This window comes from Corynebacterium sp. c8Ua_99 (assembly GCF_039907185.1).
In the GTDB taxonomy this organism is placed as follows: domain Bacteria; phylum Actinomycetota; class Actinomycetes; order Mycobacteriales; family Mycobacteriaceae; genus Corynebacterium; species Corynebacterium jeikeium_D.
The window spans coordinates 57,672-109,553 of sequence record NZ_JASBOG010000009.1 but is presented as its reverse complement, the minus strand read 5'-3'; the positions used below and the strand labels follow the sequence as shown (position 1 = coordinate 109,553).

The window sequence follows — 51,882 nt, the reverse complement described above, 5'->3', positions numbered from 1 at the left end:
GGGCCAATTTTGACATAAACGCAGTCAGTAACTTCCATCGCCCCACCGCCCCCAGCCATAAACGCTGTCACCGCCTGAACCTACCTCCTCCAAAAACCAAAAACCGCAACCTTTGGCCACAGTAAAACTGCGACTTCAGATTGCGGTTTTGGCAATAAATGAGGAAGCTATTTGCTTCGCGCTAGCCTAAATAAGGCTTAGCCCTGACGGGCCTTGAAGCGCGGCTCCTTCTTGTTGATCACGTAGACCTTGCCACGACGGCGCACGACCTGAGCGCCCGGCTTGTTCTTCAGCGACCGAAGGGACTTGCGGACCTTCATTCGGGCGCTCCTTTCTACTCGGCTCCGAAACGGGAATGTGCACACTGCACTCTCCCCGGACAATCACCCCAGTGACTGCCTGGCAACGCACCCTTCCTGATAATCCGAAGAAATATCAAAGAGGATGCGTTACGACACGAGTTGCCATACTACCTAATAAGCGGAATAACTCCAAAAATCCGGGGGAAACATGTTCTTTGACGGGCAACCCCAAGATCGCGACTCCCCACGTTGCAACTGCTTCCACTTCTCTACTTGGCAGCGGCAATCATGTACTCGCGGACCTCGGCAAGCGTCTTACCTGAGGTCTCCGGCACCGCCTTGATGGTGAATACCAGCGCAATTGCGCCCGTAATGGCAAAGAAGAAGAACGACCACGCACCACCGACAGCATCCACCATCGGAAGAAAAGCCTGCGCCACAAACCAATTCGCAACCCATAGCGCGAGCCCTGCCAGCCCCATACCCAGGCCACGAGCCTCTGTCGGGATGATCTCGGAAATCAGGAGCCAGGTCGCCACCGACACAGCCGCCTGCTGAAACACGATAAATACGGTCATCAGCAGAAGCGACATCATGGCACCCGTCGAAGAGTTACTCGACAAACCATAGACGGGCGCCAGCACGAGCAGCGAGCTTGCACAGCCCACCAAACCGATAATCAGCATTCGCCGACGACCAACGCGGTCAATGATGCTCATACCAATTGCACACGAAATCACCGAGGCGATACCGATGATGATGGAGGTATAGACAGAGCTTTCCGTCGACAAGCCAACCTTGTTCATCATCGTCGGCGCGAAATACATAATCGCGTTCGCGCCCGTGACCTGTTGCGTCACACCAATGAGCATCGCAATAATGACGGTGCGTCGCACCCACGGGGTTTTCACGGCAAGGCGCTCGGCTGCACGCTGATCGGCGCTTGACGACGCCTCATCAACGGCAACCTCAGCCAGGGTCGCCTCATCTCCCTGCATCTGACGCAGCACGGCCAGCGCCTTGCCCTCCTGTCCTCGACGGACGAGGTAGGCCGGAGTGTCCGGCAGAACCAGCATGCCGATGAGCAGCACGATGCCGGGGACAGCGCCGAGTCCAAGCATGAGTCGCCAGTTACCGGAGGAGGCTAGGGCGGAGTTGGTGAGGAACGCCACCAGCTGACCAATCACGATCATCAGCGAGTTCAGGCTGACCAGGCGTCCACGCACATGCGGTGGTGCCATTTCGGAGATGTACATCGGTACGACGATGGAAACACCACCGATACAGACGCCGAGCAAAGTACGCGCAGCACCCAGCGAAAACGCACTAGTAGCGAAAGCACACCAGATACTGCCGATGATGAAGCCGACCGCTCCGAGCAGGATGGTGCCACGGCGCCCCAGGGAGTCCGCTACGCGACCGCCCAGGAACGCACCGATAGCCGCACCGACCAAGAGCATGGCGGTGACAGTGGACTCCTGTCCTGGAGTCAGCTCAAAAGAGCGCTGGATATACAGCAGCGCGCCCGAGATGACACCGGTGTCGTAACCAAAGAGGAGGCCGCCCAGAGCGGCGATGATAGCCACGGCTATCGACCGAGTTGTGGTGGTTTCCCGGTTCGGTCCAGTCTTATTCTGTTCGGTTGTACTCACGCTGGAAATCTTGCCACCGTCCGGCCAAAGACCCCCTATCCGAACAGCACTTACTCGATAAAGATGAGAGTTTTGGCACTCTTCTGGCAGGAAAATCATCCCTTTTCCCGTCCTGAACTAGCGGTAGAGTGAGGCTCATGACACCAGTAGGCACACAGGATTTCCCACACCCCCTCCAGTCGGAGATTATTAACGACCTCCACGTCCAGCCCACCATCAATGCCGCCGAGGAAATCAGCCGCCGAGTCGATTTTCTCTGCGATTATTTCCGCGCCGCGCACGCCAAGGGATTCGTGCTCGGAATTTCCGGCGGTCAAGATTCCACGCTAGCCGGACGTCTAGCGCAGTTGGCCGTCGAAAAGCTTCGCGACGGCGGCGAGGACGCCACCTTCATTGCCATTCGCCTCCCCCACGGCGTGCAGGCCGATGAGGACGACGCACAGGTGGCACTGCAATTCATTCAACCTGACCAAAGGCTAACTATCGATATCGAACCGGCCACCGCCGCGATGACCGCCCAGGTCACCGATGCCCTGGCCGGCAGCGCTATCAGCGACTTCAACAAGGGAAATATTAAGGCCCGCATGCGCATGATTGCCCAGTACGCAGTGGCGGGTGTTGACGGCGCTTTGGTCATCGGCACAGATCACGCCGCGGAGGCTGTCACCGGCTTCTACACCAAGCACGGCGACGGCGCCTGCGACCTCGTTCCGCTGCAGGGGCTGAGCAAGCGCCAGGGCGCGGCCTTACTCCGTCACCTCGGCGCACCAGCCAGTACGTGGGAGAAGGTGCCGACGGCCGACCTGGAAGAAGATCGCCCTGCGCTTCCCGACGAAGTTGCACTCGGGGTGACCTATACCGCCATCGACGACTACCTCGAAGGCAAGGCCGTCTCAGATGAGGATGCCGCGCGAATCGAGTATCTCTACTCCATTTCCCGGCACAAGCGAGCCGTCCCTCCCGGACCGGCCGATTCCTGGTGGCGCTAGGCTACTGCCCCGGGCCACCGATCCAGCGTCCCGGACAGAGCAGCAAACCCCTTAAGAGAAGGCCTCCGCGCCAGCGTCCCAAATAGCCCCAACTGCGGCCAAGCTGTCTGCCGCACCGGCTTCAGCGCTGGGTTCCAGCGCAGGTGAACCATCCTGGACGAGCTCGGCGGTCACCAAACCGTGGGCGAACGCCCACATGGCCAATCCCTTAGGCTCATCGCCGGCAACCTTAATGAATGCATCACGAATCCAGGCATCCAACGACGAAGGCGAGACGACATTCACGAAATTAGTGCGACTCATCAGCCGGTAACCATGCGGATCGTCGAGAACTGCCTGGCGGTACGCCTGCAGCAGAGACGCCGAAGTGCATTCCTCATCAATGGCAGCATGAATACGCTTGCCCAGATTCTCGAGGCTCTCGGTCAGCAGCAGCTGAAGGAGCTCTTCTTTGCCGCTGATGTGCTTGTACAGCGATGGCGCCTTCACATCGAGCCGCGCCGCTAGGCGGCGCATGCTGATAGCACTCCAGCCCGATTCGCGCAGCATCGCGCGCGCTTCATCTACGATCTTCTGCATACGTGGGGACTGCCTGCGCACATCGGGCTGCGCTGGCACCCCATCGGTCGATTCTATGGTGCACGTCACATTTGCGACTGTAACGGGTTGAATCTCACTTAGGGCGATTTTGGGTAATTTAACCCAACAATTTTTAAAAAAACAGCTAACGGCGGTGCTCAGTCACTAAAAGCTGCCTTTGCACGCTACAAGCTTTGCTTCACGACGGATCCCCCACCGTCGTAAAGCAAAAGTGCCATATGCCACCGCTACACTTCGTAGCGATTCGGCTCCTCACCGAGGTGGAAATGGCGACCCGAAACATCGTTCGGGGTAATGCGCACGTAGTTGTACTTCAACGTCGGCAGCCAGGGCTTCAGCGGCAGCTCATCTGCAGCGTTAATATCAGCGCGGGAGGTGAGAACCTCTGCGTCCCCCTTAACGATGACCGACCAGGCCTTCTGAGCATCCTTGTCAACAAAGTCGGCCTCAAAAAGAACATCGTGGTTCAGAGAAACAGTAAAGAGCTTCGACCCCTCGGCAGTGCGGAAGTAAATGTTCCCCTCATGAACGACGTAGTTCAGTGGGAAAAGATCCATATCGTCTTTACGACGAACAACCAGTCGCCCAAAAGTCTGCGTAGCCAGCAGCTCAAGGGATTCTTCGGTGGACAGTTTCTGAATAACGGAGTCGTTGTGTGCCATACCCCCAGTATTCCACCGTTCAGACAAAGTTGCTACAGCCATACGGATTACCAATCATTGAGGTAAACGGCGAGCACACTACCCAGGGGCAGATACAAGAAAACCCCCGGTCATAACGACCGAGGGTTTTTCTACTGGTGGAGCTAACGGGACTCGAACCCGTGACCCCCACACTGCCAGTGTGGTGCGCTACCAGCTGCGCCATAGCCCCAGAATCAACATCGAAGTGGCTTTCACCCTCCGCTGTGGACTCCTCAAAGGCTACATGGCACTGTCATGTATCACCAAATCCGCATGTAGAACACTCTTTTACGTATTCGCCGAGTGCCCCAGAGTGGATCTGCCGAACATGAACTGAAGATGAATCGTGTGAGCGTGCACGGAACCTAGCGCAGGGCCACCTTGACCCACTGCCCCAGTCCGCCATCACCGGAAATGTTCTCCAGAATATCCTTGCCATCGACAAAGACGTGCGGTGAGGAAACCTTGCCCAAGCGCTTCTCAAGGTCATCGAAGTTGGCATTTGCGCTTGCCTTAGCCTCGGTGGTGTCGATGCCGGAACGGACTTCGCTGACAATTTCGTCAGCAACACCGAGCTGCTCCAGACGGTCAGCCAACTCATCATCGCTCCACGTGACAGAGTTCTGCTGGTCAGCCATCATCATCGTGCGGAAGTTCCAATATGCGCGAGCATCACCGGTCTCAGCAATCTTGCGGGCAACCGCGAAGACGCGAGTGGAGTGACCGTCACGCTGCTCCTTCTCCTGACCATCCAGGAAGTTCAGCGTGCGGTATTCAGCGACAAGCTTGCCGTCGTTTAGCGCCTTGAGCTCATCATCGTGGCCCTCTTCGCTCATCTGAGCACAGTAGTGGCACGAGTAGTCCTCAAAAATCGTGGCTGTTTTAGCCCCTTCGGCGCCGTCCTTGCTCAGTCGGATGACATCGCCGTCGAGTGCGACGGAGAAGTCGACGTCCTCATCTGGCAGTCCCTCAATCGGCTGCGACCGGCCGATGTAGATAACGCCACCAATAACAACTGCAACGACAGCAAGAAGAGCAATCAGGCCGACGACGAAGCCACTGCCCTTTTCATTTGGATTCTTAATCTTCTGACTCACACCGCTTACGATAGCGGTGTTTTCTTGCCAATGACACAATTGCGCCTGAGAAAACGGAAATGGTTGTTAGGCCGCATCGCTAGGCCCCATCACCTTGCCCCATTCCCCTGGCCTATCCCCTAGGCTTCCCCTCTAGCCAGCGGACTAGGCGTAAATGGCAAACTTCTTCCACGGCCACACGTACACAAATACAGCCAAGGCCAGAAAACCGATGTCTCGGGCGATTGACTTTAGATATGAAACCGCGTCAGCGTTCTCGTCGTAGCCACCGCCACCAAAGCAACCGCAGTCAATCTGCAGGCCGCGCGCCCACGCCGAGATAATGCCGCCGATAAACACCAGCAAGAGCGCGCCAGACAACACCGCTACCGGGCGCAGGAAAAGCCCCAATACCAGCAGGAGTCCAAGGATGACTTCGAAAGCGGGCAGCGCAACCGCTACCATCGGCACCAAATCGCTCGGCAGCAGCTCATAAGCTTGAACTGCCTGACGCGATTCCAGCGGGTTCAGCAGTTTGATAAGACCCGAGTACAACCAAACTGCAGCCAGGCCGAATCGTGCCACCACGCCTACGAAATTCTTCATACACAGAAATGTTAGTACAGGCTAACTGTTTACAGCTAGCCCAATGGTTACCGATTACCCGTTCAGGACTGCCGAGACCACGTCCTGCGCCTCAGCCTGAACCTGTGCCAGGTGATCCGCGCCTTTGAAGGACTCCGCGTAGATCTTGTACTTATCTTCAGTGCCCGACGGACGCGCCGCGAACCAAGCGTTCTCCGTAACCACCTTGAGGCCACCAATCGCAGCGCCGTTGCCCGGTGCTTCAGTCAGTTTGGCTGTAATGGTCTCCCCTGCCAGGGTGTCGGCCTTGACCTGCTCCGGCGAGAGCTTCTTCAGGATTGCCTTCTGCTCACGGGTTGCGTCCGCATCGGTGCGGGCGTAAGCCGGGGCACCGTACTTATCGGCGAGTTCTGCGTAGAGCTGCGATGGAGTCTTCTCGGTCACAGCCTTGATCTCGCTGGCCAGGAGGTCCAGGATGATGCCGTCCTTATCGGTAGACCACACAGTGCCGTCGTGACGCAGGAACGATGCACCAGCGGATTCTTCACCGCCGAAGCCGATGGTGCCGCCGAGCAGACCCGGGACGAACCACTTGAAGCCGACTGGAACTTCCACGAGCTTGCGGCCCAAATTGGCAACGACGCGGTCAATCATCGACGAAGACACCAGCGTCTTACCGACCGCGGTCTCCTGCGACCAGCCCGGACGGTGCGCGAAGAGGTAGTCAATGGCAACGGCCAGGTAGTGGTTCGGGTTCATCAGACCCGCGTCCGGTGTCACAATTCCGTGGCGATCGGAGTCCGCGTCATTGCCGGTGGAGATGTCGAACTTATCGCGGTTACCAATCAGGGACGCCATCGCATTCGGCGAGGAGCAGTCCATACGAATCTTGCCGTCTGTATCCAGCGTCATAAAACGCCAGGTCGCATCAACCAGCGGATTGACCACGGTCAGGTTTAGGTTATGCGCATCGCCAATTGCGCCCCAGTAATCCACCGACGCACCACCCATTGGGTCGGCGCCGATACGCACGCCGGCATCACGGATGGCGTCGAGGTTGACAACATTCGGCAGGTCCGACACGTATGCGTTGAGGTAGTCGTGCTTTACGACGAGGTCTCCGGCCTTATCCACCAGCTGGCGCTTAACCCCATCCAGGCCCTTAGCCAAGTATTCATTAGCACGAGCTGCAATCCAGTCCGTCGCATCCGCGTCCGCCGGACCACCGGTCGGCGGGTTGTACTTAAAACCACCATCCCGTGGCGGATTGTGGGAAGGGGTAATCACGATGCCGTCGGCACGCGCGGCGCTACTCCCCGTCGGACCTCCCTCCACGTCGCGGTTGTACGTCAGAATCGCGTGGCTGACTGCCGGAGTCGGCGTGTAGCGATCCTGAGCGTCAACCATCACGGTGATGCCGTTGGCCGTGAGCACCTCGAGGGCGGAAATCATTGCCGGCTCGGACAGGCCGTGGGTATCGCGACCGACGTAGAGCGGACCTTCAATGCCCTGGCCCTTGCGGTAATCCACGATTGCCTGAGTAGTGGCGTGAATGTGGTCTTCGTTGAAAGCGCCGTCGAGGGAGGAACCGCGGTGACCGGAAGTACCGAAGACGACCTTCTGGTCGGGGTTATTCGGGTCCGGGTGCTTTGTGTAGTAAGCAGTGACCAGTTCCGCGACATCGATAAGGTCGGATGGCTGGGCCAATTGCCCGGCGCGCTCATGAGCCATTGTGGGTATCCTCCTGCTGAATCGGCGAACTGCGCAACCACCGATTTCACCGCCGACGAGCCGGCCGGAATGGGGAAACCGGACTTAAATGCGCTTCCTCTTCCCCAGTGTCCCCGTTTTAGGGTCAGCGCGCATGGCAAGAACCACTCGGTAAGGCAAACTCGCCCCTGCAATAGGGTGCAGTAGGTAGATTGTCGCGTGCCGACGGGAACACCTCCTGGTGAAAGATTCCGAATTGTCGGCGCCTACCTCCCCTTTCGCCACTGTGCTAGCGTTTTCACCGTGAATGAGGAATCTGTCGTTGCGAAACTGCCATCAGCAGGACGGGCGCAGGTTCTCATGGCCCTGGTTGTCGCCGGCGGTGCCGCTATTGGCGCGGTAAGTCGCTTTCTGCTCGGCGCGGCAATCGATGCGATTGTGAGCTCGGGAACTAGCGCAGTTTCGACCACTGCCATCAACTTGTTGGGCTGCTTTCTCTTCGGCCTGGTCAGCAGTATCGCGTTTGCTAATCCTCGGCTTTCCGCTTTCTGCGGTACTGGCTTTTGTGGCGGTTTCACCACTTTCTCCGCATTTGTCATTCTCTTGTTGGTGCAAGCGGACACGTCAGTCGTACTGATTGTGAGCGTCGGACTTATTCATCTGCTGTGCTGCCCTCTCGCCTACTGGTTGGGCACCAAGTGCGCACGGGAGGTCGCGGAATGACCGGCGATCTCCTCGGCTCTTTTTCCTCGGCACTCTCTGCCATCCTCGCTATCGCAGTTGGCGCGGCAGTAGGTGGAGCGCTGCGCTATGCGCTGGCCGAACTTGCGGTGAAGTGGGCTGATTCCAAACTACCCGGAACGTGGACCGCGAATATGATTGCCTGCTTCGTCGCCGGTGTCGCTGCTGTGGTGTGGTCGCGGGGAACGTCGATAAGCAATGGCATGACGCCTGCTCTGGCCTATGCGACGGTAATGATTGGCTTCGCCGGCGGCCTGTCGACGTGGTCCACACTCGCCGGAGAGATCGTACGCCTTAAGAACCAACACTTTTGGAGGGCATGTGGGTACCTTGCTCTCACACTGATTGGCGGAATAGTTTTTGCTTTCGTCGGAATGTGTTTACCCCCACTTGTGGCGAATTAGTAGCACAATAATCATTTTCTGAGAAATTAATGATCGAATTTAGGCTTTCTACCAGTAAAGTTCCACAGCATGGAAAGCTTCAGCGATTTTGCCTCAGCGGCGGATAGTTTTATTTGGAGTCCGTATCTCCTGATCCCCGCGCTGATCGGCACCGGAATCATTTTGACCATTCGCCTGGGTGCAATTCACCTGGTCAAACTCGGCCCGGCACTGCGCCTCGGACTCATCGACCGTAACGACGAAGACGCCGAGGGAGATATCACCAACTACCAGGCGCTTGCGACGGCTCTCGCGGCAACAGTCGGTGTCGGCAACATTGTCGGTGTCGCTACCGCGATCGGCCTGGGTGGACCCGGTGCGCTGTTCTGGATGTGGGTGACCGGCCTGCTTGGTATGGCATCGAAGTACTCCGAGGCATTCCTGGGTGTGAAGTACCGTCAGGTCGATGCAGCTGGCGAACAGTCCGGTGGCCCGCAGTACTACCTGCGCAAGGCCATCCCGAATGGTTTTGGTAAGACGCTCGGTATTCTCTTCGCCGTCTTTGCTGCGCTGGCAGCGTTTGGTATCGGCAACCTGACCCAGGGCAATGCCGTGGCCTCGAACCTGGAAAACAGCTTCGACATCGATCCGACGCTCTCCGGCATGATCATGTTCATCCTGGTAGGTGCGGCGCTGATGGGTGGCATTAAGTCGATTGGCCGCATCACCGCCGGCTTTGTGCCGATGATGATTGTGCTCTACATCGGTGCGGCCGTGTGGGTGCTCGTCGCCAATGTCTCGGCGCTGCCCGAGACCTTCAAGCTCATCTTCACCGATGCTTTCACCGGCACCGCGGCCGTTGGTGGGTTCGCAGGCTCCACGCTCATTCTCGCCCTGCAGATGGGTGTTGCCCGCGGCCTGTTCTCCAACGAGTCGGGCCTGGGTTCCGGTGCTATCGCCGCTGCCGCCGCATCGACCACTCACCCGGTTCGTCAGGGTCTGGTCTCCATGACTCAGACCTTCATTGACACCATCATCGTCGTGTCCTTCACCGGCCTGGTTATCATCAGCACCGGTGTTTGGCAGGATGGCAACGTCGACACTGGCGCTCTGACTGCTGAGGCATTCTCCCGCGGTCTACCTGGCCACTGGGGTGGCACAATCGTCACGCTGTCGGTTGTCTTCTTCGCATTCTCCACCATGCTGGGCTGGTCCTACTACGGTGAGCGCGCATTCGAGTCCCTGGTCGGTCGCCGCGGCACCGGTCTCTACCGTGCGGTCTTCACCTGCGTAGTCTTCGTCGGCGCTGTTACTCATCTGGAAACCGTCTGGTCCGTCGCCTCGGCTCTCAACGGCCTGATGGCGCTACCGAACCTCATCGGTCTGATTGTCCTGTCCGGGCTCATTGCGCGCGAGACAAAGGCCTACCTCAAATTTGACCCGCAGTTGCGCGCAACGGCGGCAGAGATTGATAAATGGCAGTCTCAGCAAAACTTCGAGGCCTTCAGCAAGAACTAGCTGAAACTAGCAGCTGCTCGTAGGGACTACGACAAAAACTACGAGCAGGTCTGCGCGGTCTCCGGCTTTTCGATTGCCGCAAGCGCGTCGTCAAGCACAGAGACCTTTACCAACTTCATATCGCCTCGGTCGGCAGTCACAGCCTCTGCGCAATTGCCTTCCGGCACGAAGAACATCTCGGCGCCCTCATCTCGGGCGGCCGAGATTTTGTGTGTAATGCCACCGATTTCGCCCACGTTGCCGGCAGCGTCAATAGTGCCGGTGCCAGCGAGGTGCTGCCCCTCGGTCAAATCGCCTGGACTCAGCTTGTCAATCACTCCGAGCGTCATCATGAGACCCGCAGACGGACCTCCAATGCCGCTGAGCTGGTACTCAACCTTGGTGTCGTCCGCGGATTGCGCCCCCATCCCAACGCCGAGCAGCGCGGCATTCTTCTGATGCGGATTTTCCGCCAGTGTCACAGAAATATCGACGGCTTTCTCGGGGTCAGAGTCCTCGCCCTTAGCAGTCTTCTGCTTGTCGACGGTCGCAGACTTGACCCTCAACGTGACAGTATCGCCCGGGTTGCGTCCGGCAATAATCGCCTTGACTTGCTCAGGCTTGCTTACGGCCACCCCATCCACGGCGAGAATCACATCGTCTTCATGCAGTCGCCCATCGACGGGACTATCCGGCACTGTGTAGGCGACGGTGACTTCCATCGGCAACCCGAGATGTGCCAGCGCAGCGGAGGTGGCGTTGGCCTCTGACTCGGTGAATGCAGCCTTGTTCTCCTCTTCCACCTCGTCCTGACTCTGGCCCGGAGGGAAGACCGCCTCAATGGGGACGATATCGTTGTCACGATCGAACCACAGGCCAATGACCTGCGGCAATGTCAGGTTATGTCTGACTGCGACGGTTGTCATATCCAGCGTGCCCTTAGAGAGTTCGGAGTCCGCAGCACTGCCACTGACCGAGATAATGCTCTTGCCCTCGACATCGCTGAGAACATCGAAGACCGGGCCAGGCCCCTGCGCGGCATAGGGCACTGTCAGCGTTGGCAGCGAGAGCACAGTTGCCAACGCGGCGATGGGCACAGCGCCCGCAACAAGAGTTTGGGTACGACGATTCACAAATAACACCCTACATTCTCGCTATCTGCCTACTGGACACCTGATGAATCTTGTCCGTGTCTGTTCGCTGGGCGCGAAGTTGCCAATAAAGTGGTGCTTTTAAGTACTCACGCGGGTCATTGCCCGGTACGGTGGGAGCATGAGTTCTAACGGATTTGGCTTTGGTCCGAACGACAATGATGACGATCGCGACGACGCTGGCAACAATGACTCCGGTCAGGGCGGTCAGGGCGGCCAGGGCGGTCCTTTCGGTTTCTTCGGGTTTCCCTTCGGTGGCATGGGCGGCGCCGGTGGCTTCGGTTTCGGCGGCCCCGGGCAGCCCGGCAGCGGCGCCTCCGGCAAGGGGGACCAGCCGAACTTGGGCGATATTCTCAACCAGTTCGGCGAGATGTTCTCCGGCATGGGGCAGCGATTCCAGGAGTCTAACTCTGGCCCTGTCAACTACGACGCGGCCGAGCGCGTTGCGCGGACCCGTCTTGGTAACCCGGCTCCGGTGAAGGACTCGGCCCGCGAGGCGCTGACTGATTCCCTGCGCCTGGCCGAACTGTGGCTAGATGACGTCACCTCCCTGCCGGCTGGTGTCAACCGCGTAGAAGCGTGGAATAGCCTGCAGTGGTTGGAGAACACCAAGTCGACATGGACTCGCCTTGTCGATCCCGTCGCCAGCCGCATGAGTGATGCCTCCCTCGAGGGTGTTCCAGAGGAAGCTCGCGAGATGATGGGGCCGATGCTGGGCATCATGCGCCAGATGAACTCGATGAGTTTCGGTACTCAGCTAGGAAATGCGCTGGCGGAGTTGGCACAGACGAGCCTGACTGGTTCTGACCTCGGGCTGCCGCTACACACCACTGGTGCGGCGGTACTGCTGCCAACGCATCTCGTCGCTCTCGCGGAGGAACTCGAGGTTCCAGCGCGCGATCTGTTTATCTACGCCACTGCCCGCGAAGCTGCCCACCAACGTCTCTTCGACCGCGTGCCATGGCTGGCTGAACGCATGATTTCCTCTGTCGAGGAATACGCTGCCGGCATCGTCATCGATTACTCGGCGATTGAAGAGGCCGCCCGCGGTCTGGATATTGAGAACATGCAGGATCCGCAGCGTATGCAGGAGGCTATGAGCGAGCTGCAGAATATGGATCTGAGCCCGAAGATTCGTTCTCGTAACGAGAATGCTCGTACTCGTTTCCAGACGCTGCTAGCACTGGTCGAGGGATGGGTGGACATGGTTGTCACCGATGCCCTCGGTGAGCGTCTATCGGGTGCCGCACAGCTGGATGAAGCCTGGCGTCGTCGCCGCGCCACCGAAGGTGCTGAACAGGCGCTGGAGAAAGCCACCGGCATTGACCTCGGATCCCCCAAGGTGCGTGAGGCAACCAACTTGTGGCACCGTCTGACCACCGCTGTGGGCATCGAGCGACGCGACAAGGTCTGGGATCACCCGGACTTCCTGCCCGTGGCAGAGGATTTGGATGAACCCGCGGCCTTTATTGATTCGGTCCTTGGCGGCTCGGAAAACGATGACTTCGACCCGATCGCAGAGCTTGAAGAGCAGCTGCGCAAAGAGGCCGAAAAGCGCGCGGCTGAGGGCAACGACAGTGACGCCGACGACGATAAGTAGCGAGTTAGCTCTGGGTTCCCCAGCGTTGATACGCCTCTAAATAGCCCCGTGCCCGTTCGTGGTACGGGGCTTTTGCCGCCCAATACCAGAACTCTTCGGTATGACCACCGTCGACGAAAGTGTGCACCAGTTCGTGCACAATGACATCGTCGAGGACGTACCCCGGGACGTCGGCAAGCCTGTGCGAAATGCGAATGCGCCCAGGACTATCGACACCGCCGGTGACGGATGCCCACCTGCGCGACATGTTCTTGACCCATTTGATTGACTCGAACCGCGGGCGATCTTCCAGCACCGTACGAGAGAGCAGCCGTGCGCGGCGCTCCAGCTCGGAATTATCCAGGTTGCTGCCAACTTTCTTCCGCACTCGCGCAACAATTTCATTGACCTGCTGTTTTTCCGCAGCGGCGCTGAGATCGTCCGGAACCATGACAATGATCCGGTTTCCCTCCGCGCGGGCGGACACAGTACGGCGGCGGCGCTTCGAGCGCCGAACCTCAACATCCGGGCCGTACTCAGGTCGCTTGGTGCTCATGCTTTTTAAGCGTATATGCTCTGCGCTGCGATTGCGTAAAAGCTGGCCCCGGGGTAAAAGATATTTTTATGGGGGAATACAGGGATACGTCTCGGGGGCGGGATGGTACGGCTGGCGTAATAGGTTCGCACGCACCCGCTGCACAAACACTTGCCGCGCCTGCCACGGACTACGCGCTGCGGCCGGAGGTACCGATTGTCATGCGCCCAGGCGCGCGGATTCAGTTCGGCGTGGAACCGGAGCGCAGCATGATTCTGCCGCTTTCCGACGGCACCCCGCCGGGGCCTGTCTTCTCGGCGCTTCTTGCAGCTCATAGAGGTAGCACCTTAAGCGAGGCCTTTACTGACAGTCACGACAAACTGTCACCGCAGTTCATTACCGCACTTATCTCCGACCTTCACCGAGCCGCGCTGGTCCAAAAACCACCGACACGGCGGAGGATTACGCTGATCGGTCGGGACAGCTTGCGCACCGGACTTTTAAAGGAGCTTCGTCGCACGGGTTGTGGTAGTTGGACGACGGCAATGTCGCCCACTCGCAATGCGACGCTAAAAATATCTCAATCCACACCGGAAGAGATCGGGCTCGCGGTGGTCACGGGCATGGAAGTACCGAGCATGCCCTTGGTTCGCGCTCTGTTTCATCGTGGAATTGAGCATCTGCACACGCATTTCCGCGATGGGGCACTGATTCTTGGGCCGCTTGTTCAACCAGGTCAAGGGCCCTGCTCGATGTGTTTCGAAGCTTATCGACGAGACCACGACCCCGTCCGGGCACTGATTGCGCTACAGCTTCGCACTTTTACGCCCGTGGCCGCACCGGAATGGCTGAACACAGCGGTGCCACTGTTGGTTGGGCAGCTGCGGCGGCCGGATCTCTCAGATCTATGTGCAACGGAGGTGCGCATAGATCTGGAAAGCCTCGATATCACCCGCACTACTGTTGCTCCCCACCCGCAGTGCCCAGTGTGTGGTCATGGCAACTCGCATATGCAGTTCATGTAATTCGAAGTGCCTTGAGCAGAATCTGACTAGGAATTCACGAAAGAATTGACGATTCCCAAGATGCCTTCGCCGAAATGATTGAGCTTCGCTTCTCCAATTCCGGGAATCTGCAGAAGTTCCTCCGGCGTAGTCGGCTGCTGCTCACCGATGGCCAGAAGGGTCGCATCGGAGAAGATCACGAATGCGGGGACCGTCATTTCCCTCGACATTTCCAAGCGCCATGCACGCAATGCTTCCAGTAGTGCAGGATCCGCACTGACTGGGCACTCTTCACAACGCCCTGAGATCCGCTCGGCATCGGTGTGCAATGGCTTAGTACAGCCCTTGCACTGTTTGGACTGCTGACGCTTACTGCGGGAACTAGAGCTCCTTGAGCTTCGCTGTGCCTCAGCCGAGTAGTCAGAGACATCAATGTCGAGTTCATCGAGGAATCGTGTGCGGCGACGTGACCTGCGGCCGCCTTCTGTCCGCGACAATGACCAAGATAGCTCCAGATGTTCGCGGGCTCGAGTAATGCCGACATAGAACAGACGGCGCTCTTCTTCGATGGCTTCCGCCCCCTGCGCAGGAGAACGGTCGAATTTATTCAGCGCATGTTGGATAGGCAGCGAACCGTCGGTAAGCCCAACGAGGAACACCGCATCCCACTCCAGCCCCTTGGCTGCATGCAGGCTAGCCAGCGTCACGCCATCCAGCGTCGGTGGATGTTTGGCCTGCTGCCGGGTGTGCAATTGGCCGAGGAGCGCCTGGATATTGACCTCGGTGTTGGCATGAACGATGTCTTTACACAGGTCAAATAGGGCGCGTAGTGACTGCCAACGTTCCCTGGCACCAGCGCCTTCCGGCTCTTGGTCAGTCATGCCAAGACCCGCGAAAACCTGCTTGACCAAATCCAACAGATTCGTGCCCTGCAATGTCGGAACAGTCCGTGAGGAACGGGAAACTCGCACAAGTGCAGCGATGGCATCGCGGATCTCGGGACGCTGGTAGAAACCGTCCCCGCCACGAACCTGGTAGGCGACTCCTACCTCGGACAAAGCCTGCTCAAAAACTGCGGACTGTGCGTTGATGCGGTACAAAACGGCAATCTCCGATGCCGGCGTTCCTGCGTCGATAAGCCGCTTGATGCTGCGCGCGGTCGCGCGAGCTTCCATCGGCTCATCGTCGTACTGGTTAAAAGTCGGCTCCGGGCCGTCTTCACGCTGCCCAATCAGCTTCAGCCGCGAGCCGGCGATACGCCCCTGCGCACGGCCGATGACATTGTTGGCCAGCTCGACGACCTGTGGGGTCGATCGGTAGTCCCGCTGCAGGCGGACAACTGTGGCTTCCGGGTAGTCCCGAGAGAAGTTCATTAGGTACTGCGGAGTCGCCCCTGTGAAGGAGTAGATCGTCTGGTTGGCGTCCCCGACAACTGTGAGGTTGTCACGGTCTCCCAGCCAGGCGTTGAGAACTCGCTGCTGTAACGGGGTGACATCCTGGTACTCATCGACGACGAAGCACCGATACTGGTTGCGGAATTCCTCCGCCACTGCACGGGAATTCTCCATCGCACCGGCGGTGTGGATGAGCAGGTCGTCGAAGTCAAGCAATAGCCCGTCAGGAGTGGTTTTTATGTCCTCGTAAGCGTGATAGCAATCGACAATTTTTTCCGCAGACAGAGGTGCCGTGCGCCCATGCTCCCGCAGCGCGGCCTGGTACTGATCCGCACCGGCCAGAGTGGCCTTCGCCCACTCAATCTCGCCCATGACATCGCGGATCGTTTCCTTGGAGGTGTCCAGGCCCACCCGGCGTACTGCTTGGGCGACGACACGGAATTTCTTGTCATCCAACAGCTGCCAGGGCATATCACCGGCGACTTGGGGCCAGAAGTAGCGCAGCTGGCGAAGAGCTGCCGAGTGGAAAGTACGCGCCTGGACTCCAGGCGTTCCCATCTTTGCCAGGCGGTCGCGCATCTCCCCTGCTGCACGCGAGGTAAATGTCACCGCTAATACCTTCTGCGGCTGCACAAACCCCTGGTCAATGAGGTACTTGATGCGATGAGTAATTGTTCGGGTCTTACCTGTACCGGCTCCAGCAAGAATGCACACCGGCCCCATCGGAGCCGTTGCTGCCTCGCGCTGGTCTGGATCCAGCCCAGCTAGATAATCCGGCTTGTTCACATCCGCCTCTGAGTAAGTCAAAAGTTGTTAGACCCCATTTTTAAACTGGTCGAGTGCTATTCGTCATTGCTGTAGACACGGCGGACGTACAGCAGCCGGTCGCCTGGCTCCACCGACTCACACTCCGGTGAATCAATTCGGTACAGCTCACCCGAGCGCACCACGCCGAGTGCAATATCCGCGAGGTGCCGTGGGCTGGCACCGATTTCCTCTTCGGTGACCAGCCTCTCTGCAACAGAGAATCCTTCATCCGGGCTCAGGAGGTCTTCCATCATCTCAACCACCGAAGGAGTCACCGTGGCCAGCCCCAGCATTCGGCCGGCGGTTTCAGAAGAAATAACCACTTGGTCTGCACCTGACTGCGTCAACAAGTGGCGGTTTTCTGATTCACGCACCGAGGCCACAATTGAGGCACCCGGCGCCAACTCACGGACCGACAACGTGACCAGCACCGCTGTGTCATCTTTGTTCGGTGCAACGACTATAGAGCGGGCACGCTGAATACCAGCTAACTTCAGCACATCGGATTTGGTAGCCGACCCATGCACCGTCGCCAAGCCTTGATTCGAAGCGTGATCGAGTGCTTCCTTGTCCGTATCAATAACAACGATTTCTGCCGGATCTACGCCGTCCGCGAGAAGAGCTGCAATGGCAGAACGACCCTTGGTGCCGTATCCGATAACGACGGTGTGGTTGCGCAACTGTCTCCTCCAGCGCTGAATTTGCAGGGTTTTCCGAGATTCTTGGGTCAAAACGGTCAGAGTAGTACCGACCAAGAGAGCAAGGAAGGCCACGCGCAGTGGCGTAATGATCAAAATATTGAGTAATCGAGCCCTCTGTGTCACCGGCGTGATGTCACCGTAACCCGTCGTCGACAGGCTGACAGCCGAGTAATACACCGCATCGATGAAGGTGAGAGGCTCCGTATATCCGTTGCGGTCGTAGTAGACCACGACGGATGCAATCAGCAGCAAAAATACGGCGTAGTTCAAACGACGTATGATTAGCCGCCAAGGATTCTTCGGCGCGGACTCAGGCAGGCCAATGACTCCCAGCAGTGCATGCCCGGGAAGATCATTGAGCCCGGTTTCGTATCCCGAAGATTTCCGAATTGGATTACGCAACCGCTCCTCGCCTGCCTTTCATGAAAACTCCTCCCGGTGAAAAATAGCGCATACAAACTGCTGCTTTCACCTGGATAACTGGCCACGGCCACGCGGCAGTTACATACGTAGATGATTATCCAATCAGCTCGCGCATTTTCCTGTCTAACTCTATCCTGCTTGGCAGTAGCGCTTCATCTGGTATTAGCGTCCGTCCTGCCGAAACGTAGAAGAACCCGGCTTCAATGTCTTCGGGGGCAGTTTCCATTCCCATCTCGCGCAGCCTATCCGACCACGCCAGGCGGTAAATCGCCAGCTGTAGCGCCGCTACTTCCCTTTCCTTTCCGCGCGGCATCTGGCCTGTCTTCCAGTCAATGACGCTCCACTTCCCGTTGTCGTTAAACACCGCGTCGATTCGGCCGACGACCCGCCTCTGCCCGATGGCAATTTCAAACGGCACCTCTACATGCGTTGGCGTGCGGTCAGCCCACACAGATGCCTCGAAGTTCGCCTTCAATTTCTCCAGTTCGCGTTCGGACGCGACTTGTTCTGTGCCGAGGAAGTCATCCAGTTGATCCCCGAAGAGATCCTCATCGTCCAGCAGACTGTGTGCACCGAAGCGATTCTCCAACCAAGCGTGGAATGCCGTACCTCGGCGCGCGAATCGGTTTGGCTTAAACGGCACCGGGCGTGCTTTCCGACGAGCAAACGCGACCGGATCCGCAATCATCGCTTGGTATTCGCTAGTGGACATGCTTGTCGGCATTGGTAGATGAATCTCCGCGGCCTTAGCTCGAAGGATTTCATCCACGAGAATGGTCGTTTCCGTTTCCCATACCTCAGACAGGTCACCTGCAATGGGGCGCTCATCCTGGTCTTCGCCCATGTAGCGCATGACGCTTTCGGCTGCTCGCTGCACACTATCTCGGCGGTTGCCCAGGGTATCGACGGGCCAGACCACCCCATCAACCGCAGTGTCGCAGTCCAAATCGACTTCAGTGTCCTCTACCTCAGGGTCCTCCCCATCTGTCCACGACACCACATAGTCACTGAATTGAGTGGCGATGGCTGCGAAGTCCGCCGACACGTCGGTGGGTTTCTTCAAGCTCGGATTAGGCCGCCTGCTTGCAGTGACAATGAGCTTTTTCGCGGAGCGAGTCATGGCAACGTAGAAGAGGCGCTGTTTTTCTTCCCTCTCCACTTCTCGCAGCTCTTCCTTGTAGGCTTTGATCACCTTGTTGAGGTCGGTCTGGTTATCGGTGCCTGATATGTCCAGTTCGGGGGCGTTGCTGTCGACAGAATCAGCGACAGGAGCCCAATCGCCTGCTGCAAGCTGCGTTGCATCCTCTGTTGTTTCTGCACTAGCCGTTAGCGGATCCACTTGAGTAATTGCGCCAGGAGGAAGCTGAACTGAATTGGTCAGCCACGATGACAAATCAACTCTGTCGAACTTGCTAGTGGTGATGCCCGGAACAGCAACCGTTTCCCACTCCAAGCCCTTTGACTTGTGCATAGTCATGATTTGGACACAGTTTTCCGGCATGTTCATAGGTGCCCGTTCCAAGCCATCATCGTGTTCGACAGCGAATTCCAGATAGTTCAAAAACCCTGTCACATCGTCCGAGATATTTTGAGAATACGTCGCAGCGATATCGACAAACCTATCCAGATGTGCGGTTGTCGGCCTGGTTATCGCGGTAGCGGAACCGTACTGTCCAGCCGCTGCTTCTACGCGAATTCCAAACTCAGTAGCGATGTCCTCGACCAGTTCCGGCAGAGGCTTATTCAGCGAGAACCGGCGTAGTTTTCGTAGGCTTGCACCCAACTGTGCGATGCGCACCATTGCTTCATCTGTGTAGTTCAGTGACTCGCTGCAGACCAACCGCCCATTTTTTTCCACACTGCCGCGCGCCAGCGGGGTGCCGTCGTAAAAACGAATATCCGGGTCGGCGATGGCGTGCCCCAGCCCCACCGCGGACGATGCTGCTTCGGCATCTTCCACGAGCTTGTCATACTGGCGAGCGAGCTGGGAAAGCGGTGAGGAGTCTGAAGTTTCTTCGACGTTGCCCTTCTTGCGGGCCAACTCGTCCTTTCCTGCGATTGCCAGCTGATCTACACGAGTGCGAAGTGCCTCCACGTCTGCGGCACCCAAATTGAACTGTGGGCTGAGTAGCAGACGCAGAGCATCCTGGTCTGAACTGGGGTCGACCAATATCTTCATCACCGAGGTGATATCCATGACCTCGGGCAAGTGCAGTAATCCAGCGAGTCCTACAATGATTGCAGGCACACCCCGCTCAGACAGTGCATCTAAATAGACAGCCGATTCAGCATTTGTCCGAACCAGGATGGCGGCATCGAGCTTGTTGCCAGCTGCTTCACATTCGCGTAATTGCGTCTCCATGCAATCTGCGATGTATGCAACTTCTTCCTCACCGGTTGCAGTGAAAGCAAGCTGCACCTCGCCCTGGCCTGCTTTTGGCCCTGCATCCAGTGCCTCTACCGTACGAGCCTGCCCCGCAAAAGCACGGTCGGAGACTGCGTTAGCAAGCTGCAGCACTGACTGCGGGTTTCGCCAAGAAATGGTCAGTTGCTTTTTCTCCGCTGGCTGCCCATCCGACCGCGGAAAATCATTGACAAACTGCACAAGGTTTTCGGCCGTTGCTCCTCGCCAGCCATAAATTGCCTGCATCGGATCGCCGACAGCGGTGACACAACCACCGGAGAACAGCGCACGCAGGAACAGCCGCTGTGTGTGCGACGTGTCCTGGTACTCGTCGAGCATGATGATCTTAAAGCGACGCCGCTCCTCCTCCCCGACTTCCGCGAAGTCGGTGGCTAGCCGGGCCGCCCGAGCCATCTGCATACCGAAGGTGGCGACATTTTCTTCATTGCACCGAGCTCGAACCTGCTCTACCAGCGGCAAAATCTCTAATCTCTCCCGCTGCTTATCGACGATGCCCTGTAGATCGCCAATTAGTCCCTCGCGTTTACCCTTCTGCGGGGTCTGCTCAATATTGCTGATGAACGCTTCGGTTTCCTCGCGAATCGCCTGCGGGGTAGATAAGTTTGAGTCGATGTTCGACCCCAGCTCAATAATGCGACTGGCCAGCGTTGATGGCGCAATATCGACATCAATTTCGGTCACATTGCGAGCTGTTTCCCAGGCCAACTGCCACTGCGTCGCGCCATCCATAATGGTGACCCCCGGCTCCGTCGGCAGCAAAAGACCATAATTGCTCACGACTTCAGAGGCATAAGCATCGTAAGTAAGCGTGGTTGGGGCAATGACCTCGAGGCTTGCTAATACCTCTGGTGAAGCTTGTGCACGAAATGCAGCGGAGGAAGCAAGCGCATTCAGCTGTTGGCGGATACGGACGCCGAGCTCGCGCGCTGCCTTCCTGGTGAAGGTCAAACCTAGAACTTCTTCTGGGCGGATAAAGCCGTTGGCGACCAACCACACAACACGGGCAGCCATTGTCGCTGTTTTACCAGCACCGGCACCGGCGACAACAAGCATTGGTTCCATCGGTGCACCGATTACCGCCGCTTGTTGCGGGGTGGGCGGAAAGTCCTGCCCCATCATCTCCGACAGGGTGACGGGATCAATGATGGTTCGTTCCTCCGACATGACTACCGATTCCCTTCTGCTGCCGGGCACGCCTTCGAAAGCGTGCAGAACTTGCAATGATCACCAGCGAGCGCCAAGGCACGCGGGCCAGACGTCGCACGTGCTACCTGCTCTACGCGACGCTCCCAGTCAGCCAACTTGTCTTCCGTGAGCTTTGACTGTTCGCGGCTAGTGATAATGGTCTTATTGTGTGACTTTCGCGGAAATACCAGGTATGCCCCAGATTGTTCAATGCCTTCGCCGTTGTCCACAGCGAGCCCATCTCCGCTTTCAACGAGCTTCCCCTTCGACAGCGCTAGTTGATATGTAGCTAGCTGTGCGTGTCCTTCTACTTCTTTACCGGAGGGCGCTGTCTTACCGGTTTTAATATCGACGATTTGAACTGCACCATCAGCGTCTTCAATCAACCGGTCGATTCGTCCGACAATCACGATGTCATCGTTGATGTTGACATTTACTGGGACCTCGGTTCCGATATCTTTCTTAGTCTCAATCCACCGCTGCCAATCCTCCAGCCCGGTCAACCAGGTCTCTTCCTCAGTACGCTTACGCCACTCCGGATCATCGGACAGGTCCCCAAAAACACGCCGGATCTCAGACTGAGCCTCAGGCACAGTCACTCCCTTGGCGACTGCTTCTACCGCCTGATGCAGTAGAGAGCCCAGATACATGGCCGATGTCGGTGCTGATTTATCCAACATGGCCTTCAACGGACAACTCAGGGTTGCTTCCACCTTGGAGGGATTGATCCTCATCGGCTTCTTGTCATTTACCGGCTTCGAAGTCGACGGTGCACGGAGCCCCCACCAGGTGTCTGGATGTGCGCCAGCAACCTCAACCTGCGCCAATCGCGCGAGTTGACGTGCAGCTTGTCGACGCCGCGTCTCAGTCTCCGCATCGTCCACAACGGCTGCACGCAGTTCTGCCAGCAGTGACTCCACAGAGAGCACCCGTGGCAGGCCTTCACCGGCCCATGCGACATCTTCTGCCTCTGCAACATCCGGATTGCCGGCGTTTGCTTCATTAGCCGTAGCCCCGACTCCGTTCGCAGACGACGATGCTTCCGACTGTTTCACCAGCTCCGTCACCGAATTACCGAGCTTTTCAACGAGCTCGATAATAAACGGACTGGGAACTCCAACATCGTCAGGAGAATCGACTGCGGTCAGCAGTACCCTGTCGCTCGCCCGTGATACCGCGACGTGCAGCAAACGACGTTCCTCCGCCAGCGCATCCGCCATGGAATTGATGTACTCCCGCGGCTCAATTCCGTGATCAACGAGACCGATGAACTCGTTCTGCTTCATCACCGAGCCAGTCACACCGAGGCTGGGCCACTGGCCTTCCTGGACTCCGACAACTGCTACTGCTTTCCACTGCCTGCCCAGAGCCGCATGGGCTGAGAGAATGCGCACGGCATCGCGCTCTACCCCGCTACGGTCACGTGCGCCGATGGGCAGCTCCTGCTCTTCCACAGAAGCGATAAAACCGTCAACCGTCAGTTTTGGATTCAGCTCCACACGGTCACCAGCAAAGTCGAACAGTGCCATCACAGCATCCAAATCGCGGTCAGCCGATGCGCCAGCTGTACCGCCGCGCAACGATGCCGCCACCAGATGGTCTGCCAAACCAGTGGACTGCCAAATTGCCCACAAAGTTGCTTCCACACCATCGCGCAACGCTTCACGAGCTGCGCTCAACAGATCCAGCGGCACCTGCAGCGCCTGACGTTCACGCTGCGACAGAGACTCAATAAGCTCCAGATGTTCAGCTGTGAGTCCCTCTGCCTTCAAGATTCCGATGAGCTGAGTCATCGCGGCCCCGCCGAACAGGTCGGCCTTTCGGATTCCGCGCAGCAGACGCTCTTTGACAATCGGATCCATGTTGACCAATGGGCCGGAGAGGAACTCGTCCCACTCCACGTCATCGAGCTGGTTCATAGTTGCCCGCAACGCCACCATCAGCGCTCGCACCAATCGCTGATGACTTAGCACGATGTCCGTTGGGTCAATCTGCACAGGCACACCCGCACGCGACAACGCACGGAACAGAGAGGACTCCCCTGCACCGGACCGGACGATGACCGCCATATCCTTCCATGCCACTCCCTCGTCAATATGAAGGCGCCGGAAGTAGTCCGCGACTGTGGCTCGCTGTGCACGTTCAGAAGGATGAATAGCTATTTTTACTGCACTTTTAGCTGCGTACGAGTTTTCCGCTGCGACGGTATCGCTGTTGTTTCCAACTTCGGATTCACGAGCTTCCTGTGCTCCAACTGAACCGACAATGCCACGGTATGCAGGAGCCTTAGGCAAGCGCTGAGAAACTGCGTTGACTAAATCCGCGATATCAGCGTTACAGCGGTAAGACTGCTGCAAGTGGATTGCCTTGCACTCGGCCTCACCAGTCCTCCGGAGATAGTCATTATTAGCACCGCGGAAGTGGAATACCGATTGATCTTCATCACCAGTAATGACGGCTACCGCCGCCTGCGACACAAACCGATCCACAAGACGCGCAGCTTCCGGGGATAGGTGTTCAGCATCATCGACCAGCACCACCGACTTTCCCCACCGAGCCAGTGCTTGCGCGTCTGCATCCAGCTCCATCAATGCCGCAGAGACAATCTCTGCAGCGTTCAGGCTGGGCTCCCACGCCAACCGCATAGTCTGCTGATACTCCGCCATAAACTTGCCAGCCGCACACCACGACTCAATGCCATAGTCCACGCCGAGCTGCTGAAGCCTCGGGGCATCAATCCCCCGCTCAGCTGCACGCAGCAGAAAGTCACGAACTGCACGGGAAAAACCGACTAATGGGAGAGCCGGGCGCAACCGCTCTGGCCAATACGCACCACCATCTTCCGCATGTCCGGCCAAAAGTTGCCGCACGACAGCATCTTGGCGTGCACCAGTGGTCAACGATGGTTCAGGCTCTCCCCGACTCACGGCGGCATCACGTACTACTGCATAGGCAAGTGAATGCACGGCACGCACCATGCCACCTTGGCCTGCCCCGACCGAACCGCCTTCCCCCAGTTCAGAGGAAAAACGCCTGTCAATATCCCGCCTCAATTCCGCAGCGGCCTCTTTTGACTGTGACACCACCAAAATACTGTCCGCCGGAATGCCCGCCTGCATGTAGTCCACCGCGAGATCTGCCAGCAGCGAACTCTTTCCAGTCCCTGGGCCGCCTAAAACGCGCACAACAGGCTGGTTTACAAGCTTGTTCTCTACCACGAGCGCCTGATTATGGGAAGGGAAAAGCGCCTCTACCGCAGTACCCAACCACTGCCGACGACGAGGAGGTTCCTCCTGGACGAACCGAACCTTCGGCATTCCATCTACGTTCATGTGCACCATTGTGGCACAACCTCCGGACCGATACTCGAACACCCATTCGAAATAAGGAGAAAAGTACCCCCGTCCCAAAAACTCCCGTAAATACTGCCCGGCGTTACTTAGACACAAACGCGCGAACTAGCGAAGCCGCGCGGAACAGACCGCGATACGCACTCGGCTGCGATTCTGGACTAACAGCGTGGACAAAAAGTCGATAACACATCGCACGAACGAGCAACTGACCGAAATCCGGCAGGTGATCGAAGCGCCGCAGTAGCTCCTCATCAGCCCCCATCATGGACAGACAATCCACTGCCGCCAAGGCAGCTGTCCAACCACGGACATGCCACGCTGGCACGATATCGGTGAGAACCGGGGCGGCCGTGCCGTCGTAAAGCAGCGTGCCGACGAGGTCTGCGTGACAGACCTGCAGAAGCTCCGTTGGCACAACCATCTCTGCCCGCAGCTGGAGAAGATCACCGGAGATCGTGAGAGCCTCGGCACAATCGGCGCGGGGGACGCTATCCGCGTCGAGAAGCTGCTCGAGGATGCCGATTGGGTCAGAGTCCCAAGCTGCGCGATTACACATGACGAAGTAATCGGGCTCTTTATCAAGGAGGAACTGTGGCCGTTCAATACTGGCAAGCGACTCTTCCACGCGACCAGCGGCCACAATGGTTTCATCGGCACGTGGCGCGAATCCCCCCGGGATGAAATGACGAGCCTGCCACCCAGCAATGACTAAGCGGCCGTCACTGGTACGCACGGATTTCGCCACTCGGACGCCATCGACATCTAGCGCACTGCGAACCTTTGCAGACCACAGCGCCTGCGCCGAATTATGTACCGGCGAAAGGACAATGGAATCGTCGTAGACCCAGCCATTGTCCCAAGCTCGCCCGGCACGATGCGGCTCGCCCTCGGCACCAAAGGCCTCTAAAACACGGTCGGGAGGAGTGGCGATCATAATCTGCTACTACCTTGCTTTCTGAGTCGGTGCGGCCGTATCGTCGTCCGCCCCAAATGGGTACGGCCAGCCGTTGACAGAACACGTCTTACCATCGACCTGATAGACCTCGCTGCTGTCGATTTTGTGCAGTTCATCGTTCGACACGCTCAGGGTCTGCTGCATCATGATTGGCGCGATACCGCCGTCCCTCGGACAGGGCTCGTGAACCGCGTACCCAAGTCCGTGACCAACCTCGTGATTAATAAGGTATTGGCGATACAATCCCAGGTCCCCCTCAAAAGGCAGGGCACCTCGAACCCACCGGGCGATACTGACGACCACGCGCCCAGGCTCACCTTCCCGCTGCCCAGACAGGTAACAGGAGGTCTCCATTCCCAAGGTGTTGCCGCACAGCTGATGTGCGGTTCCAGTCGCGGAAAGCTGCACGACAATCGTCGGATCCTGGTCGCGAGGCACTGCCTCGAAAGAAAAATCTGGATTAGCTGTCCAGCCACGTGGATCGGCCAGAATCGAGTTCACCGTCTCTGCAAAGGCGCGCTCGCCACCAATCGAAGGAACATCAATGTTGTCTTCAATTTCCACGGAATACCTGACCGCATTGTCGCGCCCCTCCCCAACACGGGGATGCGCCACGGTAACATCTTTAAAATGTCCCGAGGGTTCCGTGGCAAAGGCCGGACCGGGTGGCAACTGCCCTCCCTCGTAACCATCACCGTATCCCTCACCGGGCACCGGACCAGGGCGACCATTGCCACTCTGCGAGGCGACAGTGCCAGTGCCGGAACCTGAAGAATCATCTTCAGCAGTGAAGATGTCGAAGAGAATGATGACTGTGAGCACCACAAGTACAGGGATGGCATAGGCTCGCCACCCCCAACTCCTTGCAATGCGTACGAGAAAGGGTTCTTGCGTCATTAGGCGAAGAAGCCAACCTTACGGTCTGCGTTATTACCGGTACGGACGTAGGCGACCTTGTCAGCATTAATCAGGTACTCCTGACCAGCGCCGTCGCTGAGCTCAATCACACCTTCGCCAGCAGCCAGCTTCTGGGAGATCGCAGCCTTGACCTCCTCGCCACCAGCGACGTTTTCAATGTTCAGCTCACGCGTATTGTCTGCAAATCCAATAGTGATGTCCATAGGTGACATCATAACCATTCCCAAAGCGGCTAGGATTAGAGAGACCGATTAAGCCGTCGTGTCACGTGAGGTTACAAACAGCAAAGGAGTCGCCGTGGCAGAGTCCCAGTCCCCGACATTCGTCGAATTGGGGGTCGCCGCGGAAATCTGCGACGCACTCGCCGACGAAGGAATCACCCGCACATTTGCAATCCAGGAACTGACGCTGCCCTTGGCGCTCGACGGCACGGACATTATCGGCCAAGCCCGTACTGGCATGGGAAAAACTCTTGGTTTTGGTGTCCCCCTTGTTGACCGCGTCTTTGATGACGCCCGCATTCCAGAACCGGATGGCACTGCCCGCGCAATCATCATCGTCCCCACCCGTGAGCTATGTGTGCAGGTCGGCGAGGATTTGGCCCGCGCTGCGCACTCAACCAATCTGCGTGTGTGCACTATTTACGGTGGCCGCCCCTATGAGGAACAGATTGAACAGCTAGACCGCGGTGTGGACATCATCGTCGGTACTCCCGGCCGTCTCATCGATCTTTACCAGCGCAATAATCTAGAGCTGTCAGGCGTAAAGATTTTGGTTCTCGACGAGGCCGATGAGATGCTCGACTTGGGCTTCCTGCCGGACATCGAGAAGATTCTGGCTGCGGTGCCAGATGAACGTCAGACCATGCTCTTCTCGGCAACAATGCCGGGCCCAATTCTGACTCTCGCACGTACCTTTATGAATCGCCCGGTGCACATCCGCGCTGAATCAGGCGAGGAAGAGGCCACAGTCCACGAGACCACTAAACAGATTGTTTTCCAATCGCACCAGATGGATAAGGTCTCGGTCATTGCCCGCATCCTGCAAGCCAACGGTCGTGGTCGCACCATCATTTTTGCTCGCACGAAGCGCGGCGCCGCCTCGGTTGCTGAGCAGCTCGGCGAGCGCGGCTTCCTGGTCACTGCCGTCCACGGCGATATGGGCCAGCCTGCACGTGAGCGCTCGCTGACGGCGTTCCGCAATGGCGACGTCGACGTCCTGGTCGCAACCGATGTCGCGGCTCGCGGTATCGATATCGACGATGTCACCCACGTCATCAACCACCAGGTGCCCGATGACGAAATGACCTATGTCCACCGCATCGGCCGCACCGGCCGCGCGGGACACAGCGGTGTCGCCGTTACGCTCGTCGGCTGGGATGAAACCACAAAGTGGAAGGCTATTTCAGATGCTCTCGACCTGGACATGGCCGAGATTCCGACGTGGTTTTCCACCTCCCCCGAGCTCGCTGAAGCTCTAGACATCCCCGAGGGGATCGATGAAAAGGTCGGGCCAGCCCGCCCGGTGTTGGGTTCCAGACCACCTCGCGGGCGTGGCGGAAGAGGCCCGCGAAACAACCGCTCACAGGCTCATCATCGCAATCGCGGCCAAGGACGAAGCTCAAAGCGGGCCGGCCACTCCAATTCTCATCGTCGCAGCTAGGCCGCTGCGCGTGCCAACTCCCCGCCTCACCTCTCGCCACGACCACTCGTCGACAGGACATTCCAACCGTGCTGCAGTCACCACAAGCCAACGCTGAGCCCACCACTGCAGAGACCCGACTGCGCCGCAATCGAATCGCATCAGTAGTTCTCATCATCGCCGTAGTGCTAGTCGTCGGTTGGACATGGGTCGCTTCTCCGGCTCGTAAGGTCGATCGCACTGAATCCACGGCACCGACGAGCAGCACAGCGCAAGCCCCGGCCGCGAACGATCCGGAGGCAATGCCACATACTCTCCGGCCGGTGTGGTCCACTGAATCGTCGGCAAGCACAAGCACGCACACCATCTCCCCGGCGCCACTGGTGATGGACAACTCCCTCATCGTTGCTGAGAACAAGGGCGTGCGTGCTATCTCGCTTAACGACGGCACGGAGCGCTGGCACTATCGACGAGATATTCCGCTTTGTGCGCTCTCGGGCAGTGATGGCCAAGTTTTCGCGACTTTTCGTGGGGCAGCTGGCTGCGGTGAGACCGTTGCACTCAAGCCCGACTCGGGGCAGTATGTCGCGACCCGTAAATCGATTGCGGCTGACAGCCCTGCCGCCGTGCGCTCGAACTCATACGCGGGTGTCTACGACTCTGGATTCCTGGAGCTGTGGCGCTCTGACCTGGTCCGAGTAGTCGAGTACGGCAAGATTCCAGCGTCTCCGGAACCGAAGATGCAGCCGCATCCGGAGTGTTCGATTATCAGTGCGCTCACGCGCGTGGAGCTGCTGGCCGTCGTAAACAACTGCGATGGTCACGGGCGCCTGGTCATGCAGGCGGCAAATCCGGAGGAGTCTCGGAAACCGGAGGTCAAGAGCGATATTGACCTTGGTCCGGTAACTGCAGATATGTCACTGGTATCGATTGGCCAGGACACGGCGGCGGTACTGTCAGACAATCGCATCCGAGTTTTTCGTATGGACGGCACGATGCTGACTGAATTGGCGCTGGATGAGACTACCCTGCGCCCAGCACCGGTGGAAGCTAACTCCAACGGCGATGCCCCGCGTGCGCCTTTTACAACGGATCTTCCCCATCACATGACGTGGTGGTCGCCGCGTGGTTTACTGGGCTTCCGCCCGAGCACCCTGGCGCCGGATTTCGAGTTTCCTGAGGCCACAGGAACCCCAGCTCCATGGGGTGAGCATGTTTTCATGCCAGTCGCTGACGGAGTCGCGGTATTGAATGCCAAGACTCTCGAGATTATCGGCACACTCCCGTTGCCTGCAGCTGCGAAGTCCACTCATGCAAATAATGCGGACAAGCCGGAAGTGCCCGTGCGCCTTGCAGTTGTCGGTGACACGCTACTAGTTCAGCGCGGTGAGTCAGTCGACGCGTTCGCCATCGAAGCTTAGAAAGAGCGGGCAGCCCAATCAATCGCCTTCGGACTAAACATACAGGCCAGCGCAGCAATTGAAGCTGCCGCCGTCGGTAGAGCAAGCAGAAAAGCGCTCGAGCGGAACATGTAATAGGCCACGCCCAGCAAGCAGAGGTTGAGCATAATAATCGGCCCGCGCCCCCATCGGGCGCCACGCAGCAACATAATCGCACCAGCGAGAACAGCGCCGAAAATGAGAAGGAACCACAGCGCGGTACCCCAACCGGAAATGACCGCGGCCTCGTCGCGGTACCCCATCAAATCACGAATGAGAAGGAAGATCCCGTAGCCCAGACCGAGGGCACATTCGGCGACACCAATCCACGCACCGACCATAACAACCTGAGGTGCGGCGATCGGCCCGTCGGCTGCCGCAAGCTGGTCGGTAGTACGCGATTTGGGCGCATTGCTGCTGTTTTTCTGGTTACTCACGCCCTACATGTTAGCCCGGTGCGAACCGATGAATACACCCTGGAGGCATACCGGCTAATGCGCCCATCACAAGTCTGCTCATGCACTATTCTTGGTGCCTGTGCGTGCGTTGCTAATCTCCAATCCGAATTCGACCAGTAACACTGCTCGACGTATGCCCGGCGTTGTGCGGGCGCTTCGCTCGGTCGAGGGGATTCGCTTGACATCCATGTTTACCGCCTACCCTGGCCATGCTGCGGAAATGGTGGCGGGTAAAACGGTTCGCGATTACGACGTCATTATTTCTCTCGGCGGCGACGGAACCATTAACGAGATTGTCAATGGGCTCATGAACTCCAACCCATTCTCCGCACTGCCTGCCACTGACCTGCCTGCCATCGCGACAATTCCCACCGGCAGCGCCAACGTTTTGGCAGGTGCGTTGGGTATTCCCCGCGACCCCGTAGATGCCGCGTGGTACATCGCAAGTCTGCTGCGCTCCCGAACCCGCAGCACTATCAGCGTTGGACATGCAGCGGAGCGATGCTTCGTGGTCAATGCCGGTATCGGCATTGATGCGGAAGTCATTTCCACCATGGAACAGCTCCGACAAAACGGTACCCGCGCCAAAGCCGTGCGCTATTTGCCGGCAATTTTCACCGCATGGAATCAGTTGCGCAAAAGCCCGCCACAAATCACCGCAACTATCGACGGCACGGAGTTTGGCCGTGATCTCGCAATGGCCGTGGTGTCCAACTCCAATCCCTGGACATTCCTCGGCGACCTCCCCATCGTCACCAACCCCACTGTGTCCCTACGCAGGGGCCTGGGCTTTTATGGCTTCACTTCCCTGAGGGGAGTGACGGGACTTGTCGCCGCAGCCAATTTAGCCGGTTTCTTCACCCGACTGCGTTCCCCCTTCCACGTCGAAGCCCGCGAACGACGCGTCGACAACGTCCAGCACATCGAGCTCACCGCTACTGCCCCACTTCGTCTCCAGTTGGACGGCGAGTACATCAATCAGTGTGAGTCCCTCAACATCCGTGTTAAGCAAGGCGCTATCAATTTTGTGGCGCGTGCCGACGATTACACCGAGGACCAGTTCACCAAGAAAGTCGCTACCCGCCCCGTGGACGAGCGCTTGCTCGTTGTGGTGACCAAAAAGGTCATGGATCGCACACGCCGACTGTTCAGTACTAGCCAAAAGACCGAGGCAAACCCGGCTTAAACTGCAACTGTTTACTGACAAGCCAACAAAAATGCGCCATACACCCTCACTACTGCAATTACCAAAACTAATTTTACCCCCACAAAGGGCTAGTTTTGACCTGGCGTTTTAACCAAAACTTCACTTTTCTGTGAGGTTTGGCACTTTTATTCATTTTGCTCTTTACGAACCGTCCCAGTCGTGAAAACATGTAAATCGTCAGCGAGACAGGCACGCAGTTCACTGGTTGTGTAACCATGCAAGTCTCGCCTTTTTAGGCGCAAACTCTTTGGTGAGTCCCCACTACCTTTCACGCCGTATAGGCGATGGAACAGGTGGCCCCTCCCAAGATGCCTAATACCCCTGGGCAACCGGGAATGAACCCCAAACCTTCGTTGAGATACGGCGATTTGTCGTGTCTGACGAAATCCATTTCCGGAGCTGCCTTCCCGCAAGGAAATTTAACCCTGCCCTCACCCGGGGCTCGTAATGTTTTAGGAGTTTGTCATGGATTGGCGTCACAAGGCCGTTTGTCGTGAAGAGGATCCGGAGCTGTTCTTCCCGGTCGGTAACTCCGGCCCGGCTCTCGCCCAGATTGCTAAGGCCAAGGTCGTTTGCAACCGTTGCCCCGTTACTGCTCAGTGCCTGGCCTGGGCACTTGAGACCGGCCAGGATGCAGGTGTCTGGGGCGGCATGAGCGAGGATGAGCGTCGCGCACTGAAGCGCCGTCGCAACCGCGGTCGCACTCGCCGCACTCGCACCAGCACCGCAGTCTAATTAAAAGACTTACCCTCTTACCGTGTAATCTATACCGGTTGATACCTGTTTAACCCGATAGAAAGAGAGCCCAGCTATGAGCAAGCGTGGCCGTAAGCGCAAGGACCGTCGTAAGAACAAGGCTAACCACGGCAAGCGTCCGAACAGCTAAGTTGCCCTTAGTTGCAGCAGTCTTAGCCATCACCGGCTAAGACATCTCACTCCACCCCGGCACAACTCGGTATTGCACCGAAGGACGGGGTGGAGTTTTTTATGCCTCCAGCGGATACCTCAGCGGGTAGCAGATTTGAAAGTGACTAGGTTTATGACACATGAATTGAATTCACCCGCGGTTTTTTGTCATAAACCTAGTCACTTTCAACACCTTTTCGATGCCTCGTCGATACCGCATCCTCGCTTTCCGGATTAACCATCCGCCGGAACCTTACCAGCGAGTTTGGAGCCCAAACCCCACCGGAGTAACGTCTGAAAATAGAGCTTTTACAGCAGCTCCAGCTAGGTTGCTCGAAAGCAATGGGGCTATAGCTCAGTTGGTAGAGCGTCGCGTTCGCAATGCGAAGGTCAGGGGTTCGATTCCCCTTAGCTCCACAAATAGCTCCACAAAAATATCCCAGGCCACATCACCGTGACCTGGGATTTTCCCATTACGCATTACCGCATTACCGTATTACGCAACATCGCATTAAGCATCAAAGGAATACGCGCCAAAAGATGACGCACCAAAACCTAGCCGCCAGCAGCTACCTGCGGTACTCCACCCGCGTATAGGACACACGAATCCGAGTGGTAATGCGCTGACGGAGGTCCTCAGGGGCAGGTTGCTGGCAGCACCGGCGCAGCAGCCGTCGTATAGCTTGCTCGGAACCGAACTCTTCCAAGCACTGAGGGCATTTGTGAATGTGTTCCTCGAGAAAGCGGCGTTCCTCCGAATCACACTCTCCATCCAAAAATGCGTGTAGGCGCGAGTGGACATCCTGACAGAAAGCATCTTCACAGGCGTGCCCGCGCTCTGGCGTCTGCTCCATATCTTGGCTCGACTCTCGGCTCATCGCGGAGAATCTCCCTTCTCTTCTTTCAAGAATCCACGTTCCACGGCTACGTTGTGCAACGCGTCTCGGAGCTGTTTTCTTCCACGGTGGAGCCGACTCATCACAGTTCCGATGGGCGTGCCCATGATTTCGGCGATTTCCTTGTAGGGCAATCCCTCGACATCGGCGTAGTAGACCACCATCCGGTAGTCCTCTTTGAGGCTCATCAAAGCGTCACGAATTTCCTCGTCAGGAAGCTTTTCCAGCGCTTCAACCTCAGCAGAGCGCAGCCCTATCGAAGTGTGCGACGCGGTTTCCGCGATCTGTGAATCCGTGATGTCATCGGTGGCGTACTCGGCAGGACGTCGCTGCGCCTTGCGGTAGTTGTTGATGTACGCATTCGTCAGAATGCGGTAGAGCCACGCTTTCAGGTTCGTGCCCGGCTTGTAGGAGCGGAAGCCCTGAAAGGCCTTGATATAGGTCTCCTGCACCAGGTCTTCGGCATCGGCGGGGTTGCGTGTCATCCGCAGCGCCGCTCCATAGAGCTGATCCAAAAGCGGCATGGCATCACGCTCAAAGCGCTGCGCAAGCTCCTCATCCGACTCATCAGTCCGGATGGCCGATGTTCCTGTCTGATCACCTGACATGCTACCTATCCTAAAACATCCGCACCCACGAGTCGGCCAGACCCCCGTCACCAGGCATTTCGTCGCGTAGCTGCACTGGTGTGCAACGATGGGAAATTATGTCGAAGAAGTCCGCCAAGAAATCCGCTGCCGCCACCCCGGCAATCGCCGTCTGTCAGAACGCCGGAATCGACTTCCACGTTCACCAATTCCCCCACGGCAGCGCCAACTTCGGCGAAGAGGCCGCCTCTTGGCTACTAGAGCATCTCGGAGTCGAGCCCGAACGCATCTTCAAAACTCTCATTATCGAGCTATCCGGCAAACGCACTGGGCTGGCCATCGCCGTCGTCCCCGCCACCGGAATGCTCAACCCCAAGGCCGCCGCCGCTGCTGTCGGGGCTTCCAAGGCCATGATGGCCGACCCCCATGACGCGTCACTTGCCACCGGCTACGTTCCCGGCGGCATCTCCCCGCTTGGCGGTCGCCGCAAGCTCCCGACTGTCATTGATGAGACAGCTACTCTCGCCGACACGGTGTTCGTCTCCGGTGGTCGCCGCGGGTGGGACATCGAACTGTCACCCGCTGATCTGGTTTCGCTTTGCGACGCCACGGTCGCCGACATCGCCCGCTAATCCGGCGGCTACTCCTGCAACCTCCCCACTGATACGACCTTAAAACAGCTCCTCGTTGTGGCCGGGTGCTGCTCCATCGGGCCCATTCAGCAGGTGCGGCCCTTCATTCGCAACATTGCCGACGGCGCGGTTGACCGGTCGGATGGTCAGCTTGTCCACCACTTCTGCGCTGGTCATGCCAACATCTCCGTCTGCTGCCCAGGCCGAGAGATCCAACCAGTCACTGACTTCGTCGTCGGCAAGCACGCGCGGCATACGATGATGAAGATCCGCGAGCTGTCCCACGGCGTCGGTGGTGAGAATTGTGGCGGAAACGATATCGCCCCAGCGCGCCCACAGCCCCGCGACGGTGAAAAGCGGTGCGTCATCGCCGAAGCTGACGAAGTAGGGCTGGCGATTCTTCCACTCATACCAACCGTTCATGGGGATTGCGCAGGGCAGGCTGTCCCGGAAAGTCGGTTTGGACTGCCAGGTTTCCGCACGAGCATTGAAGAAAGGTGTTGTTGGCACTTCGCGGGCCCACTGCGGAATTAAACCCCAGCGCACGGTGGCAGCAATGGTTCCTGTGCGGCCGGGGTGCTCGCGGGCAAGAGCAACTATTGGCATGGTCGGTCCGATGTTGTAGCGGGAGGTGGGCAACGGGCCGTCGGCACGCACGGGCGCCAAACCGGGAATCTCAGCCGTGGTGCTGAGCAGTTCTTCGGCGACTGTGAAATTGACGAAACGACCACACATACCAACTGATTGTGCCGTTGACTCCCCCTCTAGTCGAGGTATGGAGTGAAAGTGTTCCATAATTGGTTGTGTGTGTTCCCAAAATCAGAATTGGTCCGCCCCTACTGTAAGTGTCGACGGTGCCGAGGCCGGTCGACAGCCTTTTAGTGCCACGGTGCAGATTGCCGGCTCGAAGTCGATTACGAACCGTGCCCTTGTCATCGCGGCGATATCTTCGACACCATCGGTTATCCATGGTGCTCTGCGCTCTCGCGATACCGATCTTATGATTCGCGCACTGCAGGCTCTGGGAACTGACATCAGTGCCGACTCGACATATTCGGGTGCCCCGAACCACACGCTCCGCGTCACTCCACGCATGCTTCGCGGTGGTGTCGTGGAATGTGGTCTCGCAGGTACGGTTATGCGCTTCGTGCCACCTATCGCAGCTCTTGCGCAGGGGTCGGTGTTCTTCGAAGGCGACGTAGAAGCCAAGGCTCGCCCGATGTCGGCCGTGCTGGATGCCCTGCGCAGCCTCGGTGTGAACATCGCGGGCAATGGGCTTCCCTTCACGGTCAATCCGCAGGGTCCGAATCAGGGCAACCGCCTCGGTGACTCGGTCCAGGAGCAGGATCTGCCGGACATCGGCGGCGAAGTGGAAATTGACGCTTCGGCTTCGAGCCAGTTCGTCTCTGGCCTGTTGCTGTCAGCACCGCGCTACGGCCGTGGCCTGGTACTTCGCCCGACCGGTGAGATTCCTTCCCGCCCGCACATTGACATGACCCTGGACATGCTTCGCGAGGCCGGTGTGCAGGTCGAGGAGACCACGGCCGACACACCTGAGGGACCACGCACAACGTTCACCATTCACCCGACCGAAATGATGGGTCGTACTTGGCAGGTCGAGCCTGATCTGTCCAACGCCGCCGCCTTCCTGGCCGCTGCGGCTGTCACTGGTGGCAGCGTCACCGTGCCCGACTGGCCAGAGCACACCACGCAGCCGGGCGACCGCATCCGCGAGATCCTCACCGCTATGGGCGCTACCGTGACGTTCAACCGTCACGAGAGTGGCCGCACCAGCCTCACCGTCGTGGGCCCAAAGCCGTCCGAGCTGCGCGGAATCACGCTGGACATGTCCGAGATTGGCGAGCTGACCCCCACCGTCGCGGCCATCGCCGCCTTGGCCACTACCCGCACCGAGCTGACGGGTATCGCACACCTGCGCGGTCACGAGACCAACCGTCTCGCCGCGCTCACCACGGAAATCAACCGTCTCGGCGGTCGCGCCACCGAGCTTGACGACGGCATTGCGATCGACCCCGTTCCGCTCCACGGTGGCCTCTGGCACAGCTACGCCGACCATCGAATGGCCACCGCTGGTGCCATTGTTGGCCTGCGCACGGAGGGCGTGGAAGTCGAAAATATCGGTACCACTGCTAAGACCATGCCTGGATTCGACCTGCGCTGGCTGGAGATGCTCGGACTGGCCTCCCCCAGCCCTAGTTCGTTGGAAAAGTCAGTCGAAGCTCGACTTGATGGTGTGGACAACGGAACCGAGGCAGGGAAATAACAGTGGCGGCACGCAGGCGTGGACGGCAATGGGACGAGTCCGATGTACGCATCCGCCCCGGTAAAGGGTCGCGACCACGGACGAAGGATCGCCCCCGCCACGCCGATGCCCACTGGGGCATGGTGGTGACCAAGGATCGTGGTCGTTGGGGTGTAGTCCTCGATAACAACCCTGATGTTGCAGTGACATGCATGCGTGCCCGCGAGCTCGGCCGCACCAATATCGTTGTCGGTGACCGTGTCGGTGTCGTAGGCGATGTCAGCGGCCGTGCGGGCACACTGGCCCGCATCGTCAAGCTGGCAGAGCGCAGCACGGTTTTGCGTCGCACCGCCGATGACAATGACCCGTATGAGCGCATCGTCGTGGCCAATGCCAGCCTGCTGCTCATTGTGTGCGCAGTCGCCGATCCTGAACCTCGCACCGGTTTTGTCGAACGCGCGCTGGTCGCGGCCTACGCCGGCGGTGTCCGCCCCGTGCTCTGTCTGACTAAATCCGATCTGGCCGACCCAGAGGAATTTGCCGGGGAGTTCTCGGCACTCGGAGTGGATGTCGTTGTCTGCGGTATTAATGATGACTTGGCTCCCTTGTCAGAGCTCATCGATGTCCCCGGACGAGTGACAGCTTTGGTTGGGCATTCCGGTGTGGGGAAATCAACCCTTGTCAACCGGATTGTTCCTGAAGCCAACCGTGAGACTGGCGAAGTCAGCGGTGTGGGTAAGGGCCGCCATACCTCCACACAGTCGGTGGCGCTGATGCTGCCGTCGGAAAGCGAAGACAGCGCGACGTCGTGGATCATTGACACCCCGGGCATTCGTTCCTTTGGTCTAGCCCATGTGACACCGGAGACGCTGCTGGCGGCGTTTCCAGATATCCAGGCAGCGACAGATGAATGCCCACGTGGTTGCACCCATTTGGGGCCGCCCGCGGATCCAGAGTGCGCCCTCGACAAGCTGGAGGGAGTTCAGCACCGTCGAGCGATGGCCGTGCGTCGCCTGTTGAGCGCCATCAGCGACAACGAGGACTGGGAGCTGGACATTGAAAGAGACTAGCCACACCGATTCTGTGGAGACGCCCTCTGAAGCCGCGGCTGGTGCTGAGTCGGACAAAGCGGGCTCCGGACTCTACCCCGCTCCCGGCAGTTGGATTCGGCTGTGCATCTACACGCTTATCGTGGGTCTTGCGACGGGGCTCGGAGCTGCCGGGCTCGCGCTGATCATGCACGGCATCGAGTACGCGGTCTACGGGCAGCACGAGGGTGACGTAGCGGTCGTAACCGATGGCACCACTGGTTTACAGCGCTTTGTCGGAATTGTGTTGGCGGGGCTGATTGCAGGACCAATCTGGGCAGCGCTGCGCACAAAGGCCACGCCCATTGAGAGCGTTGAGGCAGGCATGAACGGTCGACTCATGCCGGTGTGGTCAACTCTTGTCAATGTGTTTTTGCAGATGGCGACCGTCGCTGCAGGTGCATCCATGGGACGCGAGAATGCCCCGCGTGAGCTCGGTGCGATGGTGGCTTCACAGATGTCGCATCGACTGCGCATCGATCCGCTACACCGCCGTATTCTGGTCGCAGCAGCAGCCGGTGCCGGCCTGGGGGCGATTTATCACATCCCGTTGGCTGGAGCGGTTTTCTCGTTGGAGATTCTGCTGGGCTCACTGAGCATTACCGCGGTGATGGTGGTGCTGGCGTGTTCAGCCATCGCCACGGTGACGTCGGGCATCGTGGTCGGCAGTAGCCCGCTCTACAGCCCAATAAATCTCTCGGACGGCTGGGGCAACCTCGGGGCAGCACTGCTCATCGGTGTTATCTGCGGTGCCATCGGCTACGCATTTCGCATTCTCAGCTCGCGGATGTCGGACACAGCACCGACTGGCTGGCATTCTGCCTGGGCCATCCCCCTCGCATTCACACTGGTTGGTGTGATTTCACTGTGGGTTCCAGAAGTGTTGGGCAATGGCCGTATCGCTGCGACCACAGTTCTCATGGATCGCCCGCTGCTGGGTTTTGCAGTCATCCTGCTGATTGCGAAAGCTGTCGCGGTTCTCGTTACTTTCCGTTCGGGGGCCGTCGGTGGGCTCTTGACTCCCGGCTTTGCCCTTGGCGCGCTCAGCGGTTTCATCGTCGGCTGCTTCGTACAGCCATTGATGCCCTCAGTTCCGCTGAGCGACTTTGCGATTCTCGGCGCGGCGGCCTTCCTGTCGGCGTCCATGGCAGCTCCACTTTTCGCACTGATCGTGACAGTGGAGTTTACCGGCCAGAATTCCTCGGCTTACTTAGCGCTCTTCCTCGCTGGTGCAACTGCGACGCTGACCGTGACCATGATTCGCGCCTGGCTGCGGCTGCCCCACAAGCAATCAATGCCATGGAACCGCGAACCGGCAGTCGCGGCTGCGGTCCGCAAGCGGGTCGAGGACTAACCGCGCGCAGCAGTGTGCGTCGAGCGACCTGTGTAGGCCCGGACAATTTCCCGGACACCTGGGCGAAGACGGCGGAGCATTCGCAGGCCCGTCGCTAAGCCCTTGCGTTGCGGGGAACTGGACTGGAGCTCCGCTTCAACCTGCGGATATTTCTTGAACGCCGCCTCCGAACGTACCTCTGGGGCGTTGTCCGGGTCAGCGACTAAGAAGCGATCCGGCAGCGACAACTTCAGCAGCGTGCGCTGGACCTGGAAGAACTGCTTCGGGAACGACCCCGTGTTGTATGGCAGGTCGTATTCCCGGCAGATCTGCTGAACCTGCTTCGAAATCTGCGCGAGCCTGTTGGATGGCATGTCCGGGAACAGGTGGTGCTCAATCTGGTAATTCAGATTTCCCGAGAGCACCGACAGCGCCAGCCCACCGTGGAAGTTCGCCGAGCCCAGCATTTGGCGCAAATACCACTCGCTCTTGTCCTCGGTGTTGTACTGCTCCTTGGTGAAAGTCTCGGCATCATCCGGGAAGTGTCCGCAGAAGATGACGGCGTAGGCCCACAGATTACGGGCTAGGTTGGCCATCATGTTCGCAAACGCCACTTCGCGGTAACGCGAACCCGCCATCGCGGGGAAGAGAACGTAGTCTTTGAGCACCTGGCGCCCCGACTTGTTGAGCACCTCCATGAGCTGCGGTCGGGCCTCATCCCAGGATTTCTTACCTGCGAACACGCGCCCGAGCTCGACGTCGTAGAAGGCCACTGCCCATTGGAAAAGGCTGGCCAACACCACGTTTGTCACCGGCTGCAGCAGCGTCGATGGCTTCCAACGGCGGTCACGAGTCACCCGGAGAATGCCGTATCCCACATCGTTGTCCATACCGAGCACGTTGGTGTACTTGTGGTGGACAAAGTTGTGGGAGTGCTTCCACCCGCTGGATGGGCAGGAATTGTCCCACTCCCAGGTGGCCGAGTGAATCTCGGGGTCATTCATCCAGTCCCACTGACCGTGCATGGTGTTGTGTCCGATTTCGAGGTTTTCCAAAATCTTTGCCAGCCCCAGCGCTGAGGCACCCGCCCATTTGAAACCCCAGTGCGCGGTGTTCTTCCACGACTTCGGCAGCATCCCTAATTTGTTTAAGGCCATGCCTGCCGTCGGCACCATCAGCAGACCTCGACCAGTCACCTCAAGGGTGCGCTGAATGCGGATGAGCGTGCGGATGTAGCGAGCATCCTTCTGTCCCAGCGAATCGCGGTGTTGCTTTTCGATTTCCTCAAACCGACGCCCAATCTCTGCGACGTCTTCTTCGCTCAAGTGCGCATACGATGCGATATCGGAAATTGCCATGGGAAGGGTCCCAACTCCTTTAGGTAGTTTCTCCTGGTTAATGCAGGTTGAGATAGATGTGGGGCGAACTTACAGTTCGATACGCGCGTGCCCCGCCGGCGCACAGACGCACGTTCGGACCCGCTCCCCCGCCACAAACGTCGCACCGGTGCGGATGTCCCGTGCTGCGCCGTCGGAGAGCTGCTGCACACACGTCGCACAAATTCCCATCCGACAGCCGTACGGCAGGTCAACCCCGACGCTCTCTGCCGCCTCCAGGATGGTGGTTGCACCGTCTACGCCGATATCGCCTCGGCTGCCGAAACTCACCGTGCCGCCGATCTCCCCCGCCGCCGAGCGGTCAACGGTGAAACGTTCCGTCCGCAGCCCGGGAAACTCCGGCTCAAGGTTTTTCAGCAGTTCAACCGGACCACAGGCATAGGCGCTTGCCGACGATGCCAGCGCTCCAAAGTCAGCAATGATGTCGGTAACCGCCGCAGCGTCAATCCGCGGCTGCGTCTCCGTATTCCGGGCATGCAGGCGATACTTCAACGCGCTAGTAGCACTGCGCTGTTCCAGCTCGCGAAGCTCATTGACAAACACAGCTTCTGCCTCGCCGCGGTAGGAGTGAATGTGCTCGACTTCCACTGAGGCATTGCGAGCTGAAAGATCACGCAGCATGGAAATCACCGGAGTTACGCCGGAGCCTGCGGTAACAAACGCAATGCGGGCTGGGAGCGGCTCCGGAAGATGGAAATCCCCAGCCGGGGCAGCCAGGCGGACGACAGTACCCGGCTTGACATTGGCGACGAGGTGTTGGGACACGTAGCCGTCGTTGAGCGCACGGATGTTGATAGTCAGCAGCCCGTCATGAGGCCGCGGCGCATTTGTCAGCGAGTAGGAACGCCACAGGTATTTCCCCTTGACCTCTACGCCAAGTCCGATGAACTGGCCTGGCTTGAAGTCTGTTGGCATCCCCCAACCCGGACGGATTATCAACTCTGCTGAAGTAGGAGATGTGGGATTGATGGCCTCAATCTGACCGCGCAGCTCGCGACTTGACCACAGCGGATTTAGCAAATGCGTGTAATCATCGGGCAAAAGTGGCGTGGATAAATGCTTGAATACCCGGGAAACTTTGGTCTTAAGCCCCATTTTTGGCCCTCCTGACTGTCACGGGCGAACAAGTAATAACGCTGTTCATCAGTAGGCATGCCCCACCCGATTCATTATTACGTGTCCGTAGGTTACTTAGACGTAGACTACGGAGCGGTAAGTTATTGGTCAAGAGAAACAAATGATTTTGACACAAATAGCGAAATTGTCATTACCCCCACTCCCGTGCGAAACACCCCCTTTGACATGGAGCTTATCCACACAAAACAATCCCGTCTTTTATACCCCCACTGAAAACACTTGTGCCATACAAAAAAGGGGCTGGGTTCCTAAACCCAGTCCCCTTCTTTAACGCCGAGCACGCGCTACTACAGGAAGTCGACCACCATGCCGAGCTCAGCTACGTCGTACCACGCCAGCGGGATCTCCAGCGCATCGCCGACAGTGAGCTCCGCATCCTCGTCACCGAGATCTGCCTTATCGACGGCATCAATCGCAGCCTCAACCTTGCTTTCCGCCTCTTCCACATCAATGTGGAGAGCTGCAACGTCGGCAAGCGAAATTGGGCCGCCGACCTTAACCACAGCATCTCCCATATCCGACTGCGGCTCCGCCTCCACATCAACGGAAATGACCACTCGACGGTGCGGGAACTTCTCTTCTGCGGCATCGAGCAGACGGAGCGACGCACGCGCAGCCTCATCAAAGGCTACGTCTGCCAGTTCCTCATCATCGCCCTCAGCAAAGAAATCGCGCAGCGCTTCAGTGACAGCAAAGCCCCAACCACCGCGGGCGTGGAAGAGCTCATCCTCCTTAAGCGCCTCAAGCATGGAGAAAGTCGCTGGGATATAGACGCGCATTAGAACTCGCCCTCGAGACCCAGCAGACCGGCAATCTCGACCACTGCGCGGTCGAACTGCTGATAGAAGACTCCCACCATGCCGTTAGAGACGGCCGCATGGATGTTCTCAATCGAATCATCTACCAACACGCAGTCCCGTGCCGGCAGTTCAATAGCCGCAGCGGCTGCATTAAAAGCCTCTGCCGAAGGCTTCTCATGGCCAATTTCACCAGAGAGCACAACTGCGTCTACCAGGCCCTCATCTTCGAGCTTGCGAATCGGATCCGCCGATGGGCCACCTGGGTCATTCGACAGGACTGCCAGGCCAACACCATTTGCACGCGCCTCTACCAGCAAATTACGCCAACGTGCCTGGTCTTCATCCGTGCCGTCAAGGACACCACAGTAATCGATAATCATTCCGCGCATGGCCTGTAGTTTATCGCATGACCTGCACGTTTGCCTTTTTTCCAGTTCAGCGTGTTAATTGGCTGTTCGTTACGCCCATTTGTAGACGACCAGAACGGCCTTGACGGAAACCGATAGGACCATTAACAGCGAAACACTCAGCCCATTTCGCGACTGCGCCTTCTCCACAATCCCCCCACGCCGGCCGTGAATTCCCCTTCACAAGCTGCACACTTAAAGCACTTGTAGGACAATGGTCTTCAGCAAGGGGGAACTTGCCAATGGAGAGTTTTTAGGGGGATTAATCCATGGCACCAACGTCTCACGTACCAAAATCTCAGACACCGATGCCTTACGCGCTGTCGCACGCCGCTGAGCACCGCTCCAGTGGCAGGGAATCCATTGAACCGGCAACGGGCTTTTCGCTTCTCCACACAATTCAACTCGGCCAGTCAGCTAATGCCGCCGCCTCTCAAACCGCAAAAGTGGCACCGACCTACAGCGGATGCTCGGCTGCCACCGGAGCCGCTGTCATGACGGCATTACCGCCCGTCGCGGCCGCTCCTGCTGCAAAAAAGACGCCGCAAACACCGCACGTCGTCCAGCACTGTGAACAGAATCTGAGACAGGAGCTTGGCACGATTACTCGCCGCGTCTTCGACATCATCGCGGGTCGCAGGCGAGTCAACGATCTACGTCGCATCAATATCGACCCGATTATTCACGCTGCGATACTCACGCTGTCGAAAAACACCAGCCTCAAGGGTGTCGCGTTGCAATCCTTTCACGCCAGCGCTTCCGCGGACGGCAAGAAGGTCGAGTTCCTGGGTAGTTGCCGTGTCGGTCCGCGCGTTCGCGCGTTCACGGGCACTTTCCGCCGCGGAACAGCAAAAACGCGGCCATGGACCATGACCGCGTTTCGGGTGCTTTAGTGCTTAGCGACGGCGCTTGCGAGCCGCCTTCCGACGCTGCGCTCGGTTGCCCTCAGACTCTTGATCCACGCGCTGCTGCTCTGCACTGCCGTCCTCGCTGGGGCCGGAGTAAGTCATCTGCTGATTTTGCTCAGCAGCTTCCGTTGGCAGAGCTGGAGCCTGGTTCTCCTGCCCCTCGGCGTTTTCCACTGCGGGCATAACCTGCTTACGGATCAGGAACAACTGACGAACCGATTCTTCCTTGATGCCGTCCATCATCGCGGTGAACATGTCGTAGCCCTCACGCTGGTACTCCACCAGCGGGTCAGCCTGGGCCATGGCGCGCAAGCCAATGCCCTCCTTGAGGTAGTCCATCTCGTAGAGGTGCTCGCGCCACTTCTGGTCCATGACGTTCAGGATGGTGAAGCGCTCGATGTTGCGCATCTGGTCGTCGCCGCCAATTGCGGAGACCGCATCCTCAAGCTGGTCGTAGCTGGCCGAGATGTCCGTGTGCAGAGCCTTGGACAGCTCATCGGCCGAGAGGTCACCTGGGGTACCGAAGTCAGAGCCATCAATAAGCTCTTGCGCCGTAAACGTCGGGCTGTAGAGCTGCTCAAGGGCATTCCACAGCTCGTCGAGGTCCCAATCCTCCACGTAACCGTCAGCGGTGGCACCGTTGACATACGCATCGACGACGTCGTCCTGCATGTCACGGACCTGAGTCTTCAAATCCTCACCTTCGAGGATGCGACGGCGCTCAGCGTAGATGACCTTACGCTGCTGGTTCATAACCTCGTCATACTTCAGAACATTCTTACGGATTTCGAAGTTCTGGCTTTCCACCTGAGCCTGAACGCTCTTAATGGAGTTGGAAACAACCTTGGAGTCAATAGGAACGTCATCCGGGACATTCAGAGTGTTCATCAGCGCTTCCATGCGCTGACCGTTGAAGCGAACCATGAGATCATCGCGCATGGACAGGTAAAAGCGGGTAACGCCCGGGTCACCCTGACGACCGGTACGACCACGCAACTGGTTGTCAATGCGGCGTGACTCATGACGCTCAGTACCCAGGACGTAGAGGCCACCGGCCTCACGTACCTTGTCAGCTTCTTCCTTCGACTGCTGACGAACACGCTCAATCTCAGCGTCCCACGCCTCTTCGTACTCTTCCGGAGTTTCCACCGGGTCCAGACCACGAGAGCGCAGATTCAGGTCAGCGATAATGTCCGGGTTACCGCCCAGCACGATGTCAGTACCACGACCGGCCATGTTAGTTGCCACGGTAACGCCTCCGAGACGACCCGCCACTGCGACAATCTCAGCTTCCTTCTCGTGGTGCTTAGCGTTCAGCACAGAGTGAGGAATACCTTCGCGCTGCAGGAGCTTGGAAAGGTACTCGGATTTCTCGACTGACGTCGTACCAACGAGAACTGGCTGCCCCTTTTCATGGCATTCGCGGATGTCTTCGACAACAGCGGCGAACTTTGCCTCCTGCGTCTTGTAAATCAGGTCGGGCAGATCCTCACGCTGCTTCGGGCGATTCGGCGGAATCGCCATGACATTCAGCTTGTAAATCTGGTGTAGCTCAGCCGCTTCGGTCTCAGCCGTACCGGTCATACCGGACAGCTTGTCGTAGAGGCGGAAGTAGTTCTGGAGCGTAACGGTTGCCAGCGTCTGGTTCTCGTTTTTAATCTCCACCCCTTCCTTGGCCTCAATTGCCTGGTGCATGCCCTCGTTATAGCGACGGCCTGCCAGCACGCGACCGGTGAACTCATCAACGATGAGAATCTCACCATTACGGATAATGTAATCCTTGTCGCGGGTGAACAGCTCCTTGGCCTTCAGGGCATTGTTCAGGTAACTGACCAGCGAAGAGTTTTCCGGAGCATACAGGTTGGCAATACCCAGCTGATCCTCAACGAATTCAACACCCTCTTCACGAATACCGATGGTGCGCTTACGCTCATCGACTTCGTAGTGAATATCGCGCTTCATACGCGGCACGATCTTGGAAAACGCCAGGTACCAGTGCGGATCGCCATCTGCCGGACCGGAAATAATTAACGGGGTACGGGCCTCGTCAATCAGAATCGAGTCAACCTCATCGACGATGGCGAAGTGGTGCCCACGCTGCACCAAATCGTCGAGCGAATGCGCCATGTTATCGCGCAGGTAGTCAAAGCCGAACTCGTTGTTCGTACCGTAGGTGATGTCGGCAGCATAGGCCTTGCGGCGCTGGTCCGGACTGAGCTCAGAGAGAATCACGGAAGTCTCAAGCCCCAGGAAGCGGTGGACTCGACCCATCCACTCCGCGTCACGCTTAGCCAGGTAGTCATTAACCGTAACGACATGAACACCCTTGCCTGCCAACGCATTGAGGTATGCGGGCAGCACACAGGTCAGGGTCTTACCTTCACCAGTACCCATCTCGGCAACGTTGCCGAAGTGCAGTGCCGCACCGCCCATAACCTGGACGCGGTAGTGCTTCTGCCCCAGCACGCGCCAGGATGCCTCGCGCGCCGTGGCGAAAGCATCCAGCAGCAAATCGTCTACATCGGCACCGTCAGCCAGCTGCTTCTTAAACTCCTCGGTCTTGGCACGGAGTTCATCGTCTGAAAGAGCTGCGTACTCGTCTTCCTTGGCGATGACCTGATCTGCAATATTGCCAAGCCTCTTGACAGCGCGGCCTTCACCAATGCGGAGCAACTTGCTGAGCGAAAACACTAAATTGGGACCTTTCCGGCCGATTCACGTCGAACTTTAATGTGCAACGGTTGATTATACGACGAACCCGCCTTCCCTTCTAAGAGAAGACGGGCTCATGTGAGCAATTACTTACCAATACACAGCTCTGCGCGGTATTGCGTGCTCTTTTTGGTGAAGACTTACTTCTCGTCTTCGTCTGCCAGCTCAATCAGACCGTAGTCGTATGCGTGACGACGGTAGACCACGGACGGACGAGAGGTTGCCTCGTTAACGAAGAGGTAGAAGTCGTGACCGACGAGCTCCATCTCAGACAAAGCATCTTCCACCGTCATCGGAGTTGCGGAGTGCTGCTTGGTACGCACAACCTGACCCGGGGTCACGTCCTCAACCAGATCCTCGTACGGATCAGCCTTTTCCGGAGCCGCTGCCTCAGCCTCTGCAACCAGCGAAGCAGTTGCCTCGCCGACGGACATCGGTGCACGGTGGCCAGAACGGCTAATCTTGCGGCGAGCCTTCACCTTACGCAGGGAGCGCTCCATCTTGCCCAGAGCAGACTCCAGCGCAGCGTAGAAGCTATCTTCCTTCGCTTCCGCACGAGCCAGGTGTCCCTTGCCAGTAGCGGTGATCTGAATACGGTCAGAGCGGTCTGCACGGCGCGGATTCGGCTCGTGCTGGAGCTCCACGTGGAAGAAGGTCAAAGTCGGGTCGAGGCGCTCAATCTTCGCCAGCTTCGCCTTAACACGATCTGCGAAGTGCTCTGGAACCTCAACATTGCGCCCGGTGATGGTCACCTGAGCGTTCGGGCTGAGTACCTCGTTGTTGTCAGCAGGTGTGGACACTTGCTACCTACCTCCCGGTATGGCCACCGCCCTTCCGTGAGCGGGATTACTCACGGCGTCTACGGTGACGAGTCTTTCTGCACCCCCAGGATACAGTTCCGGGGGTAACCAATGCCACGTTCCCCTCGTTTATTTTTCGCTTGCCGACGACACCCCCTGCGTCTACGCCCGGGCGAGCACCAACACCATGTCGATGCGAATCCCCAATGACGCTGCCACCAACTCGGTTTCCGCTGCAGTGGCACCAGTGGTGGCCACATCATCAACCAGAATTACTGTCGCCTGCGCACAGCGTTGTCGCAGCTTGTCGCTAATTCCGCGCTTGAATTGCGTCAGCGGCACAATGTGGCCAGAAAGATTTCGTCTGCGTTGAGAAGCCCCCAGCTCCGCGGAATCCCGCGTGCGCCCACCAATGCGCACCAGGGGCAATACCGAACTGGAGGGGAGCTGACTGCAAGCAAAGTCGCAGGCAATTGTTACCGGGTCCCCACCCCGTTGTCGACGGGATGACGATCTTGTCGGCGCCGGAATCAAAATGACGGGGGTAATTTCTGGGGGCATTATATGGCCGTCAGAAGCCAGCCTTCGCACCGCAGCGGCGAACACGGCCCCCATGATTCGTCTAGCTTCACCACTGCCACGTTCTTTGGCCGACAAAATGAGATGTCTCCTCGCACCGGAGTACGGACCGCAGGCCCACGCTGCTGCGCGTAACGCAGCCCGCGGTGAAAACCGCACTGGAGGTTGCTGAAGGTCGTCCTTGCAATCGCGACACAGCGTTCCGGAGCGGCCACACACAGGACAGGTTTCCGGTATCACGAGGCCGATTGCATCGCGGGTAACGTCGTAAAGCACGCGCAGAAATTCCTGCGATGACCTCCCCTGCGCCATTAATCCCCTCCCCGATTTGCGCTTATTCCACAGACACCGGAGCCATTCGACCACGCGCACCCGGAACCTGGCGCCAGAACTGCTGCTGCCCCTCGCTGGAGATCAGCTCCATAACACCGGTGGCATCTAATGCGTAACGCTTCGACGAGGTCGCGGTAACCACAGGAATTGGCGGTGTCAGGTTGAGCTTCGGCAGAACAGAGCTGGTCGCACCGTCCGGGAAGGCGCTCCACATCGGGGTGTCCCCGCTGTAACCGCCCACCGTGACCGTTTGATTCGGCGACCACGTCAGCGACACCGGGGAAACGTTTTCAGGGAGCGGCAGAGCACGCGGGTGCGTCAACTTCCACGGTTTATCGTCATGCCTTTCGATGGTGGCGATATAGACTTCACCAGCGATAATCATCGCTACCTGCGTGCCTGAAGAATCGACGCGGAATTCAGAAATACCGGCGCTCGGGCGCCCCGTGCCTGCGCCGCCGTCAAGAAGGTGATTGAGCTCAGAGGTATCAACCTCCTCCTGCTGAATCCGAGATGACGTCGACTGCCGAACCAGGCGTACGACGGTTGTACCGTCCTTCACTGTCCAGACCGCCTCGGCGTCTGGAGACCATGTCGGACGGGTGAGACTCTCGCCAGTCAGCACAGGAACCGGCTGATCTTGTATTCCGCCGAGCATCAATGTGGACTCCCCGAGGTCATACGACCCAGCACGACCATCCACGGCCGAGCGGAACACGGCGGCAATGAGCTCGCTGCCATTGGGGTTGGTGCCCACTGCCGCGGAGAACACCGCGGTGCTGCCGCTGGCGGTCCAGCCGCGTCCCACAGGTGTGGCGTGGCCGTCAGCGATCTCGTAGATACCGCTGCGGTCGACCGTCCGTAACGGTGCGTTATCAGCCGGTAGATGATTCGGGTCGTAGAGCTGGATTGTGTCGGTGTCCTTCGTCCACGGCTCGTCGTGGCTGGCAACTAGTGGTTCGCCGTCGGCCATGAGGATCCACGGACCACGGAAACCTGCCGAATCGAGAGTCCAGATAATCTGCGCCGCGAGCATGACACGCAGTTCCTCGGAAATATCACCCAACCCGGTGATTTCGACCCTGCGACCGTCCGCGTTGGACACAGGTCCTGCCTCCACCGCAATTGAGGCATTGGGCTTGAGCACGGTGGTGACGCCCGGTCGCAGTGGTGCTGATGGGCCGTTCTTCAGCTTCGTCAACAGATTGGTCGCGCCATCGGTGACGCCACGATAGAGCCAACGACGATCTGTGACCAAATGATTACCCGCCGGGTCGAGGAAATAGACATTGCGAGGCACATTGTTTTCCAGGAATGCCTGACGCTCCATGACAACACCGTCGGGCAGCGAGGAAATGCGCCACTGCCCATCCGAACCGAGCTTCATCTCCACGGTTTCCTCATAGTCACCGGACTGGGGCTCATAAGCACCATCAGTACCGAATTGACCAACGCTGCGACCTCGGGCAACGAAGGACTGTCGCGATCCTCCTTCATCCCGCTGGGCGATGAGGTTGACACCGTCGAGAATGCGGGCGCTATCCTGCGGCTTCCAACTGGCCGCTAGTTCCGGGGTCATGAAGGCACGCATAGCTTGAAAATCATCAACCGGATGCGCGGCCGCGGCGAAAAAGTCGCGCAGGACAATGTCTGCATTGACATTCGGACGAGGCTGCGGAACTTCAATACGAACTTGGGGCGGCTCAAACGGACGCAGCACCTGGGGGCTGGTGTTCCGCGGAATGGTGGTACATCCTGCGGCCGTGCCCAAAATGATCACCGAGCTAAGCGCCACTGTCTTACGCAGGACGCGACGAGCCTTCGACTGTTGCTGCGCCGTCATTTAACTATCCTCCTCTCGTGCCTGTTGGGATTCGCTATCGCTAGTCCTCTGCCCCTTACCCTGATCCTGGCTCTTGACTTGCGATGCATTCGATTCCGATTCCAACTCCCGTGCACCAATTTCCTGCTGGTGCGGAATCTGATCAGGCAGCGGGGGAACTTCCAGTCCGAGCGGATGCTCACCGAAGCTCGCATCGGGCTCCAGCGGCACAGTCAGACGGAAACAGCTACCGACCGTCGGCACGCCAAATGCCTCCAGTTCCCCACCATGCAATTGTGCGTCCTCGCGCGCGATTGCCAGGCCAAGTCCGGTGCCGCCGGTGCGTCGGACGCGCGAGGGGTCAGCACGCCAGAAACGGTTAAACACCAGTTCCTGCTGCTCCGGCTTTAGCCCCACACCGTGGTCAACGACCGTAAACGAAACCGCGGAATCGCTCGCCCGCACTGTGACATCCACCGGATTGCCCTCACTGTGGTCAACAGCATTGGCCATAAGATTGCGTAGCACGCGCTCGATACGACGCGAGTCGACTGTTGCCATTACCGGTTCATCGGGCAGATGGAAGCGGATGGGCGTACCGGTCTCCTTAGCCACGACCGTTACCTGCTGATAGGCCGCATCCACGCAGCGACGAACATCGACCTTTTCTGCGGACAGGTCGGCAACGCCGGCATCGTGGCGTGAGATCTCAAGCAGGTCATTGAGAAGCATCTCAAAACGCTCAAGCTCCTCATTCATCAGCTCAGCTGCGCGGCGAGTCGCCGGATCAAGGTCCTCAGCGCCGTCCGCAATAAGATCGGCCGCCATACGCACCGTGGTCAGAGGTGTCCTCAACTCATGCGAAACATCGGAGGTGAACTGTCGCTGCAGACTGCCGTATTCCTCCAGCTGTCTAATCTGCGTCGACAGCGATTCGGCCATCTTGTTAAAGCTCATGGCCAGTCGCGCCATGTCATCTTCACCCTGCACGACCATACGTTCGCGCAAGTGACCGTCGGCAAAGCGCTGAGCAATCTGGGCGGCGGAACGCACTGGTGTCGTCACCTGATTGGAGAAGAACCAAGTAATACCGCCGAGAAGCGCCATGATGATTACTGTCGCACCGGCGAGCAGACCACGAACCAACTTAATAGTCGATTCCTCTGCGGCCATAGAGGTGACCAGATAGAGCTCGAGCCCATCAACCGAAGTAGAAGTGGGGCTACCGATAATTAACGCCGAGTACGTATCGCCGCGGTTATCAGTGACTTGGCGTACCTGATACGCAATTTGCCCTTGTCGGACTACTTCATGCAATCGTTCTGGGACATCAGCCTTAATCGGCGATGAAGCCAACACCGTGCCTCGCGGCACCGGCGCCACGAGCAGTGGTTCATAACTTGTCAGTGGTGCAGCACCGGAACCGGCTGCACGGTTCACAAGAGCATCGCGTCCCACGTTGAGCAGAGCTTGCAGCTCGTTGGACGAAGAGTTCTCAATCGCCCGCTCCACCACTGCGCGAGCACGGTCAATTTCCTCGTCGGCAGCGGTAACCTTTGCGTCGATAAGCCGCTGGGTAACAATAGTCGCCAGCGCGAAACCGAGTACCGCAATCACCATCGCGCTCAGTACCACCACAGAGGTCAGAATGCGCGCTTGGATAGACGTGCGCCAGAGCGTAACCGCCCAGGTCACTCCCCTATTGGTGAAGTCTCGAAGCTTCGTTATTAATCGACGCAAGAATCGGCTCCCACTAAAGCTGACTGGCCTTTTTTAGTCACCCGTCTTGTACCCGACACCGCGGACGGTCAGCACAATCTGGGGGTTTTCCGGATCCAGTTCAATCTTCGAGCGCAGACGCTGAACGTGAACGTTGACCAGACGAGTAT

Annotated in this window: 44 protein-coding genes and 2 tRNA genes (1 of these 46 cut by a window edge); 16 read left to right on the top strand and 30 right to left on the bottom strand. The window is 58.2% G+C overall.

Going from position 1 to position 51,882, the window contains the following annotated elements:
* Nucleotides 1-197: 197 nt before the first annotated feature.
* Together ykgO and QKE19_RS06975 are read right to left on the bottom strand one after the other, a co-directional pair.
* Nucleotides 198-320, bottom strand: coding sequence for a type B 50S ribosomal protein L36 (ykgO, locus tag QKE19_RS06980; protein ID WP_005511141.1), 123 nt, complete (start codon nucleotides 318-320; stop codon nucleotides 198-200).
* A gap of 251 nt (nucleotides 321-571) precedes the next feature.
* Nucleotides 572-2,053, bottom strand: a complete 1,482-nt coding sequence (locus QKE19_RS06975) for a sugar porter family MFS transporter (RefSeq protein WP_141744329.1) — start codon at nucleotides 2,051-2,053, stop codon at nucleotides 572-574.
* A 38-nt stretch (nucleotides 2,054-2,091) separates the two neighbouring features.
* On the opposite strand from QKE19_RS06975, the gene nadE reads away from it, so the two are divergent.
* Nucleotides 2,092-2,943, top strand: coding sequence for an ammonia-dependent NAD(+) synthetase (nadE, locus tag QKE19_RS06970; protein WP_070545790.1), 852 nt, complete (start codon nucleotides 2,092-2,094; stop codon nucleotides 2,941-2,943).
* Between the two features lie 51 nt (nucleotides 2,944-2,994).
* Here nadE and QKE19_RS06965 read toward each other — a convergent pair whose 3' ends face one another.
* The 6 genes from QKE19_RS06965 to pgm form a co-directional block, all read right to left on the bottom strand.
* Nucleotides 2,995-3,591 (bottom strand): TetR/AcrR family transcriptional regulator, encoded by a 597-nt coding sequence (locus QKE19_RS06965; RefSeq protein WP_224784081.1) that lies wholly within the window; start codon nucleotides 3,589-3,591, stop codon nucleotides 2,995-2,997.
* A gap of 179 nt (nucleotides 3,592-3,770) precedes the next feature.
* Entirely contained in the window at nucleotides 3,771-4,205 is a 435-nt protein-coding gene (locus tag QKE19_RS06960) for a pyridoxamine 5'-phosphate oxidase family protein (protein ID WP_070545787.1), read from the bottom strand.
* A 135-nt stretch (nucleotides 4,206-4,340) separates the two neighbouring features.
* Nucleotides 4,341-4,416 (bottom strand) — tRNA-Ala (locus QKE19_RS06955).
* A gap of 175 nt (nucleotides 4,417-4,591) precedes the next feature.
* Nucleotides 4,592-5,323 (bottom strand): thioredoxin domain-containing protein, encoded by a 732-nt coding sequence (locus QKE19_RS06950; RefSeq protein WP_070429782.1) that lies wholly within the window; start codon nucleotides 5,321-5,323, stop codon nucleotides 4,592-4,594.
* A gap of 144 nt (nucleotides 5,324-5,467) precedes the next feature.
* On the bottom strand, nucleotides 5,468-5,908 hold the full coding sequence (locus tag QKE19_RS06945; RefSeq protein WP_048733317.1) for a MauE/DoxX family redox-associated membrane protein: 441 nt from the start codon (nucleotides 5,906-5,908) through the stop codon (nucleotides 5,468-5,470).
* 54 nt (nucleotides 5,909-5,962) lie between these two features.
* The gene (gene pgm / locus QKE19_RS06940) at nucleotides 5,963-7,618 is read right to left on the bottom strand and encodes a phosphoglucomutase (alpha-D-glucose-1,6-bisphosphate-dependent) (protein WP_048733320.1); all 1,656 of its coding nucleotides are present in this window, start codon (nucleotides 7,616-7,618) and stop codon (nucleotides 5,963-5,965) included.
* 282 nt (nucleotides 7,619-7,900) lie between these two features.
* On the opposite strand from pgm, the gene QKE19_RS06935 reads away from it, so the two are divergent.
* The 3 genes from QKE19_RS06935 to QKE19_RS06925 all read left to right on the top strand — a co-directional run bounded on the left by QKE19_RS06935 (nucleotide 7,901) and on the right by QKE19_RS06925 (nucleotide 10,239).
* Nucleotides 7,901-8,320 (top strand): CrcB family protein, encoded by a 420-nt coding sequence (locus tag QKE19_RS06935; protein WP_224784093.1) that lies wholly within the window; start codon nucleotides 7,901-7,903, stop codon nucleotides 8,318-8,320.
* Nucleotides 8,317-8,742 carry a CrcB family protein gene (locus QKE19_RS06930; RefSeq protein ID WP_049172850.1) on the top strand — a complete coding sequence of 142 codons (426 nt, stop codon included), beginning with the start codon at nucleotides 8,317-8,319 and terminating at the stop codon, nucleotides 8,740-8,742. Before QKE19_RS06935 ends, QKE19_RS06930 begins: the two co-directional genes overlap by 4 nt.
* A gap of 69 nt (nucleotides 8,743-8,811) precedes the next feature.
* On the top strand, nucleotides 8,812-10,239 hold the full coding sequence (locus tag QKE19_RS06925) for a sodium:alanine symporter family protein (RefSeq protein WP_048733326.1): 1,428 nt from the start codon (nucleotides 8,812-8,814) through the stop codon (nucleotides 10,237-10,239).
* Between the two features lie 38 nt (nucleotides 10,240-10,277).
* Here the strand turns inward: QKE19_RS06925 and QKE19_RS06920 are convergent, their stop codons facing one another.
* Nucleotides 10,278-11,351: a S16 family serine protease gene (locus tag QKE19_RS06920; protein ID WP_048733327.1), complete on the bottom strand. Its 1,074-nt coding sequence runs from the start codon at nucleotides 11,349-11,351 to the stop codon at nucleotides 10,278-10,280.
* A 139-nt stretch (nucleotides 11,352-11,490) separates the two neighbouring features.
* On the opposite strand from QKE19_RS06920, the gene QKE19_RS06915 reads away from it, so the two are divergent.
* Complete coding sequence (locus QKE19_RS06915) at nucleotides 11,491-12,969, top strand: zinc-dependent metalloprotease (protein WP_069359468.1); 1,479 nt, start codon at nucleotides 11,491-11,493, stop codon at nucleotides 12,967-12,969.
* A 4-nt stretch (nucleotides 12,970-12,973) separates the two neighbouring features.
* Here QKE19_RS06915 and QKE19_RS06910 read toward each other — a convergent pair whose 3' ends face one another.
* The gene (locus QKE19_RS06910) at nucleotides 12,974-13,504 is read right to left on the bottom strand and encodes a YgjP-like metallopeptidase domain-containing protein (protein WP_016422236.1); all 531 of its coding nucleotides are present in this window, start codon (nucleotides 13,502-13,504) and stop codon (nucleotides 12,974-12,976) included.
* 68 nt (nucleotides 13,505-13,572) lie between these two features.
* Here QKE19_RS06910 and QKE19_RS06905 point away from each other — a divergent pair, with 68 nt between their 5' ends.
* On the top strand, nucleotides 13,573-14,508 hold the full coding sequence (locus QKE19_RS06905) for a TOMM precursor leader peptide-binding protein (protein WP_255467777.1): 936 nt from the start codon (nucleotides 13,573-13,575) through the stop codon (nucleotides 14,506-14,508).
* 26 nt (nucleotides 14,509-14,534) lie between these two features.
* On the opposite strand, the gene QKE19_RS06900 is transcribed toward QKE19_RS06905, so the two are convergent.
* The 7 genes from QKE19_RS06900 to QKE19_RS06870 form a co-directional block, all read right to left on the bottom strand.
* Nucleotides 14,535-16,604 carry an ATP-dependent DNA helicase UvrD2 gene (locus QKE19_RS06900; RefSeq protein WP_049191161.1) on the bottom strand — a complete coding sequence of 690 codons (2,070 nt, stop codon included), beginning with the start codon at nucleotides 16,602-16,604 and terminating at the stop codon, nucleotides 14,535-14,537.
* A 119-nt stretch (nucleotides 16,605-16,723) separates the two neighbouring features.
* Nucleotides 16,724-17,791, bottom strand: coding sequence for a potassium channel family protein (locus QKE19_RS06895; protein ID WP_016422233.1), 1,068 nt, complete (start codon nucleotides 17,789-17,791; stop codon nucleotides 16,724-16,726).
* A gap of 115 nt (nucleotides 17,792-17,906) precedes the next feature.
* On the bottom strand, nucleotides 17,907-21,401 hold the full coding sequence (locus QKE19_RS06890) for an ATP-dependent DNA helicase (RefSeq protein WP_049193358.1): 3,495 nt from the start codon (nucleotides 21,399-21,401) through the stop codon (nucleotides 17,907-17,909).
* 2 nt (nucleotides 21,402-21,403) lie between these two features.
* Nucleotides 21,404-24,754 (bottom strand): ATP-dependent DNA helicase, encoded by a 3,351-nt coding sequence (locus QKE19_RS06885; RefSeq protein WP_232250854.1) that lies wholly within the window; start codon nucleotides 24,752-24,754, stop codon nucleotides 21,404-21,406.
* A 103-nt stretch (nucleotides 24,755-24,857) separates the two neighbouring features.
* Nucleotides 24,858-25,709 carry a TIGR02569 family protein gene (locus tag QKE19_RS06880; protein WP_048733339.1) on the bottom strand — a complete coding sequence of 284 codons (852 nt, stop codon included), beginning with the start codon at nucleotides 25,707-25,709 and terminating at the stop codon, nucleotides 24,858-24,860.
* 9 nt (nucleotides 25,710-25,718) lie between these two features.
* Nucleotides 25,719-26,627, bottom strand: coding sequence for a DUF3152 domain-containing protein (locus tag QKE19_RS06875; RefSeq protein WP_347890673.1), 909 nt, complete (start codon nucleotides 26,625-26,627; stop codon nucleotides 25,719-25,721).
* Complete coding sequence (locus QKE19_RS06870) at nucleotides 26,627-26,851, bottom strand: DUF3107 domain-containing protein (protein WP_042388469.1); 225 nt, start codon at nucleotides 26,849-26,851, stop codon at nucleotides 26,627-26,629. The genes QKE19_RS06875 and QKE19_RS06870 overlap by 1 nt, the downstream gene beginning before the upstream one ends.
* A 94-nt stretch (nucleotides 26,852-26,945) precedes the next feature.
* On the opposite strand from QKE19_RS06870, the gene QKE19_RS06865 reads away from it, so the two are divergent.
* Together QKE19_RS06865 and QKE19_RS06860 are read left to right on the top strand one after the other, a co-directional pair.
* Nucleotides 26,946-28,310 (top strand): DEAD/DEAH box helicase, encoded by a 1,365-nt coding sequence (locus QKE19_RS06865; protein ID WP_187404307.1) that lies wholly within the window; start codon nucleotides 26,946-26,948, stop codon nucleotides 28,308-28,310.
* 68 nt (nucleotides 28,311-28,378) lie between these two features.
* On the top strand, nucleotides 28,379-29,710 hold the full coding sequence (locus QKE19_RS06860) for a hypothetical protein (RefSeq protein ID WP_347890671.1): 1,332 nt from the start codon (nucleotides 28,379-28,381) through the stop codon (nucleotides 29,708-29,710).
* Here the strand turns inward: QKE19_RS06860 and QKE19_RS06855 are convergent.
* Nucleotides 29,707-30,165 (bottom strand): hypothetical protein, encoded by a 459-nt coding sequence (locus QKE19_RS06855; protein WP_224783785.1) that lies wholly within the window; start codon nucleotides 30,163-30,165, stop codon nucleotides 29,707-29,709. The genes QKE19_RS06860 and QKE19_RS06855 overlap by 4 nt on opposite strands.
* A gap of 100 nt (nucleotides 30,166-30,265) precedes the next feature.
* On the opposite strand from QKE19_RS06855, the gene QKE19_RS06850 reads away from it, so the two are divergent.
* The 3 genes from QKE19_RS06850 (at nucleotide 30,266) to QKE19_RS06840 (ending at nucleotide 32,716) form a co-directional block, all read left to right on the top strand.
* Nucleotides 30,266-31,372, top strand: coding sequence for a diacylglycerol kinase family protein (locus tag QKE19_RS06850; protein WP_347890670.1), 1,107 nt, complete (start codon nucleotides 30,266-30,268; stop codon nucleotides 31,370-31,372).
* A gap of 486 nt (nucleotides 31,373-31,858) precedes the next feature.
* The gene (locus tag QKE19_RS06845) at nucleotides 31,859-32,128 is read left to right on the top strand and encodes a WhiB family transcriptional regulator (protein ID WP_005511107.1); all 270 of its coding nucleotides are present in this window, start codon (nucleotides 31,859-31,861) and stop codon (nucleotides 32,126-32,128) included.
* Nucleotides 32,129-32,643: 515 nt separating this feature from the next.
* Nucleotides 32,644-32,716, top strand: a tRNA-Ala gene (locus QKE19_RS06840).
* 457 nt (nucleotides 32,717-33,173) lie between these two features.
* On the opposite strand, the gene QKE19_RS06835 is transcribed toward QKE19_RS06840, so the two are convergent.
* The gene (locus QKE19_RS06835) at nucleotides 33,174-33,803 is read right to left on the bottom strand and encodes a sigma-70 family RNA polymerase sigma factor (protein ID WP_016422221.1); all 630 of its coding nucleotides are present in this window, start codon (nucleotides 33,801-33,803) and stop codon (nucleotides 33,174-33,176) included.
* Between the two features lie 98 nt (nucleotides 33,804-33,901).
* Here QKE19_RS06835 and ybaK point away from each other — a divergent pair, with 98 nt between their 5' ends.
* Nucleotides 33,902-34,414 carry a Cys-tRNA(Pro) deacylase gene (ybaK, locus tag QKE19_RS06830; protein WP_347890669.1) on the top strand — a complete coding sequence of 171 codons (513 nt, stop codon included), beginning with the start codon at nucleotides 33,902-33,904 and terminating at the stop codon, nucleotides 34,412-34,414.
* A 39-nt stretch (nucleotides 34,415-34,453) separates the two neighbouring features.
* On the opposite strand, the gene QKE19_RS06825 is transcribed toward ybaK, so the two are convergent.
* Entirely contained in the window at nucleotides 34,454-35,149 is a 696-nt protein-coding gene (locus tag QKE19_RS06825; RefSeq protein ID WP_347890668.1) for an SOS response-associated peptidase, read from the bottom strand.
* A 70-nt stretch (nucleotides 35,150-35,219) separates the two neighbouring features.
* Between QKE19_RS06825 and aroA the strand changes: the two genes are divergently transcribed.
* The 3 genes from aroA to QKE19_RS06810 are packed head-to-tail and all read left to right on the top strand — an operon-like array spanning nucleotide 35,220 to nucleotide 39,119.
* Complete coding sequence (aroA, locus tag QKE19_RS06820) at nucleotides 35,220-36,698, top strand: 3-phosphoshikimate 1-carboxyvinyltransferase (RefSeq protein WP_065428883.1); 1,479 nt, start codon at nucleotides 35,220-35,222, stop codon at nucleotides 36,696-36,698.
* A gap of 2 nt (nucleotides 36,699-36,700) precedes the next feature.
* The gene (gene rsgA, locus QKE19_RS06815) at nucleotides 36,701-37,747 is read left to right on the top strand and encodes a ribosome small subunit-dependent GTPase A (RefSeq protein ID WP_016422217.1); all 1,047 of its coding nucleotides are present in this window, start codon (nucleotides 36,701-36,703) and stop codon (nucleotides 37,745-37,747) included.
* Nucleotides 37,734-39,119 (top strand): chloride channel protein, encoded by a 1,386-nt coding sequence (locus QKE19_RS06810; protein WP_147765865.1) that lies wholly within the window; start codon nucleotides 37,734-37,736, stop codon nucleotides 39,117-39,119. Before rsgA ends, QKE19_RS06810 begins: the two co-directional genes overlap by 14 nt.
* Here the strand turns inward: QKE19_RS06810 and QKE19_RS06805 are convergent.
* The 4 genes from QKE19_RS06805 to QKE19_RS06790 all read right to left on the bottom strand — a co-directional run bounded on the left by QKE19_RS06805 (nucleotide 39,116) and on the right by QKE19_RS06790 (nucleotide 42,821).
* Nucleotides 39,116-40,456 carry an acyl-CoA desaturase gene (locus QKE19_RS06805; RefSeq protein ID WP_070595965.1) on the bottom strand — a complete coding sequence of 447 codons (1,341 nt, stop codon included), beginning with the start codon at nucleotides 40,454-40,456 and terminating at the stop codon, nucleotides 39,116-39,118. The genes QKE19_RS06810 and QKE19_RS06805 overlap by 4 nt on opposite strands.
* 69 nt (nucleotides 40,457-40,525) lie before the next feature.
* Complete coding sequence (locus QKE19_RS06800) at nucleotides 40,526-41,590, bottom strand: iron-sulfur cluster-binding domain-containing protein (RefSeq protein WP_070595964.1); 1,065 nt, start codon at nucleotides 41,588-41,590, stop codon at nucleotides 40,526-40,528.
* Nucleotides 41,591-41,919: 329 nt separating this feature from the next.
* Complete coding sequence (locus QKE19_RS06795; RefSeq protein ID WP_347890667.1) at nucleotides 41,920-42,411, bottom strand: hypothetical protein; 492 nt, start codon at nucleotides 42,409-42,411, stop codon at nucleotides 41,920-41,922.
* Nucleotides 42,411-42,821: an HAD-IA family hydrolase gene (locus tag QKE19_RS06790; RefSeq protein WP_038627918.1), complete on the bottom strand. Its 411-nt coding sequence runs from the start codon at nucleotides 42,819-42,821 to the stop codon at nucleotides 42,411-42,413. Before QKE19_RS06790 ends, QKE19_RS06795 begins: the two co-directional genes overlap by 1 nt.
* 287 nt (nucleotides 42,822-43,108) lie before the next feature.
* On the opposite strand from QKE19_RS06790, the gene QKE19_RS06785 reads away from it, so the two are divergent.
* On the top strand, nucleotides 43,109-43,732 hold the full coding sequence (locus QKE19_RS06785; RefSeq protein ID WP_049172812.1) for a hypothetical protein: 624 nt from the start codon (nucleotides 43,109-43,111) through the stop codon (nucleotides 43,730-43,732).
* A gap of 3 nt (nucleotides 43,733-43,735) precedes the next feature.
* On the opposite strand, the gene secA is transcribed toward QKE19_RS06785, so the two are convergent.
* The 6 genes from secA to mtrA form a co-directional block, all read right to left on the bottom strand.
* Complete coding sequence (secA, locus tag QKE19_RS06780; RefSeq protein WP_049193304.1) at nucleotides 43,736-46,438, bottom strand: preprotein translocase subunit SecA; 2,703 nt, start codon at nucleotides 46,436-46,438, stop codon at nucleotides 43,736-43,738.
* A gap of 161 nt (nucleotides 46,439-46,599) precedes the next feature.
* On the bottom strand, nucleotides 46,600-47,259 hold the full coding sequence (raiA, locus tag QKE19_RS06775; protein WP_016422210.1) for a ribosome-associated translation inhibitor RaiA: 660 nt from the start codon (nucleotides 47,257-47,259) through the stop codon (nucleotides 46,600-46,602).
* Between the two features lie 162 nt (nucleotides 47,260-47,421).
* Nucleotides 47,422-47,679 (bottom strand): hypothetical protein, encoded by a 258-nt coding sequence (locus QKE19_RS06770; RefSeq protein ID WP_141737802.1) that lies wholly within the window; start codon nucleotides 47,677-47,679, stop codon nucleotides 47,422-47,424.
* Between the two features lie 493 nt (nucleotides 47,680-48,172).
* Nucleotides 48,173-50,014 (bottom strand): LpqB family beta-propeller domain-containing protein, encoded by a 1,842-nt coding sequence (locus tag QKE19_RS06765; RefSeq protein ID WP_347890665.1) that lies wholly within the window; start codon nucleotides 50,012-50,014, stop codon nucleotides 48,173-48,175.
* On the bottom strand, nucleotides 50,015-51,688 hold the full coding sequence (mtrB, locus tag QKE19_RS06760) for an MtrAB system histidine kinase MtrB (protein ID WP_049172804.1): 1,674 nt from the start codon (nucleotides 51,686-51,688) through the stop codon (nucleotides 50,015-50,017).
* A 78-nt stretch (nucleotides 51,689-51,766) separates the two neighbouring features.
* Nucleotides 51,767-51,882, bottom strand: partial view of an MtrAB system response regulator MtrA gene (gene mtrA, locus QKE19_RS06755; protein ID WP_016422206.1) — the 3' portion only. 559 nt of this gene lie beyond the right edge of the window; only the last 116 of its 675 coding nucleotides appear in the window; the start codon falls outside the window, past its right edge — the gene reads right to left on this strand; the stop codon is at nucleotides 51,767-51,769.

Excerpts from the sequence above, each read along its gene's own strand:
- ykgO (WP_005511141.1), bottom strand. The coding sequence starts at position 320 with ATGAAGGTCCGCAAGTCCCTTCGGTCGCTGAAGAACAAGCCGGGCGCT.
- QKE19_RS06975 (WP_141744329.1), bottom strand. The coding sequence starts at position 2,053 with ATGATTTTCCTGCCAGAAGAGTGCCAAAACTCTCATCTTTATCGAGTA.
- nadE (WP_070545790.1), top strand. The coding sequence starts at position 2,092 with ATGACACCAGTAGGCACACAGGATTTCCCACACCCCCTCCAGTCGGAG.
- QKE19_RS06960 (WP_070545787.1), bottom strand. The coding sequence starts at position 4,205 with ATGGCACACAACGACTCCGTTATTCAGAAACTGTCCACCGAAGAATCC.
- QKE19_RS06945 (WP_048733317.1), bottom strand. The coding sequence starts at position 5,908 with ATGAAGAATTTCGTAGGCGTGGTGGCACGATTCGGCCTGGCTGCAGTT.
- pgm (WP_048733320.1), bottom strand. The coding sequence starts at position 7,618 with ATGGCTCATGAGCGCGCCGGGCAATTGGCCCAGCCATCCGACCTTATC.
- QKE19_RS06930 (WP_049172850.1), top strand. The coding sequence starts at position 8,317 with ATGACCGGCGATCTCCTCGGCTCTTTTTCCTCGGCACTCTCTGCCATC.
- QKE19_RS06925 (WP_048733326.1), top strand. The coding sequence starts at position 8,812 with ATGGAAAGCTTCAGCGATTTTGCCTCAGCGGCGGATAGTTTTATTTGG.
- QKE19_RS06915 (WP_069359468.1), top strand. The coding sequence starts at position 11,491 with ATGAGTTCTAACGGATTTGGCTTTGGTCCGAACGACAATGATGACGAT.
- QKE19_RS06910 (WP_016422236.1), bottom strand. The coding sequence starts at position 13,504 with ATGAGCACCAAGCGACCTGAGTACGGCCCGGATGTTGAGGTTCGGCGC.
- QKE19_RS06905 (WP_255467777.1), top strand. The coding sequence starts at position 13,573 with ATGGGGGAATACAGGGATACGTCTCGGGGGCGGGATGGTACGGCTGGC.
- QKE19_RS06900 (WP_049191161.1), bottom strand. The coding sequence starts at position 16,604 with ATGGGGCCGGTGTGCATTCTTGCTGGAGCCGGTACAGGTAAGACCCGA.
- QKE19_RS06890 (WP_049193358.1), bottom strand. The coding sequence starts at position 21,401 with ATGTCGGAGGAACGAACCATCATTGATCCCGTCACCCTGTCGGAGATG.
- QKE19_RS06885 (WP_232250854.1), bottom strand. The coding sequence starts at position 24,754 with ATGAACGTAGATGGAATGCCGAAGGTTCGGTTCGTCCAGGAGGAACCT.
- QKE19_RS06880 (WP_048733339.1), bottom strand. The coding sequence starts at position 25,709 with ATGATCGCCACTCCTCCCGACCGTGTTTTAGAGGCCTTTGGTGCCGAG.
- QKE19_RS06875 (WP_347890673.1), bottom strand. The coding sequence starts at position 26,627 with ATGACGCAAGAACCCTTTCTCGTACGCATTGCAAGGAGTTGGGGGTGG.
- QKE19_RS06870 (WP_042388469.1), bottom strand. The coding sequence starts at position 26,851 with ATGGACATCACTATTGGATTTGCAGACAATACGCGTGAGCTGAACATT.
- QKE19_RS06845 (WP_005511107.1), top strand. The coding sequence starts at position 31,859 with ATGGATTGGCGTCACAAGGCCGTTTGTCGTGAAGAGGATCCGGAGCTG.
- QKE19_RS06835 (WP_016422221.1), bottom strand. The coding sequence starts at position 33,803 with ATGTCAGGTGATCAGACAGGAACATCGGCCATCCGGACTGATGAGTCG.
- ybaK (WP_347890669.1), top strand. The coding sequence starts at position 33,902 with ATGTCGAAGAAGTCCGCCAAGAAATCCGCTGCCGCCACCCCGGCAATC.
- QKE19_RS06825 (WP_347890668.1), bottom strand. The coding sequence starts at position 35,149 with ATGTGTGGTCGTTTCGTCAATTTCACAGTCGCCGAAGAACTGCTCAGC.
- QKE19_RS06805 (WP_070595965.1), bottom strand. The coding sequence starts at position 40,456 with ATGGCAATTTCCGATATCGCATCGTATGCGCACTTGAGCGAAGAAGAC.
- QKE19_RS06800 (WP_070595964.1), bottom strand. The coding sequence starts at position 41,590 with ATGGGGCTTAAGACCAAAGTTTCCCGGGTATTCAAGCATTTATCCACG.
- QKE19_RS06795 (WP_347890667.1), bottom strand. The coding sequence starts at position 42,411 with ATGCGCGTCTATATCCCAGCGACTTTCTCCATGCTTGAGGCGCTTAAG.
- QKE19_RS06790 (WP_038627918.1), bottom strand. The coding sequence starts at position 42,821 with ATGCGCGGAATGATTATCGATTACTGTGGTGTCCTTGACGGCACGGAT.
- QKE19_RS06785 (WP_049172812.1), top strand. The coding sequence starts at position 43,109 with ATGGCACCAACGTCTCACGTACCAAAATCTCAGACACCGATGCCTTAC.
- QKE19_RS06765 (WP_347890665.1), bottom strand. The coding sequence starts at position 50,014 with ATGACGGCGCAGCAACAGTCGAAGGCTCGTCGCGTCCTGCGTAAGACA.